Origin of the sequence: Kribbella sp. NPDC003557 (assembly GCF_040610805.1) — a bacterium.
Lineage (GTDB): Bacteria > Actinomycetota > Actinomycetes > Propionibacteriales > Kribbellaceae > Kribbella.
Window position 1 is genome coordinate 1 of the sequence record NZ_JBEXMY010000010.1, and the last position, 57671, is coordinate 57671.

Here is a 57671-nt window from a genome sequence, read left to right on the forward strand (position 1 = left end):
GGGGCCCGGGGGGGCCCACCTACCCCCGCAAACGCCGGGGCCCCCGCACACCCCCCCCCGGGGGCCCCCGGCCGGTCGGCCGGCTCCCGCCGGCGCCGTGCGGATCGGCTTTGTAGGAGCGGGTAACTACGCGTCCAGCATGCTGCTGCCGCACCTGCAGAAGAACGAGAATGCCGTGCTGGCCCGGGTCGCGACCAACAAATCCTTGTCCGCCGCGAACGCCCAACGACGGTTCGGCTTCGAAGCGATCTCCACCGACGCGAACGAAGTACTGACCGACACCACCCTCGACGCCGTGTTCGTCGTCACCCGCCACAGCTCCCACGCCGACCTCGCCTGCCGCGCCCTCGAGACCGGCAAGGCGGTCTTCGTCGAGAAGCCGCTGGCGCTGACCGACGAGGACCTGGACCGCATCGTCGCCACCGTGGACGCCACCGGCAACGACCGCCTGATGGTCGGCTTCAACCGCCGGTTCGCGCCGCTGCTGACCGACCTGAAGGACCGCTTCGGCGACCCCGGCGGCGCCTTCTCCCTCCGCTACCTGGTGAACGCCGGCAAGCTCGACTCCACCAGCTGGTACCTCGACGCCGGCAAGGAAGGCTCCCGCTTCGCGGGCGAGGGCGGCCACTTCGTCGACACCCTGACCTGGTGGCTGAACAGCCTCCCGACCGAGGTGTACGCCGTCCCCGGCCCGGACACCGGCGACGTCGTCGTCACGCTCCGGTTCGCGAACGGCTCGGTCGCGACGATCAGCTACGTCGGCGGCGGCACCGCGCGTTTCCCGAAGGAGACGATCGACGTCACCGGCGGCGGCCGCAACGCCCGGTTCGACAACTTCCAGAGCGCGTCGGTGTGGACCGGCCGCAAACCGTCGGTCCGCAAGTCCCGCAGCACCGACAAGGGCCAGCGGATCGAGCTCGACCGCTTCGTCGCCGCGGTGAGGTCCGGCGGCCCGATGCCGATCCCGTTCGAGACCCTGGTCGCCACCACCCGCGCGACGATCGCCGTCGACCGAAGCCTGGCCAGCGGCCGGCCGGAAAAACTGTGAGCCGCCAGCCCTTGGGCTGGTACGTCCGCCGCCTCCGCCGGATGTCCCCCACCGAACTCATCTGGCGCACCCGCGATGCCGGACGCCGTACTGCCTGGGCCTACCAACAGGTCAGGCCCGGGCAGGACGGAAACCCGCATCTCCCCCTCCGCACCGAGCGGACCTTCCCGACGACGCTGTCGCCGCAGACGGCCTGCGCGGTGCCGGACGAGGCCCGCAAGGCGGTCATCGCCCGGGCCGACGCGATCCTGGCCGGGAACCTCGAGGTCCTCGGGGTCGACCGTACGGATCTCCGCGCCCCGGACTGGTTCCGCGACCCGACCACGGGCCGCCGGTCGGACCCGGCGCAGTACGTGTTCAAGCTGAACCACCGCAACGAGCAGGCGGTCGGCAACATCAAGCAGGTCTGGGAGCTGTCCCGCCACCACCACCTGACCCAGCTGGCCGCGGCCTGGTACCTGACGCATGACGACCGGTACGCCGAACGCGTAGCCGACCACTTGAACGACTGGTGGCGGTCGAACCCGTTTCTGTCCGGCGTGCACTGGGCGAGCGGTATCGAGATCGGCCTGCGCCTGATCAGCTGGACATGGGTCCGCCGGCTGCTCAACGACTGGCCTGACATCACGGATCTGTTCGAGCACAACGAACTGGCGCTGCAGCAGCTCTACTGGCACCAGCGCTACCTCGCCGCGTTCCGCAGCCACGGCTCGTCGGCGAACAACCATGTGATCGCGGAAGCGGCCGGACAGCTCATCGGCGCCTGCGCGTTCCCCTGGTTCACGAAGAGCGACCGCTGGCGCGCAGACGCCGCAGCCCTGCTGGAGAAGGAACTGGACGCCAACACGTTCCCCTCCGGCGTGAACCGCGAACTGGCCACGGACTACCACCGCTTCGTCTCTGAACTCGGCCTGTTCGCCGCTCTGGAAGCAGAAACCGCCGGACACCCGCTCAGCCCGCGGACCTGGGCCCTGCTGACGCGCACTGTCGACGTGGCCGCGGCGATCGTCGACACCAGCCTGCGGCCACCACGCCAGGGTGACGACGACGAGGGCATGGTCCTGGTTCTCGACCCACCAGACATCAGCGACTGGGCGGCGTACCTCTCGCTGGGCGCAGCCGTGGTCGGCCGAGCGCCCTGGTGGCCCGGCAGCGAGCCCACGGCGACGTCCGTCATCGTCGGCTCGCTCATCAGCAAAGAACAGCCGGACCGCCCGGCCGAACGACCGGACCACTTCCGCGACGCCGGCCTGATCATTCTGCGCAGCCAGGACACCGGTCCGGAGATCTGGTGCCGCGCGGACGCCGGTCCGCACGGCTTCCTCTCCATCGCCGCCCACGCCCACTCCGATGCGCTGTCGCTCGAGGTGCGGGTCGACGGCGTCGACGTCCTCGCCGACCCTGGCACGTACTGCTACCACGGCGAACCGGAGTGGCGGGACTACTTCCGCTCCACCGTCGCCCACAACACCGTCGAGGTATCCGGCACCGAGCAGTCCACCTGGGGCGGCCCGTTCCTCTGGCTGCGCGGTGCGAACAGCACGGTACGTCGGTACAGCGGAAACGCGTGGGAGGCCGAACACGACGGCTACGCACCCGTCACGCACCGGCGAACCGCCGCACTGGAGCAGGGCGTGCTGCGCGTGGAGGACCACCTCGACGCGGCGGCCGGCGTACGGATCGCCTGGCACCTGGGGCCAGAGATCGAGTACGACGAGCCGACGGGACAGCTGACGTGGCCCACCGGCTCAGCCGCCGTCGAGCTGCCCGCCGGACTGACCTGGACGGCCTACCGCGGCACCGACGACCCGCTGCTGGGCTGGTACTCCCCGCGCTTCGGCCACAAGGTCCCGAGTACCACTCTGATCGGCACCGGCACCCTCAGCCCCGACTCCCCCGCGACCACCACCTTCCGCTTCCGCTCCTGAGGTGTATCAGCGCCACGTTCCGCCCCTCTATTACTCCGTACCGACAGACGTTCGCTTGGAGGGGGCCTGTGAGCGCACAGCAGCTGGACGTGAAGAAATCGTGGCAAGCGATCCGCCGGCACCGCCTGATCGTGGCGGCTGTCGCCGCGGTCGGCCTGCTCGGTGGGATCGCGTACGGGCTCGCCGTGCCCGCCATGCACACCGCCACGTCACTCGTCGTCCTGCCACCACCTCCCGCGACCGATGCCGAGAAGGCCACCCAGGCCGGCGCGCAGAGCATCGACACGCAGGTCTTCATCGCGGAGAGCGAGCCGGTACTGAAGAGCGCGGGCCAGAACCTCAGTCCCGCACTGACGACCGACCAGGTCCGTGACCGGGTCAAGGTCACCGCCGTCACCCAGGACGTCATCAAGATCGACGCGAAGGGGCAGACCGCCCAGGAGTCGATGCAGCTGGCCAACGCCGTCGCCGGGATCTACCTGGTCTACGTGACGAGCGCACAGAACCTGCCGGGCGACCTCGGGAAGAAGACCGGCGCCCGCGTGCTGGAGCAGGCGACCAGCGCCCGCGGTGGCAACGTGTTCGTCCATCTCGGCATCCTCGGCGCGCTCGGTGCCTTGATCGGCGCGGCCGCCGGCTCGGTCGGTGTGCTGGCCAAGGCCCGGGGCGACCGGCGGCTGCGGATGCGCGACGAGATCGCCGACGCGGTCGGCCTGCCGGTGCTGGCGTCGGTCTCGTCGTACCAGGCGACGGACCGGTCCGACTGGGCCTACCTGCTCGAGCACTACTCGCCGACGGCGGTGGAGGCCTGGAGCCTGCGCAAGACCCTGCACCACCTCGGGCTGGACGTCCGCGACGGCGCTCCGGTCTCCCTGACCGTGCTCTCCTTCACCGGTGACGACAAGGCCCTTCCGCTCGGTCCGCAACTGGCCGCGCTCGCCAACTCGATCGGGATCACCGCCTCGATCGTGGTCGACACCCACCAGGAGCCGCCGGGCTCGTCCGCGCTGACCATCCACCTCGTGGTGGTGGACCGGGACGCGCCGCACCTGGCCGACGCCGAGCAGACCACGAACACGATCGTCGCGCTCTCGTCCGGCGTCGTGACGGCCGAGGAACTCGCCCGGCTGGCGGTCGCCGCCGCCGCGAACGACCGCACCATCGACGGTCTGGTGGTCACCGATCCGGACCCGACGGACCGGACGATCGGCCGGGTCTCGCAGTCGACGCGTCGCACGTCCTCGCGGCTGCCCACCCTCCTCACCGGCACGGCGAGGAGGACCAAATGAGCAACCAGCCGTACAACGAACCGACGGTCCGCGAGCCCGTCTGGACCGATGACGACGGACTGTTCGACGGCGAGCGGTCGGCGTCGTTCCCGCCGGACGCGCTGGTCACCTTCCGCTTCATCCGTGATGCGCTCCGCAGGCACGTCCGCATCTGGCTGGTCGTCGCGCTGGTCGGCCTGGCCCTGGGTCTGGCCTCGACCGTCGCCCTGCCCGCGCCCAGTACGGCGCAGACCCGGTTGCTGCTGACGCACCGCGACGGTGAGGACCCGACGAAGGCGATGGCGACCGACGTCAGCCTCGCGACCACGCACACCGTCGCGCAGAGGGTGATCGAGCTGCTCAAGCTGCCCGTGACCCAGGACGACCTGCTCAAGGAGTACTCCGCGAGCGCGTCGACCGACCGGATCCTCCAGATCACCACCAAGGCGAAGACCGATGAGGAGGCGACCAAGCTGGCGTCGGTCATCGCCAATGTCTTCCTCGTCTACCGCACGGAGCAGATCGCGCTGCAGGACGCGCCGCTGGTCCGGGACCTGACGGCTGCGGCGAACGAGCTGTCCCTCGCAAAGCAGGCGGTGCGGGCGGCCGGTGACGATCCGGACGAAATGAAGCGCCCCAACAGTGCTGAGGGCGCCAGGCTCGGCGCGGCCCGGGACCGGGAGACCTACGTCCGGCAGCAGCTGCAGGACGAGCAGGTGCAGGCAACCCGGATGAACAGCAGCCGGGTTCTCGACGTGGCTGCCCCGGTGCCGGTCTCGGCCAAGCGGACGATCGTCATCAACGCGGGCACCGGCCTGATCGCCGGCCTGTTCCTCGGCGTCGGGTTCGTCATCGTCCGGGCGCTGATCTCGGACCGGTTGTGGAAACGCCAGGACATCTCCCATGCCCTCGGCGCCCGCGTCCGGCTGAGCGCACCCCGGCCCTCGCGCCTGCGTCTGTTCCCGCTACCGGGCCTGCTGCGCAAGGCACAGCGGCAGAGCCCTGAGATTCAGCTCCTCGTCCAGCATCTCGATCACCGGATCGCCTGGAGCGAACGCCCGCCGACACTCGCGGTGGTGGGGATCGACGACCTGCGCACCTGCGCTCTCGCCGTTGCCGCACTCGCCGTGTCGCTGGCCGAGGACGGCAAGCGCGTCCTGGTCGCGGATCTGACCGAGTCCGGCCGGCTGGCCCGGATGCTCGGCGTGAAGGTACCGGGCACGCAGGAGTCACGGTTCAGCGAGCCGGGCCGGCGGATCGAGGTCCACCTGCCCGACCCGGCCGCCGGGCCGGCTGAGGGCGCGTACCTGCGGCTCGGCGACAACAAGCGGCCCGCGGGCTCCGGCGACGTGGCACTCGACGCGTCGTGGGAGGTCGCCGACCTGGTGCTCAGCCTGGCCGACCTGACTCCCGAGCTCGGCGCGGACCACCTGGCCACGTGGAGCTCGCACGCGGCCGTGGTGGTGACCGCGGGCCGTTCGACCACGACCGCGATCCAGGCGACCGGCGAGATGCTCCGGCTGGCGGGGCTCGAGATCGACACCGCGATCGTGCTCCGTCCGGACCGCACGGACGAGAGTGTCGGCGTGACCGAGGCCGAGTCCGGCCGGACCCGCTCCGTGGACGTCGAGATGTTCAGCCGATGACCATGCTCGCGACGCTCGGGAACCAGCTGACCGCGCGGCTCGGCACCCGGCCGACGCGGCGGGTCGTCGCCCCGGAGGTCCGCCGGCGCCGGCGGGTGCAGCTGACCTGGGCTTTGCTGGTGCTGAACGTGATGACGTTCTTCCCCGGTGCGCCGCACCTGCTGCCGATCCCGGGATCGGTCGGCAAGCTCATCGCGCAGGGAGCGCTGGTGGGCGCGCTGATGATGGTGCTGTCGGTGAACCGGCCGGTCCGGGTCCGGCGCAGCGTCTACATCGTGCTGCTGATGACGTTGGCCGTCGAGGCGCTGCTGGCCAGCATCCGGGCGGAGTTCCTGCTCGGCGCGCTGTTCCGCGCCGGCCGGCTCTGCGGGTTCGCGTTGGTGCTGTGGCTGTTGACGCCGTGGTGGACCCGTCGCGACCTGCTCCTGGTGCGGACCCACCTGCTGGTGCTGTGGGCAATCGTCGGGTCTGTCATCGTCGGGCTGATCGTCGCCCCCGGACTCGCCATGACCGACGACCGGCTCGGCGGCACGCTCTGGCCGATCCCGCCGACCCAGGTCGGCCATTACTCCGCGGTGGCCATCGGTCTGACGATCGTGCTGTGGATGTCGGGCCTGCTCCGGCGCAACGTGGCGCTGGCCAGCGTGCTGTGCTGCGTCCCGGTGCTGCTGCTGACCCACACCAGGACCGCGCTGGCGGCGACGCTCGTCGGTGTGACGATCGCCGGGCTCAGCCTGTTCACCGCGCGCTCGCGGGTGCGCAAGGCGTTCCTGATCGGTCTGACGGTGTTCACGTTCGGCGCGCTCACCCTCAGTTCGGTGGTGACCACCTGGCTGGCGCGCGGCCAGGACACCGAGGAACTCGGCGCGCTCACCGGCCGCAAGGCCGTGTGGGACGCCATCCTCGCCCAGCCGCGTTCCACCTTCGAAACGCTCTTCGGCTTCGGCCTGTCGAACAAGTCGTTCAACGGCCTGCCGATCGACAGCAACTGGCTCGGCACCTACTACGACGTCGGACTGGTCGGCTGCGCGCTCACGATCCTGCTGCTGGCCTTCGTGCTGACCGCGGCCTGGTTCCGGCCCCAGGGGCCGCACCGGGCTCTGGCCCTGTTCCTCGTCGCCTACTGCGTCGTCGCCTCGTTCACCGAGAGCGGGCTCAGCGAGGCCTCGCCGTACCTGCTGGAACTGACGCTGGCCGCCTCGCTGGTGTACTCCACATCAACACGTGAAGGACCGCGATGAAGATCATGATGGTGCACAACAGATACCGGTCGACCGCACCCAGCGGTGAGAACCGGGTCGTCGACCAGGAGAGCGAGGCGCTCACCGCGGCGGGTCACACCGTCCGGCACTTCGAGAGGCACAGCGACGACATCGAGGAGTGGCCGGCGCTGAAGAAGGCGGTCCTGCCGGCCCGGGTGGTCTGGAGCCGGGCCAGCCGGTACGACCTGGCCCGCGACCTGTTCCGGCACCGGCCGGACGTGGTGCACATCCACAACACGTTCCCGTTGCTCAGCCCGTCGGTGCTGTACGCCTGCCGGCTGGCCGGCGTACCGGCCGTGATCACGCTGCACAACTACAAGCTGCTGTGCGCGAGCGGCGACTTCTTCCGCGACGGCAAGGTCTGCCACGACTGCGCCGGCGGCAATCCGGCCAGCGGCATGCTGCACCGCTGCTACCGCGGGTCGGCGCTCGCGACCGCGACGACCGTGCTGAACACCCGCGGGCACCGGGGCAGCTGGCAGGACCTGGTGTCCGCGTACATCTTCATCTCCGAGTCCCAGCGCGATCTGATGGCCGGCATGCGGTTCGACCCGGACCGGACGTTCGTCAAGCCCAACATGGTGCCGTACGACGGTCCCGTCGGCGGGTCCCGGCAGCGCCAGGTGACCTACGTCGGCCGGCTCGACGCCGCGAAGGGCGCGCCGCTGCTGATGAAGGGCTGGGACGCGTATCGCGCGACCGCGGGCGACGAGGCGCTGCGGCTGGTGATCGCCGGCGGCGGACCGATGCTCGACGAGGTCACGGCCTGGGCCGCCGACCGGCCCTCGGTCGAGCTGCGCGGCCTGATGAGCAAGCCCGACGTCTTCAAGCTGATCGGCGAGTCCCGCGCGGTGGTGCTGCCGTCGGAGTGGGAGGAGACGTTCGGCCTGGTGGTGGTCGAGGCGATGGCTGTCGGCGTACCGCCGCTGGCGTCGGCGCACGGCTCGTTCCCCGGCCTGATCACCGACGGCGTGGACGGCGCGCTGTTCGAGCCCGGGAACCCCGAGGCGCTGGGCAGGCTGCTGCGCGATGTCGACAGCGATCCCGAGCGGTACGTCCGGCTCGGTAGACAGGCCCGCAAGACGTACGAGACCGACCACCAGATCGATCAGAACGTCGAGCAGTTGCTCGACATCTACCGCTTCGCGGTAGCGAACCCGGTCACCCCCCGTCGCTGAGCCCGAGGATCCGATGCCCCCCGAAGGAAACACCAAGGAGACCGGCGGTCCGCCGTCGCCGGCCACGGTGACCGCGTGGTACCGGCGGCCGCTGGTGCTGGGCGGTGTCGCGCTGGTCGTCGTCGCGGCGCTGCTGGCCGTCGTCCTCGTCGTCCTCGGCGAGCAGGAGCCGACGAAGGCCGCACCGCCGGCCACCGGGTCCCCGGCGATCACGAACAGCCCCGTGACGGCGCCGTCGGCCCCGACCGCGAAGATCTGCGGGAACGCCGGAGCTCTGTCCGGCCCCGCCACCGCCCCGGCCAACGCGGTTGTCGTCAGAACCACGGACAACCTCAACGAGCTCACGGAGGCGAAGCCGGCCGGCACCACCTTCTGGCTGTCCCCCGGCACGCACAAGCTCGGTCGCGGCGAGTTCGCCCAGGTGATCCCGAAGGACGGCAACACCTATGTCGGCGCGCCCGGAGCGATCCTGGACGGCGGCCGCCGCAACCGGTACGCGTTCACCGGCTATGCCACCGCGGTGACGGTGAAGAACCTGACCATCCAGAACTTCGGGCCGGTCCGGAGCAACAACGACGAGGGCGTGGTGAACCACGACGCCGCCGGCCGCTGGACCGTGACCGGGAACACCGTCAAGGACAACGCCGGGGCCGGCGTCATGGTCGGCGACCACAACGTTGTCCGCGGCAACTGCCTGCAGAACAACGGCCAGTACGGCTTCAACGCCTACAACCCGGGCAAGGTGGCCGGGATCACCATCGAGGGCAACGAGATCGCCGGGAACAACACCGACGACTGGGAGCGGCTCAAGGAAGGCTGCGGGTGCAGCGGCGGCGGCAAGTTCTGGGAGGTGACCGGGGCGGTGGTGCGCAACAACTGGGTGCACGACAACCACAGCGCCGGTCTGTGGGCCGACACGAACAACACCGGCTTCGTGATCGAGGGCAACTACATCTCCGGGAACCTGGCCGAGGGGCTGGTCTACGAGACCAGCTACAACGCCGGCATCCGGGGCAACACGTTCGTGCGCAACGGGCTCGGCAAAGGGCCGACCAACAACGGCTTCCCGACCCCCGCCCTGTACATCTCCGAGTCCGGCAGCGACCCGCGGGTGCCGGGTGTCTTCAACCAGACCTTCGAGATCAGCAAGAACGTATTCAGCGACAACTGGGCCGGCGTCATCCTGTGGGAGAACGCCGACCGGTTCGCCGGCTCGGCCGCCAACACCAGCACCGGCTCGGGCACGCTGGTCAATCCGGCGGTGGTGAACGCCAAGACCTGCAATGCCAAGACGATCGAGGAACAGCCGTTCCGGAGCGACTGCCGCTGGAAGACGCAGAACGTCAGGGTCCACGACAACCTCTTCAGCCTGAACCCGAACAAGGTGTCCAGTAGTTGCGGGTCCAGCTCCGGGTGCGGCTACAACGGCCTGTTCTCCAACTGGGGTACGTTCCCGAGCTGGTCGCCGTACAAGGAGTCCGCCGTGCAGGACGCGATCACGTTCCACCAGGGCAACCGCTTCTTCAACAACACCTACGCCGGGCCGTGGAACTTCATCGTGCACGAGCAGGGCAACCGGGTGAACTGGGCGTCCTGGCAGGGCGCGCCGTACGGACAGGACCCGGACAGCGTCGTCAAGGTGCTCGGGGAGCGCTGAGGGCGATGATCGGGCCTCCGGAGCGCGTTGCCGGCGAGCAGATCGCACTGCTCCGCTCGGTCGGGTACGCCGCGTTCGGCCGGCACGAGCGGAATCTCGACGTACTCGACCTGGTCTTCGACAGCCTGGTCGACACACCCGGCGAGGTCGGCGTCCGGCGGCTGCGCTTCGCCGGGTACGGCGTGACGCTGGACGTGGAGCGGGCCGCGGAGTCGGTGGAGCTGCGGGTCACACCGGCCGGTCCGGTCGTGGTCGAGGCCCGCGGCGGCGACGGGCCGGGCGACACCCGACTGGTGAGCTTCCTGCTGCGCTGGCCGGGCGGCAACCAAAGACCGGTCCGGACCGCGTGGATCATGCTGTGATCGCTACTGTGATGGCTGCTGCGATCGCATGCCCCCGGGCCCGGACCGGTCCGGTGCTGCTTCAGGAGGCAAGCAGCAGTCTGAGCTTCTCCAGGCACCGGCCGCGGATCGGGCCGATGCTGCCGATCGGGATGCCGATCGTGGCGGAGATCTCCGCGTACGGCGCCGGCGGGTCGGCCATCAGCATGCCGAGCAGCTGCTGCCAGCGGTCCGGCAGGCTCTCGAGCGCCCGGCGTACGTCGTCGGCGCGCTCGCCGGCGAGCAGGTCGGCGTCGAGGTCCGGCTGGTCGCCGGCCACGTCGTCGAACGCGGTCGCCTCGTAGGTCAGCAGCACGCGCTTGCGGAACGCCAGCACCCGCAGGCATTCCCGGCGCGTGGTGACGACCAGCCAGGCGCCGACCCGCTCGGGGTCGACGCGGTTGATGTGTTCGAGCAACCGCAGCCACACCATCTGCGAGACGTCAGCGGCGTCGCTGTCGCTCAGGCGGAAGCTGCGGGTCACGGCCCAGACGAGCCGCGCATAGTGATCGACCAGCTGACTCCACGCGCCCTGGTCTCCTTCGGCGGCCCTGATCACCAGGGTCGCGGCCTCGGACCGGGCGACGGCCGACCTTTCCAGTACTACAGTCACGGATTCCCCCCTCGGGAACGCAAACACCGCTCGGTACCTCACTCAGTACGCGCCGTCGCTCCCCAGCACGGCGCGGGCGGTTTTCCACAGGATCAACAGGTCGAGTGCGATCGACCAGTTGTCGGCGTACCGCAGGTCGAGCCGCATGGACTCCTCCCACGTCAGGTCACTGCGTCCACTCACCTGCCACAGGCCGGTCAGGCCGGGCTTGACGAGCATCCGCCGCGCGTCGTCGATCGCGTACTGCGCGACCTCGGCGGGCAGCGGCGGGCGCGGGCCGACCAGTGACATGTCCCCCCGGAGCACGTTCACCAGCTGCGGCAGCTCGTCGATCGAGAACCGTCGCAGGTACCGGCCGACCCTGGTCACCCGCGGATCGTCGCGGAGCTTGAACAGGACCCCGTTGCCTTCGTTCAGCGCGTGCAGTTCCGCCTTGCGTTCCTCGGCGTCGACCACCATCGTGCGGAACTTCAGCATCTGGAACTGCTCACCGCCGCGTCCCACCCGGGTCTGCCGGAACAGCACCGGACCGCGGCTGGTGACCTTCACCAGCACCGCGGTGACCAGCAGGATCGGCGCCACCGCGAGCAGCAGCAGGCAACCGACCACCCGGTCGAAGACGCTCTTCAGGATGTGCGGCCCACCGCTCACCGACGGGCGCTCCAGGTGCAGCAGCGACAGCCCGGCGACCGGCCGGATCGAGATCCGCGGACCGGCCACCTCGACGATGCCCGGCGAGACGATCAGCTCCACGCCGCGCTGTTCGAGCGCCCAGGACAGCTTGCGCAGCGAGTGCCCGGACAGTTCCGGGTCGGCCGCCACCGCGACCACGTCGGCGTCCCACTCGTCGACCGCCTTCAGGATGTCCATCTCGGCACGGCCCAGCCGGTCCGGCTCGGGCTCCTCGGCTGCATGGTTCACCGGCGTGTCGCCGCGGGGCAGACAGCTCGCCACCACGACGTACCCGTCGGTCTTGCGCTCCTCCAGGTGCCGGCGCAGCGTCGTCACCTGGTCGTTGCGCCCGACAACGAGCACCTTCCGCATGCACCGGTCGGCGATCCGCCGCTTGGAGATCTGCCGGTGCAGCACCCAGCGGGCGAACATCGCCGCGAAACAGGTCATCGGCACCGCCAGTACGACGAAACCACGCGCCACCTGGCTCTTCGTCGCGTACGACGTGATCGCGACCACCGCGGTCAGCGCCACCGCCGCCCGGATGATCGAGCGGAACTCCTCCGGCCCGGTGCCGAAGTAGCGGGTCTCATAACCCCGCTCCAGGGCGACACAGACCAGCCAGGCGATCGGCAGCACGGCGCCGAGCAGCACATAGCCGAGGTTGATCTGGGCCCCGAACCGGACCACCAGGGCCAGCGAGACACCGAACAGCGCGGCCCCCAGGTCGCCGGCGAGCGCCGCCCACCGGTACTTCCCGACCCACCGCGCCTCGGTGAACCGTGCCGCGCGCGGCACGACCGCCGGTACTTCGTCCGGAACCACCCAGACCGGCCGACGACGTTCCCCCGACGGCGCCGGCCGAAGGTCAGCCGGTTCGGCCAACCCCTCGGACATGACAAAATCACTCACGCACAGTCACCCCCCACAGGTGAAACCGAAACCCGTGACCAACCCACACCCCGTCACGGACCTCGTCCAAACGCCGCCCCCACAACGGCGTGAACCAGAGAGTACTACGTGGACGCAGCGGAAAACAGCACCCGACGAGAGTGTTTACCGGCGCGCAAACCCGACTTCCGGGTTCCATAAATCAAAGACCCCCGGGAGCCCGTGATCGGGTTCCCAGGGGTCTCAGATGACTACTTGAAGTGATCAGCCGCCGGGTCGGGGCACTGATCGGGGGTGCGGTCAGCCGGCGATCAGGCCGTCGCCGCTGATCAGCTCACGCATCTCGGCCAGCGAGCTGTCCGACGGGGGCAGGATGGCGTCGGAGTCGTGCAGCTCGTCGTCCGGCACCTTCTCGCCGGAGCGGACGAAGTCCAGCAGCGCCGCGAAGGCGGCCTGGTACGTCGTCTCGTCGCCGGACGACACCGCCTTCTCCAGGTCGCCGTCGACCGCGTTGAGCGCGTCGAGCTTCTCGTCAGCCAGTCGCCACTGGCCTTCACCCATGATCCGAACGATCACCGAATATCTCCGTCCTGAGGTCGCGCCGGCTCGGCTGCCGGCTGCTGGGCGGTCTGGGGGGCGGACTGCTGCGCCTCACCGGAGAGCTCCTTGGGCGTGCTGCTGCCGCCGGACAGCTGCGCCTTCATGGCGGCCAGCTCGTTCTCGACGTCGGAGCCGGACGACATCCGCTCGAGCTCGAGCGTGATGTTGTCCTTGTTGGTCCCGGTGGCGTCGTCGAGCGCGCCGGAGGCGAGCAGCTCGTCGATCGCCCCGGCCCGGGCCTGCATCTGCTGCGTGCGGTCCTCGGCGCGCTGCACCGCCAGACCGACGTCGCTCATCTCCTCGGAGATCCCGGAGAAGGCCTCGTTGATCCGGGTCTGCGCCTCGGCCGCGGTGTAGGTGGCCTTGATGGTCTCCTTGCGGGTCCGGAAGGACTCGACCTTGGCCTGCAGCCGCTGGGAGGCGAGCGTCAGCTTCTCCTCCTCGCCCTGCAGCTGGGCGTGCTGGGTCTGCAGGTCGTCGATCTGGCCCTGCAGGCCGGACTTGCGGGTCAGGGCCTCGCGGGCCAGGTCCTCGCGGCCCATCGAGAGCGCCTTCTGCGCCTGCTCCTGCAGCTTGGCCGACTGGGACTGCAGCTGTGACGCCTGCAGCTCCACCCGCTTGCGGCTGGTGGCCACGTCGGCTACGCCACGCCGCACCTTCTGCAGCAGCTCCAGCTGCTTCTGATACGAGTAGTCAAGGGTTTCGCGAGGATCCTCGGCCTTGTCCAGGGCGGAGTTCGCCTTGGCCTTGAAGATCGTCGACATCCGCTTGAAGATGCTCATCGATATCCGTACCCCTTCTGTGCCGGACTGACGACCCGGCGTGCGTGCCTTCCACCCTATGTCCCACCGGGTCACGACACCATCAGGACGGGCCCGGATAAAGTAGTGGGAAGGTCCGGGGACCACCCCGAGTCGCGACCTTGCCCTGCGAATGAGGTTCTGACCCCGTGTTCCGTCGTACCAAGTCTGAGACAGCTACCACCGTACCCGCCGAGTCCCAGGGCAAGCCGGGCGGCAAGGGCCGTCCGACGCCGAGCCGCAAGGAGGCGGAGGCCGCCCGCAAGGCCGCCTTCAAGAAGCCGCGCAACCGCAAGGAGGCCTCGGCGATCCGGCGGGACAAGGTCCGCACCGAGCGCGCCAAGATGCAGTCGGCCATGCAGACCGGCGACGACCGGTATCTGCCGGCCGCCGACAAGGGCCCGGTCCGGCGGTTCGCCCGGGACTACGTCGACGCCCGGTACTCGGTGATGGAGTTCGCGCTGCCGGTGCTGCTGGTGGTGTCGCTGATCGGCGTGGTGTTCTCGCCGCAGTTCCCGTGGCTGGCCGGGATGGTGAACCTGCTCTTCCTGTTCATGATCCTGCTGATCGCGGCGGACTGGTTCCTGCTCACCTCGGGGCTGAAGAAGCAGGTGGCGATCAAGTTCCCGAAGGAGTCCACCAAGGGCCTGGGGTTCTACGCCGTCCGGCGGACCATGCAGATGCGCCGCTGGCGGCTGCCCAAGCCGATGGTGAAGCGCGGCGAGAAGCCGTCCTGACCCAGGCGAAGTAGGGTCTGGGTATGGACTTCCGCTATCTGGGCAACAGTGGTCTCAAGGTCAGCGAGATCTCGTACGGTAACTGGCTGACGCACGGCTCGCAGGTGGAGAACGAGCAGGCCAAGGCCTGTGTCCGGGCCGCGCTGGACGCCGGCATCACGACGTTCGACACCGCCGACACCTACGCCAACACCAAGGCCGAGTCGGTGCTCGGCGAGGCGCTGGCCGGCGAGCGCCGCGAGTCGCTGGAGATCTTCACCAAGGTGTACTGGCCGACCGGTCCCGGCGGACCGAACGACACCGGCCTGTCCCGCAAGCACATCCACGAGTCGATCAACGGCTCGCTGCAGCGGCTCGGCACCGACTACGTCGACCTCTACCAGGCCCACCGGTTCGACACCGAGACGCCGCTCGAGGAGACGATGGAGGCGTTCGCCGACGTCGTCCGGCAGGGCAAGGCGCTCTACATCGGCGTCTCGGAGTGGACCGCGGAGCAGCTGCAGGAGGGCCACCGGCTGGCCCGTGAGCTGCGCATCCCGTTCGTCTCCAACCAGCCGCAGTACAGCATGCTCTGGCGGGTCATCGAGGCCGAGGTGGTCCCGGCGTCGGAGGAGCTCGGTATCGGCCAGGTGGTCTTCTCGCCGATCGCGCAGGGCGTGCTGACCGGCAAGTACCTGCCGGGGCAGCAGCCGCCGGAGGGCTCCCGGGCCACCGACGCCAACGGCTCGAACTTCATCAAGCGGTTCCTCACCGACGACGTCCTGACCCGGGTCCAGGAGCTGAAGCCGCTCGCCGACCAGGCCGGGCTGTCGCTGTCGCAGCTCGCGATCGCGTGGGTGCTGCAGAACAGCAACGTCTCGTCGGCCATCATCGGCGCGTCCCGCCCCGAGCAGGTCACCGAGAACGTCAAGGCCGCCGGCGTCACGCTGGACGAGGGTCTGCTGAAGGGGATCGACGAGGTGCTCGGCCACATCGTCGAGAAGGACCCGGCCAAGACCGCGCAGAACGCCCCGCAGAAGCGGCCGAACTCGTGAGCTGGAGCTGGCGGTTCGAGACCGCGAGCGGCGCCCTGGTCGACCCGGGCGAGGTCGGCGGGGCGGAGTTCTCCGCACAGGGTGACGCCGAGAGCTGGCTGGGTGAGGTCTGGCGCGACCTGGCCGACCGCGGCGTCGGTCAGGTGTACCTGCTGGAGGACGGCCGTGAGGTGTACGGCCCGATGAGTCTGTCGTCCGCGGAGTAGAGTTCGGTCGAACCAAAGCCTGCGTCACAGGGAAGCCGGTCCGAGTCCGGCGCTGACCCGCAACCGTAGGCCACCCGTCCGCAGCCGCGGGCGGGTGGCGAGCCGGAACACTGTGACGCAGGCAGTCAGGCTCAACTACCCGCCGTGGTCCGCGGGTGGAGCCCCTACCCTGCCGGTGCAGGCGGGACCTCCTCCACCGGGCTGCGGCCCGACCGAGGAACGACAATGACTGCACATCGGACCGTACGCCTGGTCCTCAGCCTGCTGGCGGGTCTCCTGCTGGCGGGGACCGTCGCGACCGTCACAGCTACCACTGCCCAGGCCGAGGACGGCTACCGCTTCTGGGGCTACTACCAGTGGACGAACGGCCAGTGGGCCTTCTCGCAGAAGGGCGCCGACGCCTACGTCCCGGCCGACGGGGCCGTCGAGGGCTGGCGGTTCGCGCTCGGCGGCGCCAAGCCGCGGGTGCCGCGCGCCGCGGGCGACTTCGACGCCATCTGCGGCAAGACCCCGGCCGAGACCGGCAAGAAGCGCGTCGCGGTGGTCGTCGACCCCGGTACGCCTGAGGACGCGACCGCCGGGGAGACGCCCGGGCCCGCCACCGGCACCTGCGTGGTGACCGACCCGGCGTCGAACGGCGCGAAGATCCTCGCGGCGGTAGGCCCGGTCCGGATCGAGAAGGGCCTGACCTGCGGTGTGGCCGGCTACCCGGCCAAGGGCTGCGGCGACCAGGTGAAGAACATCAATGTCCCGGCCACCGACGCCCCGGTCACGCTGCAGATCGGTGCGAGTGTCGGGTCCTCGGCCAAGCCGTCCCCGGCGGCCACGAGCGAAGATGACGGCGGGGCGCCGTGGACCGGCATCGTCATCGCGATCGTCGTGGTCGCCCTGCTGGCCGGTGGCGGGCTCGTCCTGAACCGCCGTCGTACCGCGGCGAAGTAGAGTGCGCGCCGTCCACCACCTGACACTCCCCCGGGCACTCCACCCGGGGGCCTGGTGGTTGTGGGCGCTGTGCATGGCTGTTGCGGCCAGCAGGACCCGTAACCCGGTTCTGCTGGCCCTCATCCTCGCCGTCACCGGATTCGTGGTCTCGGCCCGCCGGAGCGACGCACCGTGGGCGCACAGCTTCACCGCGTTCCTGAAGCTGGGTCTGCTGGTCATCGGCGTCCGCGTGGTCCTGCAGGCCCTGCTGTCGACCCGCTCACAGGGCAACACCGTGCTGTTCACGCTGCCGCTGATCCCGCTGCCTGCCTGGGCCGCGGGCGTCAAGCTCGGCGGCGAGGTCACGGCGGAGGCCCTGCTGACGGCGCTGTACGACGGTTTCCAGCTGGCCGTCATGCTCTGCTGCGTCGGAGCCGCCAACGCCCTGGCCAGCCCGCGGCGGCTGCTGAAGTCGTTGCCTGGGGCCCTCTACGAGATGGGCGTCGCCTGCGTCGTGGCTCTCACGTTCGCGCCGCAACTCGTGACGGACGGCCGCCGGGTGCGTGCAGCACGTCGGCTGCGCGGCCGCACCCACGCTTCTTTCCGTACGACGGCCATGCCGGTCCTGGAGGGTGCACTGGACCGGTCGGTCGAGTTGGCGGCCGCGATGGACTCACGCGGCTACGGCCGTACGGCGCAAGCTCCTAAGGTCCACCGTCGACTAACAGCGTTGTGCGTGCTGCTGGGGCTGCTGGGCATCCTGCTCGGTGTCTACGCGTTGCTCACCGACTCCATGGCCTTCCCATTCGCGGCGGGCGCACTCGCGGCCGGCGTGCTCCTGGCAGTCGCCGCGATGGCGGTCGGCCGGCAACGGGTCTCCCGGACGCGCTACCGCCCCGATCCCTGGGCGCTGCCCGAATGGCTCGTCGTAGCGGCCGGTGCGGTGGCGGCAGGGGGCATGGTGTTCGCAGCGGTCCGCGGCGTGAACGGCCTGCTGCTGGCCGGCCCGCTGGTCGTCCCACCGGTGCCGGTGCTGCCGGCAATCGGCGTACTGATCGGGCTGGTCCCCGCACTGGCTGCACCACCCCCGAAGAAGGCGGCTGCATGATCGAGTTCGACCACGTGACGATGACGTACGACGGTGCGCGGGAGCCGGCCCTGGAGGACGTGAGCTTCACCGTGCCCGAGGGCGAGCTCGCACTGGTGATCGGCCGCACCGGCTCCGGCAAGTCGACATTGCTGCGGGCGATCAACGGCCTGGTACCGCACTTCACCGGCGGCACGCTGGCAGGCCGCGTGCTGGTCGACGGGCGGGACACCCGCGAGCACCGGCCGCGCGATCTCGCCGACGTGGTCGGGATGGTCGGCCAGGACCCGATGGCGGGCTTCGTCACCGACACGGTCGAGGACGAGCTCGCGTACAGCATGGAATCGCTCGGCGTGGCGCCGGACGTGATGCGGCGGCGCGTCGAGGAGACGCTGGACCTGCTCGGGCTGGCAGACGTACGGGACCGGGCCCTGACCTCCTTGTCGGGTGGCCAGCGCCAGCGGACCGCTATCGGAGCAGCGCTGACCTCACATCCCGCCGTGCTGGTGCTGGACGAGCCGACGTCCGCCCTGGACCCGCAGGCGGCGGAAGAGGTACTGGCCGCGCTCCAGCGGCTCGTGCACGACCTGGGCGTCACCGTGGTGATGGCCGAGCACCGGTTGGAGCGGGTGATCCAGTACGCCGACCGCGTGATCGAAGTACCCGGTGGTGCCGCCGCGGTGTCGACAGGGCTCCCGGCCGAGCGCATGGTGACTGCACCGGTCGCACCGCCGGTCGTTGAACTGGGACGGCTGGCCGGCTGGTCACCACTCCCCCTGTCCGTACGAGACGCACGGCGCGCCGCGGTCGCGCTGCGCGGCCAGCTGGACTCCTCCACACCCTCACGGCCGGTCGCCGCACTCGGTAAAGAGCTGGCGCGCTGCACCGACCTCGTCGTCGGCTACGGCGCCGTGACCGCGCTGCGCGGTGTGTCGCTCAGCATCAAGGCCGGCGAGATCGTCGCGCTGATGGGCCGCAACGGCGCGGGCAAGTCGACGTTGCTCAACGCGCTGGTCGGCATCCTGCCGGCGCGCTCAGGGACTGCGACGGCATCCGGAGCGGACCCGCGACGTACCAAGCCGAACGAACTGGTCAAGGCAGTCGGACTGGTCCCGCAGGAGCCGGCCGACCTGCTGTACGCCGCTACGGTCGCGGACGAGTGCGCCGCCGCGGACTCCGACTTCAGGGTGCCCGCAGGTAGTTGCCGCGCCCTCCTGGAACGGCTGGCACCAGATGTGCCGCTGACACACCATCCGCGCGACCTGTCCGAGGGTCAGCGACTGTGTCTGGCACTGGCCGTCGTACTGTGCGGGGCCCCGCCGCTGCTGTTGCTGGACGAGCCGACGCGCGGGCTCGACTACGGCGCCAAACGCCGGCTGGTCGCGATCCTGCGGGAGCTGGCGGCTGCCGGGCACGCGGTGGTGCTGTCGACGCACGACGTGGAGATGGTGGCCGAGGTCGCGACGCGGGTGATGGTGCTCGCCGACGGCGAACTGGTCAGCGACGGCGACACCGCCGAGGTGATCGCCGGGTCGCCGGCCTTCGCCCCGCAGGTCGCGAAGATCCTGGCACCGCTGCCGTTCCTGACGGTGGGCGAGGTCGCTGACGCACTGGATCGGGCGTCGTGAAGCTCATCCTGCTCAGGCCGCGGAGCGCGATCGCGCTGCTCGTCGCGTCGGCGGTCGGCGTGCTGGCCTTCGCGTGGCCGTTGTTCTTCCGGACGGCGCAGGCAGGCGAGTCGGCGATCGGCCACACGACCGACGCGCCCTGGCTGTTCGTCCTCCTGCTGCCGCTGCTGGTGGCCGTCGTACTCGCGGAGCTGTCGGAGGCCGGCATCGACGCGAAGGTGATCTCGCTGGTCGGCATGCTCGCCGCGATCGGCGCGGCACTGCGGGCGCTGGGCCCGGGCACGGCGGGACTCGAGCCGGGGTTCTTCCTGCTGGTGCTGGCGGCTCGGGCGTTCGGGGCCGGGTTCGGGTTCGTGCTGGGGGCGGTGTCGCTGCTGGGCGGGGCGCTGATCAGCGGCGGGGTCGGGCCGTGGATGCCGTTCCAGATGTTCGCGTGCGCGTGGGTCGGGTGTCTGGCCGGGCTCTTGCCGCGGGTCGGCGGACGGCTCGAGTTGCTGCTGCTGGCGGGGTACTCGCTGGTCTCGGGGGTGCTGTACGGCCTGATCATGAACCTCTGGTTCTGGCCGTACGCGACGTTCGGCACCGACTTCTCGTTCATCCCCGGCGACGAGCTCGCGGCCAACCTGCACCGGTACTTCCTGTTCGTGGTGGCGACGTCGCTCGGATGGGACATCCCGCGCGGCATCCTGTGCGCGGTGCTGGTGCTGCTGCTCGGGCGGCCGATCCTGAACGCGTTCCGGCGCACCGCCCGTAAGGCGGCCTTCGAGGCGCCGGTGGTTTTCGACTCCGGGAGGACGCATGGCTGATCGGATCCTCGTTCTGGGCGGCGCCCGCTCCGGCAAGTCGATCGCCGCGGAGCGCCTGCTGGCCGACGTACCGGACGTCGTGTACGTCGCGACCGGCGGGGACGACGCGGGCAGCTCCGAGTGGGCCGAGCGGGTCGCCAAGCACCGGGCCCGCCGGCCCGCGTCGTGGGGCCTGGCCGAGACGATCGACCTGGTCCCGCTGCTCGAGACGCCGGGGCCACCCTTGCTGATCGACTGCCTCACTCTTTGGCTGTCGCGCACGATGGACAAGCTCGACGTCTGGTCCGACCTATCCCGTTCGACCGAGATCGACACCCATCTCACCGCCCTGGTGACCGCCTGGTCCGCCACCCCACGCCATGTAGTTGCCGTCAGCAATGACGTGGGCTCCGGCATCGTCCCCGCGGATCCCGGGACCCGCCTCTTCCGCGACCTCATGGGCCGCCTCAACACCACCGTCTCGCTCGCCTCCGACCAAGTCCTGTGGACCATCGCCGGCCGAACCCTGCCGCTCACATGACTGACTCACCGGACGAGAGGGCACCCGCTCGAGGGCCGGGAACCTGGCCTGCTGCGGCGCAACTCTCTCTAGGCACCTTGACCGTGCTTCCGGCCGGGGCTCCTCGCCGGGTCGATCGAACGGTGGGCGGACGAGCAATGCTGCTCGCCCCGCTGGTGGGGGCGCTGATCGGCGGAATCGCGACCGTGGTGGTCGTGCTGGCTCAACTGGTGAAGCCCGACGCCGACCTACTCGCAGCGGTGCTCGGGGTCCTCGTAGTGGCGGGCCTGTCCGGAGGCCTGCACCTCGACGGGCTCGCCGACTTCGCCGACGCGCTGGGCAGCCGCCGCGATCGCGAGACCATGCTGCGAATCATGAAGCAGAGCGACATCGGCCCGTTCGGCGTGGTCGCGATCGTCGCCGTCCTGCTGCTCGACGTCGCCGCCCTCACCGCCTGTCTGCAGGCCGGCTTCGGCTGGCAGGCGATCCTGATCGCGACCACCGCCAGCCGCCTCACGCTCCCCTGGGCATGCCTGAAGTCCATCCCCCCAGCCCGCCCGGACGGATTGGGAAGCATGGTCGCCGCAACGGTGAGTCCCACTGCGGCCGCGCTGACCACGGCCGCCGTACTGGCCGCCGGCCTCGCCCTCAGCTGGCTGACGTCTTCGGGGATCGGGCGTCTGCTCGGTGCCGCGGCCGCGGTCCTGCTCGCCGTCGTGACCAGCCTGCTCACCAGCCGTCGAGCCCGCCGAGCGATCGGCGGGACCACCGGCGACGTGCTCGGCGCGACCGTCGAGATCGCCCTCCCGGTAGCCCTTCTGACGCTCGCCCTGATCGTGTGAGCGCTCACCTCCACCGTGCGGCCGCCGGGGTGGTCTACTGTCGCCGATGGAACGATCAAGTGGGGTAGTGACGGCGAGGTTGCGGATGATGTCGATGGTTCACGACCGGTGGGCGGCCGGATACGGCCCGCGATCCGTTATCTTTATGTAATGAACGCAACCCGCCCGGCCCCGGGCTCGCAGGCTTCGCTGCGCGAAGCCAACCGTGCGCGCGTTCTCGGCGTGGTCCGCCAGCACGGCCCGCTCACCCAGGTGGAGATCGCGGCCGCGTCCGGGCTCTCCGCCGCCACCGTCTCGAACATGGTCCGCGAGCTGGACCAGGCCGGCATGGTCGGCCTGTCGCGCAGCATCCGCAACGGCCGCCGGGCGGTCCTGGTCTCACTGGCGTCCGGCGGCGGACTGCTGGCCGGTGTCGCGTTCGGCGAGCGCGACGTCCGGGTCGCGGTCGCCAACGGCTCCCGCGAGATCCTCGCCCAGCAACTGATGCCGTTGCAGGCCGACCACGTCGCCGACGAAGGAATGGAACGCTCCGCCCGCCTCCTCGCGGACCTGGCCGAAACCGTCAGCTCGGGCGTCGAGGACATTTCCGCGATCGGCTTCGGACTGCCGATGCCAGTCGACGCGATCAGCGGTGAGGCGGGCTCGGACGCCGTACTCCCCGGCTGGCGCGGCGTCAACGTCACCGAGGCGATGTCCGGCTACCTGCGCGCCCCGGTCGCCCTCGACAACACTGCGAACCTCGCCGCACTTGGCGAACTGCACGCCGGCGCGCTGCGCGGCGTCCGGAACGGCTGCTACCTGAAGTTCTCGTACGGCGTCGGCGCGGGCATCGTCATCAACGGCGACGTGTTCCGCGGCTCGGCCGGTACGGCGGGCGAGATCGGGCACGTCACGATCGACGAGAACGGGCCGATCTGCCGCTGCGGCAACCGCGGCTGCCTGGACACGTTCGTCGGCTCCCGCGCGCTGATCACCAGCCTGGCCGCGTCGCACGGACCGCTGCGGCTGAAGGACATCGTGACCCGGGCGCTCGGCGGCGACCTGGGGTGCCGCCGGGTGATCGAGGACGCCGGCCGGCGCGTCGGCGTCGCCGTGGCCGGCGTCGTCAACCTGCTGAACCCGGAGGCGATCGTGGTCGGCGGCCTGATGGCCGAGGCCGGTGAACTCATCCTCGGCCCGCTCCGCGAGGCCCTGGACCGGTGCGCGATCCCGAGCGCCGCGGCGACCGTCGAGCTGCGCTCCGCCGAGCTCGGCGACGAGGCGGACATCGTCGGCGCGATCCACCGCGCGTCGATGCTGAGTCACACCAATATCTCCATTTCTTGAATTCAAGTCTTGACGCCAAGACGCTGGAGGGCTTGACTTCGGGCAGGCCAATCGGGGCCTGTCTCGTCAAGGAGCCGCCATATGTCCGTCTCAGCACTCCGTATCGTCGGCCTCGGCCTCGCCGTGTCGGCCCTCGCCGTCTCTTTGGTGGCCTGCGGTTCCGACGACTCCGGCAGCGGCTCAGGCAGCGCGAAGAAGATCGCGCTGTTGCTGCCCGAGTCGAAGACCACGCGGTACGAAGCGCTCGACCGTCCGCTGTTCACCGAGGCGCTGAAGGCGGCCTGCGGGAACTGCGAGCTGATCTACAGCAACGCCGACCAGGACGCCGCGAAGCAGCAACAGCAGGCCGAGGCCGCGCTCACCCAGGGCGCGAACGTGCTCGTCCTCGACCCGGTCGACGGCAAGGCCGCCGCCGCGGTGGTCAACTCGGCCAAGGGCCAGAACGTCCCCGTGGTCGCGTACGACCGGTTCATCGAGAACGCCAACTACTACGTGTCGTTCGAGAACGAGGCGGTCGGCAAACTGCAGGCCCAGACCCTGGTCGACGCCCTCAAGGCGGCCGGTAAGACGTCCGGCAACCTGGCCATGATCAACGGCTCGCCGACCGACCCGAACGCCGCCGACTTCAAGAAGGGCGCGCACAGCGTGCTCGATGCCAGCGGCTACAAGATCGCCGCCGAGTTCGACACCCCGGACTGGAGCCCCGACAAGGCACAGGCCTGGATGGAGGGCCAGCTCAGCGCCATCAAGAACGGGCTGGTCGGTGTGTACGCCGCCAACGACGGCACCGCCGGCGGCGCGATCGCGGCGCTCAAGGGCGGTGGCGTGACGCCGCTGCCGCCGGTCACCGGGCAGGACTCCGAACTGGCCGCGATCCAGCGGATCGTCGCCGGCGACCAGGCGATGACCATCTACAAGGCGGTCAAGCCGCAGGCCGAGGCCGCCGCCAAGGGCGCCGTGGCGCTGGCCAACGGTGGCAAGCCGGAGTCGACCACCGAGAAGAACGGCGTACCGTCGACGATTCTCGACCCGGTCGCGGTGACGAAGGACAACATCAAGGACACCGTGGTCAAGGACAACATCTACAAGGTCACCGACATCTGCACCGCGTCCTTCGCGGCCGCCTGCAGCGCCGCAGGCCTGAGCACCAACTGACCCGCCCCCTCGTCGCAGCCCTCCCCGCAGTGAGGTGCGGGGAGGGCTGCGCCGGGCCTCTCCCCAAACCGCGCCCCCGGCGAGGATCATGGCCTGAAATAAGCCCAGGAGGCTGATCGAGTGACTGTGACTCCACCTGATACTCCCGCTCCCCTGGACGTCGGCGCCGGAACGGTGCTGACGTTGCAGGGGATCTCCAAACGCTTCGGCGCCGTGCAGGCGCTGAAGAACATCGAGCTCGACGTCCGGGCCGGTGAGGTGCTGGCGCTGGTCGGCGACAACGGCGCCGGCAAGTCCACGCTGGTCAAGACGATCGCCGGCGTCTACACCGCCGACGACGGCTCGATGGTGTTCGACGGCCGTCCGGTCCGGGTCGGCAGTCCCGCCGAGGCCCAGCAGCTCGGCATCGCGACCGTGTTCCAGGACCTGGCGCTGTGCGACAACCTCGACGTGGTCGCGAACCTGTACCTCGGCCGCGAGCTCCTCAAGGCGGGCGCGCTCGACGAGGTCGAGATGGAGCGGCAGTCCTGGGAGCTGCTCCGCCAGCTGTCCGCGAAGATCCCGTCGGTCCGGATCCCGGTCGCCAGCCTGTCCGGCGGCCAGCGGCAGACCGTCGCGATCGCCCGCAGCCTGCTCGGCAAGCCCAAGGTCGTGATGCTGGACGAACCGACCGCGGCCCTCGGCGTAGCTCAGACCGCCGAGGTCCTGAACCTGGTCGAACGGCTGCGTGAACGCGGCCTCGCCGTCATCCTGATCAGCCACAACATGGCCGACGTGATGGCGGTCGCGGACCGGGTCGCCGTCCTCCGCCTCGGCCGCAACAACGGCGTCTTCGTGGTCAGCGAGACCAAGACGCAGGACATCATCGCCGCGATCACCGGCGCCACCGACAACGCCGTCTCCGAGCGCGCCGCGCGCCGAAGCCGGGAGGAATCATGACCGCGCAAGACTCGGCCCAGCTGCCGGCCGACCTCCAGGACGAGCGGCTGATCGCGAGCAGCGGCGTCAGCGGCGCCGTCTCGGCGTTCACCGCACGGCTGCGGTCCGGCGACCTGGGCTCGGTCCCGGTGGTCGTCGGCCTGGTCATCATCTGGGTGGTCTTCCAGATCGCGAACAGCTCGTTCCTGTCCAGCCGCAACCTGGTCAACCTGACGCTGCAGACCACCTCGGTCGGAGTGATTGCCCTCGGCATCGTCCTGGTCCTGCTGCTCGGCGAGATCGACCTCTCGGTCGGTTCGGTCAGCGGTGTGGCGGCCGCGCTCGTCGGTGTCACATTCGTCAACCAGGGCTGGCCGCTCGTGCTGTCGCTGGCCGCCGCGATCGCGCTCGGCGTCGCCATCGGCCTGTTCTACGGCCTGCTGTACACGCGGTTCGGCGTACCGAGCTTCGTCATCACGCTCGCCGGCCTGCTCGGTTTCCTCGGACTCCAGCTGCTGGTGCTGGGCAAGGACGGCACGATCAACCTGCCGTACGACTCCGCGCTGGTCGGGTTCGCGACGCGGAGCTTCCTGCCGCCCGCGATGGCCTACGCGCTGGTGGCGCTGGTCGTCGTCGGCTACGCGCTCAGCCGGCTGCAGGGCCGGACGGCGCGGGCGGCCGCCGGTCTGTCCGCGGCACCGACCTCGGTCATCGCGATCAAGGCCGCCGGCCTCGCGGTCGTGCTGCTGATCCCGGTCGCGATCCTGAACGGCGACCGTGGCGTGTCGTCGATGTTCCTGCTGTTCCTCGCGCTGGTGGTGGTCACGGACCTCGCCGTCCGCCGGACGCGCTGGGGCCGCTCGGTGTTCGCCGTCGGCGGCAACGTCGAGGCCGCCCGCCGGGCCGGTATCAACGTCCGCACGATCTACCTGACGGTCTTCGCGGCCTGCTCGACGTTCGCGGCCGTCGGCGGCATCCTGGCCGCGGCCCGGCTGGTCGCGGTCGGCCAGGCCAGCGGCGGTACGGACACCAACCTGAACGCCATCGCGGCGGCCGTCATCGGCGGCACCAGCCTGTTCGGCGGCCGCGGCTCGGCGTACTCCGCGCTGCTCGGCGCGCTGGTGATCATGTCGATCTCCAACGGCCTGGCCCTGCTCAGCCTGGACTCCAACGTCCGCTACATCGTCACTGCGGGCGTCCTGCTGATCGCCGTCACGATCGACTCGCTCAGCCGCCGCAGCCGCCAGGCTCACGGCCGTGCATAACTGATCCCGGACACAAGAAAGCCCCCGTCGCCGTTGACGGGGGCTTTCTCGGCTCTTACGCGGTTTCGGCGATCAGGTCGACCTTCGGCTCCGCGAAGTGGCAGGCGGCCGTGTGGTCCGGGCCGGACTGCGGCTTGATCTCCAGCAGCGGCTCCTGCGTGGCGCAGATGTCCTCGGCCTTCCAGCAGCGGGTCCGGAACCGGCAGCCGCTCGGCGGGTCGATCGGCGAGGGTACGTCGCCGACCAGCCGGATCCGCTCCTTCGGCGGGACGCCCCGGATCGTGCCCAGGTCCGGTGCCGCGGACAGCAGCGCCTGCGTGTACGGGTGCTGCGGCGCGTTGTAGATCTGGTCCCGGCTGCCCTGCTCGACGATCTTGCCGAGGTACATGACCGCGACCTCGTCACAGAAGTGCCGGACCACGCCGAGGTCGTGCGCGATGAACACGAACGCGATCCCGAGGTCCTTGCGCAGTTCCTCGAGCAGGTTCATCACCTGCGCCTGGATCGACACGTCGAGCGCGGACACCGGCTCGTCGGCGATGATCACCTCAGGCTCCACCGCGAGCGCCCGGGCGATGCCGATGCGCTGGCGCTGACCGCCGGAGAACTCGTTCGGGTAGCGGTTGTGGTGCTCCGGGTTCAGGCCGACCCGCTCCAGCAGCTCCTGGACCCGCGCGAGTTCCTTGCCCCTCGGCACCAGGTTGTGGACGCGCAGCGGCGTACTGATGATGTTGCTGACCGTCTGCCGCGGGTTCAGCGAGCTGTACGGGTCCTGGAAGACGATCTGCAGCTGGCGGCGGAACGGACGCAGGTCCTTCTCCTTCAGCTGCGCGATGTCCGTGCCCTTGAACATGATCTGGCCGGACGTCGGCGTCAGCAGCCGGGTGATCATCCGCCCGGTGGTCGACTTGCCGCAGCCGGACTCGCCGACCAGACCCAGGCTGGCGCCCGCCTTCAGGTCGAAGTTCACGCCGTCCACGGCCTGCACGACCTTCTTGGTCCGGCCGAGGCCGGCGGCCTCCTTGATCGGGAAGTGCATCTTCAGGTCCCGGACCTGCAGCAGCGTCTCGCGCTCGGTGTTGCTCAGGGTTTCGCTCATGGCTCCTCAGTCCCCCTCGTCAGCCCAGTCTCGGCGCGACTTCGGTCTCGTAGATCGAGGCCTTGTCGTGCAGGTGACAACGGGACGTGTGCGCACCGGCGCCGTCGACCGGCAGCAGTTCCGGCAGTTGCGTCGTGCAGAGCTCGCCCTTCACCCGGTCCTTGTACGGGCAGCGCGGGTTGAACGAGCAGCCGTCCGGAAGGTTCAGCAGCGACGGCGGCAGGCCCTTGATCGGGCGCAGCTTCTCGTTCGCCGCGGACACCGTCGGGATCGACTCGAGCAGGCCCCAGGTGTAGGGCATCCGCGGGTTCGCCAGGACGTCCTCGGCGGTGCCGTACTCGACGCAGCGCCCGGCGTACATCACCAGGACGTCGTCGGCCATCTCGGCGACCACCCCGAGGTCGTGGGTGATCAGCACGATCGCGGAGCCGAACTCCTTCTGCAGGTTGTTCAGCAGGTCCAGGATCTGCGCCTGCACGGTGACGTCGAGCGCCGTGGTGGGCTCGTCGGCGATCACCAGCTTCGGGTCGTTGATCAGGCTCATCGCGATCATCGCGCGCTGCCGCATACCGCCGGAGAACTCGTGCGGGTACTGCGCGAACCGGCGCGGCGGGTTCGGGATGCCGACCAGGTCGAGCATCTCCAGGGCCCGCTTCTTGGCGACCTCCTTGGAGACCTTGTGGTGCACGCGGTACGCCTCGACCAGCTGGTTGCCGATCGTGTACAGCGGGTGCAGCGAGGACTGCGGGTCCTGGAAGACCATCGAGACCGCGTCGCCGCGGACCTTCATCAGGTCGCTCTCGGACAGGCCGATGAGTTCCTCGCCGCCGAGCCGGATCGACCCGGTGATCCGGGTGCGCTTGCGGTCGTGCAGGCCCATCACGGCCATGCTGGACACCGACTTGCCGGAACCGGACTCGCCGACGATCGCGAGCGTGCGGCCGAGCGGGACCGAGTAGCTCAGCCCGTTCACCGCGCTCACCACACCGTCGGCGGTGGGGAACTTGACGACCAGGTCCTCGACCACCAGGTACGGCGTCTCGCCGCTCGGATTGGTCGCGCCCTGGCGGCGCTCGCGAGTGGCGACCGCCGGGCCGCGCTTGGCCGCGGCCGCGCCGGCGTCCGCGGCCGGCGTCTCCGACGTTTCCGGCATGTCCTGAACGTCCTTACCGTCGTCGTTGGCTGGTGTGGTCATGCGAGCCTCACCCGCGGGTCGATCAGCGAGTAGGCGATGTCGACGAGGAAGTTCATCGCGACCAGGATGACCGCGGAGACCAGCACCGTGCCCATGATCAGCGGCAGGTCGTAGTTGCTCAGGCTCTCCAGCACCAGGTTGCCGAGGCCGGGCAGGTCGAAGATCCGCTCGGTGAAGATCGCGCCGGAGAGGCTGCCGGCGATGTCCAGGCCGAAGATCGTGATGACCGGGATCATGCCGGAGCGCAGACCGTGCTTGTAGGTGACGACCCGGTCCGACAGGCCCTTGGCCCGCGCGGTCCGGATGTAGTCCTCGCTGAGTGCCTCCACCATCGAGCCGCGCGAGTACCGCGCGTACTGCGTACAGCTGTAGAGACCGAGCACCAGCCACGGCGTCAGCAGCCCGGTGAACCAGGCCGCCGGATTCTCCGTGATCGGCGTGTACCCGCCGCGGGGCAGGATCTGGTACAGGATCGTCAGGTAGAGGGAGATCATCAGCGCCACGATGTAGTACGGCACCGAACTGAGGACCAGCGTGCTGCTCATCAGCGCGCGGTCGCCCAGCGTCCCCCGTCTCTTCGCGGCCATCGAGCCCACGAAGACACCGATCGTGAGCACGATCACCGCGTAGCCGGCGACCAGCGAGACTGTGACCGGTAGTCGCTCTTTCAGCATCTGGGTGACCGGGCGGTCGTTCTTGAAGGAGAAGCCCAGGCAGGGCACCGAGCACTTCTGCTTGACTCCGGCCGTCTCGAAGGTACGTCCGGCGAAGATGCCCACCGTGTACTCGGTGAACTGCTGCACCAGCGGCCGGTCCAGGTGCAGGTTTTCCTTGATCTCGTTGTATCGCTCCTGGGTGCAGTTGCGATCACCGCAGATCGCGCCGGCCGGGTCGGTCGGCGCAACGAAGAACAGCGCGAAGGTCACGATCAGCGTGACCAGCACGACGCTCAGCGCGCTCACCAGCCGGCGCGCCACGAAGTAGAGCACGAAGGATTCTCCTCGCTGAGGGATGGTGGCCGGACCGCGGTCCGGCCACCATCCGTCGTCAGACGATCAGACTGCTGTTACCCGAAGGCCGATCAGGGCTGCTTCAGGAAGATGGAGGTGAACTCCGGCAGACCCTGCGTCGGGTCGTTGATGACGTGGCCGAGGTTCTTACCCACCGGGTAGTTGCTCGCGCTGTAGTACAGCGGGATCAGCGGCAGGTACTTCTCCATGATCATCTTGTCGACCTTCGGCCATTCCTTGAGCTGCTCGTCAGCGGTCAGGGCGTTGACGCGGTTGAGCTCGGCGTCCAGCGCCTTGTCCTGCAGCATGCCGATGCTGTTGCTCAGCTCGACGGCGTCGGACCGGAACAGCACCGGGAACCAGCTGGCACCCGACGGCCAGTCGGAGCACCAACCCGACGGACCCTGGCCGATGTTGACCGGAGCAGCCGGGTCGTTGCGGAAGGTCCGCAGCTTGGCCTTCGCGACACCGATGGCCTTCACCTTGAATCCGGCGGCGGTGTAGGTCTGGGTCCGCAGCTGGGTGACCTGGGTGGCGATCTTGTCGTCGTTGGCGTAGTACCAGCTGAGCTCGAAGTTCTCCTTGCCGAGCTCCTTCAGCTTCGCCTTGACCTCGCTCGCGACAGCCGGGTCCTCGGCGCCCTTACCGGTGCCGACCAGGCCCGGGAGCTCGTACTTCTCGTAGCCCGGAACAGCCGGCGGCATGATCGTCGAGGCCGGGATGGCGCTCTTCGGCGTCAGGCCCGCGACCTTGCGGTAGGTGTCGAACGGGTACGCCTTGGCGATCAGCTGGCGGACCTCCATCGGAATCTTCCGGGTGTCCAGGCCCCAGACCGTGGTGCACGGCTGCGGACCGGTGACGAGCTGGCTCTGGTCCTTGACCTCAGGCACGAGGCTGGAGTCGAGGTCGGAGTAGTTCAGCGCGTTCGCGTCCGGACCGTTGCTGGCCAGCACCTGACGCTGGACCTTCAGCGTGTCCTGACCGAACTTGAAGTCGAAGGCGTCCGGGTACTGGTACCGCACCGGGTCGGTGTTGGGGTCCCAGTACTCGTTCTTCTTGAGCTTCAGCTCCGAACCCGGCGTGTAGGAGTCGACCTGGTACGGGCCGGTGGTCATCGGCTTCAGGTCGTAGGACTTCTTGGTGTCCTTGGCCTGCGGGATCGGCGTGAACATCGGGAACGCCGCGTAGTACGGCAGGTCGTCGAACTTCTCCGCGAGGTGAATGACCAGGGTGTTGTCATCCGGCGTCTCGACACCGGAGTAGTTGGCGCCGTTCGGACCGTACGGGCCCTTGTAGGTCTTGCCGTCCTTGAAGTACTGGTCCTGGTACACCGGTCCGGCGTCGTACAGGTCGTGCGCGAAGGACCGCTTGATCGCGTACGCGTAGTCGACCGCCTTCACCGGCGTGCCGTCCTGGTACTTGATGCCCTTCTTGAGCTTGAAGGTCCACGTCAGGCCATCGGCGGACTTCGTCCCCAGGTCCTCGGCGAGGTCCGGAACGAGCACCGGCTTGTGGCTGTCACCGTCCAGGCGGTACTGGGTCAGCGCCCGGTACATCAACTTGCCGATCTGGTTGGTGTCGGTGAAGTAGATGTTCGTCGGGTCCATGGTGTCCGGCGAGACGTCGGACAGGATGCTGACGGTGCCGCCCTTCTTGGCGCCCTCGAGCTCCGGAGCCGGGCCCTTCGCGGTCGCGTCGGTGGCCTTCTCCTGGGCGGTACCCGCGTCACCCGCGTTGGCCCCGTCCTTGCCGCTGTTGGACGACGGGCTGCCACAGGCCACGGCGGCCAGCATGACCGTCGCCGTGACAGCGGTGATCCGTTTCCACTGCATTGTTGTGTTTCTCCTTTTCTGCCGCTGGGGCAACGCCGGGCTACCGGCGAGTCTTGGGGTCGAAGGCGTCGCGGACGGCGTCGCCGAGCAGGGCCAGCGCCAGAACGAGCGCGGTGATGCCGAGCACGGGCAGCCACAGGTACAGCGGATCCGCCTTGAACCAGTTCGTTGCGGTCGCGATCGTCTGGCCCCAGGACGGGACCGGCTCGATCAGACCGACGCCGAGGAAGGACAGGCCTGCCTCCGCGGTCACGTACGCCGGCAGGGCCAGCGACGCCGAGATCACGATCGGGGCGACCAGGTTCGGCAGCAGCTCCTTGAACAGGACCTGCCGGGTGGGGACGCCGATGGCCTTCGCCGCGAGCACGAACTCACGCTCGCGCAGGGACAGTACTTCGCCTCGGATGATGCGGGCCAGACCGGCCCAGCCGAAGAACGACAGCACGAAGATCAGCACGATGAAGCGGGTCGAGGCCTGCTCCTCGGGCGAGAGGTTGAACGACCCGCCGCGCATGCTCTCGACGATCGGCACCAGCGCGATCGCGAACAGCAGGTACGGCAGGCTCAGCACGAAGTCGACGAGCCAGGAGATGACCCGGTCCACCCAGCCGCCGAGGAAGCCCGCGAGCAGGCCCATCAGCACGCCGACGATGGTGCCGAACAGCGTCGCGACGAACGCGACGACCAGCGACGGACGCGCGCCGTACACCCAGCGGGCGAAGTTGTCGCGCCCGGTCTTCGGCTCGACACCGAACCAGTGCTGCGCGTTGGCCGCGAAGGTCGGGAAGCCGTACTCGTCGACCAGCTCCGGGTGGAACGTGCCGATGTCGCTGCCCTCGATCTTGGTCAGCAACGGCGCGAAGACCGCGATCAGGATGAAGAACAGCACCACTCCGGCGCAGACCACGGCCACGCGGTCCTTGCGGAGCCGGTCCACTGCCACCCGGGTGGGGGACTTGCCGTGCGGTACAGCAGAACCCCGAACCGGTTCCGCCGACGCCGGGTGTTCTTCGATCCCCACGGTCGAGTCGGGTGACCCAATTGTCATTCGCACTCCGTAGCTTCAGTCGACCGGATTTCGGTCCGTCAAATCCTCTTGACAGGCGTTGTCCGCACAGCCGCGCGCTAGCCTGCCCGACACCGTGACACCAAACCAGCGGGTCCCGGCAGCAGTGCACAAATCGTTACCGGAACGGGTAGCCGAACGGAACATTTGCCCCATTTCGTCACTATCCGCGCACAATCGTTCGCGAAACGCGTCGGCACAACACCGACAGTGGCCATTTTGTGCCAAGATCTCACGCAATGTAACGAAAAGACACAATTGGTCGCGGCCGGCGATCAGCGCACGTGGACGGTCACGAAGGGCGGTTTGACGACCTCGAAGGTTTCCACGCGCCCGCGGATGTCGACGGTCACCTCGTCGCCTTCCTTCACCGACGCGTCCAGCAGCGCCAACGCAATACCTTTCTTCAGCGTCGGTGAGAACGTCCCGGACGTGACTTCACCGAGCGCCGTTCCGGAATGCGCCAGAACGGACATGTGCGGCCGCGGAATACCCCGGCCGGTGGCGCGCAGACCCCGCAGGATCCGGGCCGGTCCGCGCTCCTTCTCGGCCCGCAGCGCCTCGTCGCCCCAGAAGTGCTCCTTCTTCCAGCCGACGGCCCAGCCGGACCGCGCCTGGACGGGCGTGATGTCGGGCGAGATGTCCTGGCCGTGCAGCGGGTACCCCATCTCGGTCCGCAGCGTGTCCCGCGCCCCCAGGCCGGCCGGGACGATGCCGTACTGCTCGCCGGCCGCCAGCAGCGCGTCGAACACCGCGACCGCGGCGGCGTTCGGTACGACGAGCTCGAAACCGCGCTCGCCGGTGTACCCGGTGCGGCACACGACCACCGGCGTACCGCCGAAGTCGGCCGTGGCGAACGACATGTAGTCGTGGCCGGTCGGCAGCCCGATCGCGGACACCACCTCGTCGCTGTGCGCGCCCTGCACCGCGAGGATCGCGTAGTCGTCGTGCACGTTCACCACCTCGACGCCCTCCGGGGCACCGGCCTGCAGCAACCGGACGACCTCGGCGGTGTTTGCCGCGTTCGGGATCAGGAACACGTCGTCGTCGGCGTGCAGGTAGGCGATCAGGTCGTCGACCACTCCCCCGCGCTCGTTGCAGCACAGCGTGTACTGCGCCTGCCCGGGCGCGATCTTGCCGAGGTCGTTGGTCAGGCACGCGTTCACGTACGCCGCGGCGCCCGGGCCCTTGACCGTCGCCTTGCCGAGATGGCTGACGTCGAAGACGCCGACCGACGTCCGCACGGCCGTGTGCTCGGCCACGACACCGGAGTACTCCAGGGGCATCTCCCAGCCGCCGAACTCGGCGAACTTGGCGCCGAGCGCGACATGGCGCTCGTGCAGCGGGGACTTCTTCAGATCGGTCGGCGGTGTCGGTGATGGGGTCATGGAGCGCAAACTACCTGACGCGTAGCATGCGGAGGCAGCTTGCACGTACCGTCACGACCGGCCGTCTGAGCCGCCGGTCAAGGAGGACTGAGGATTTCGTGACCACCATCACCCTGAGCAAGTCAGATGCCGCCGGCGTCAAGAGCGACGCCGTGGTCATCGGCGTGGTCAAACTCGGCGGCGGCGTCACCCTGCCGGCCGGCACCGAGTCGCTGAACGCCGCCTACGGCGGGAAGCTGGTGGAGGTGCTGTCCGGTCTCGGCGCCACCGGCAAGACCGGCGAGGTGACGAAGGTGCCCGGGCCGAAGCCGGGCAAGTCGGCCACACTGATCGCGGTCGGTCTCGGCGCCGCGCCCGACGGCGAGCTGAAGACCGAGGACCTGCGGGCCGCGGCCGGCACCGGTGTCCGCGCCGCCAAGACGTCGCAGTCGGTCGCGTTCGCACTGCCGACGCCGGACGCCGAGTGCGTCCGGGCGGTCGCCGAGGGCGCGCTGATGGGCCGCTACTCGTTCACGGCCTACAAGTCGTCCGACGGCCCGGCCGAGGCGCCCGGCAACCTGACCGTGCTGACCGACCTGGCCCGGAACAAGGACGCCAAGGCCGCGCTCGAGCGGGCCCGGGTGACCGCGGAGGCCGTCGCGCAGGTGCGCGACTGGGTCAACACCCCGCCGTCGGACCTGCACCCGGCCGAGTTCGCCGCCGACACGGTCAAGCTCGGCAAGGAGTACGGCGTCAAGGTCGAGGTGCTCGACGAGAAGGCGCTCGCGAAGGGCGGGTACGGCGGCATCCTCGGCGTCGGCCAGGGCTCGACCAACCCGCCGCGGCTCGTCCGGCTGACCTACACGCCGCGCAAGCCGGTCACGCATCTGGCGTTCGTCGGCAAGGGCATCACCTTCGACTCCGGCGGCCTGTCGCTCAAGACGTCGTCCGGCATGGTCAGCATGAAGTCCGACATGGCCGGCGCCGCCGCGGTGATCGGTGCGACGCTCGCGATCGCGCGGCTCGAGCTGCCGGTCCAGGTGACGACGTACGCCGCGATGGCCGAGAACATGCCGTCCGGCTCCGCGGCCCGGCCGTCCGACGTCCTGACCATGTACGGCGGCAAGACCGTCGAGGTGCTGAACACCGACGCCGAGGGCCGGCTGGTGCTCGGCGACGCCCTGGTCCGGGCCGGCCAGGACCAGCCCGACCTGATCGTCGACGTGGCCACCCTGACCGGCGCGTGCGTCGTTGCCCTGGGCACCAAGGTGGCCGGCGCGTTCGGCAACACCGACGCCGCCCGGGACCGGGTGGTGGACGCGGCGGTCGCGGCCGGCGAGTCGATGTGGCCGCTGCCGATCCCGGCCGAGATGCTGGACAAGCTGAAGTCGCACTCGAAGGTCGCGGACCTCGCCAACATCACCGGCGAGGCCTGGGGCGGCGCGCTCGCGGCGGCCGCGTTCCTCGGCGACTTCGTTGCTGAAGGCATCGATTGGGTGCACCTCGACGTGGCCGGCCCCGCCTTCAACGACGGCGGCGCCTCCGGCTACACCCCGAACGGCGGCACCGGCTACGCCGTCCGCACCCTGGTGGAACTCGCCGCCTCGGCGAGCTGAGCCGGCGGTGAGTCATGGCGGGGTCTGACCGCTGGTCAGGCCCCGCCGTTCTTCTTCATCCGGGCGTTGTACTCCCGCATCCGCGGCGGGTACCCGACCACGGCCGCGTCGTACGACGGGATGCCGAGACGGTTCGCGAAGTCGTGCGCCCATTTGACCGACGGGACCCGGCGCCGGGTCCACTCGCCGTCGACCGCGACCAGCAGCAGGGTGTAGTCGGTCACCGCGGTGCGCGGCTCGACGAAGCCCTCCACTCCCTGACGGGTCTGCGCGAACTCCCGCAGGTGCGCCTGGTCGGGGTTGTCCGACCGGCGCATCGTTCCGGCCTTCTGCCGGCGACCGAACCACTTCATGGGAGTAAGTGTCCACTATCTGTGCAAGTCCCGGCCGAAATCCTGGATAACGGTTGCGGCCGGTTCCGGCCCGCGCGCCGCGCGCGGCCCGGGGATGGATCCGGTCCCGATCGGTGACAAGATGACGCCGAGGTTGGAACCCGCGATCCGGAGGAACCTGTGACTGGTACGACGTACGACCTGGTGATTCTCGGCGGCGGCAGTGGTGGCTACGCCGCCGCGCTGCGCGCCGCGACCCTCGGCCTGTCGGTGGCGGTGGTGGAGAAAGACAAGGTCGGCGGGACCTGTCTGCACCGCGGCTGCATCCCGACCAAGGCGCTGCTGCACGCCGCCGAGGTCGCGGACTCGGCCCGCGAGGGTGAGCAGTTCGGTGTCCGGACGACGCTCGAGGGCGTCGATATGGGCGGGGTGAACAAGTACAAGGACAGCGTCGTCGACCGGCTGTTCAAGGGTCTGCAGGGTCAGTTGAAGGCCCGCGGCATCACGGTCATCGAAGGCGAGGGACGGCTGACCTCCCCCACCACGGTCCAGGTCGGCGACACGACGTACACCGGCCGCAACATCATCCTTGCCTCCGGCTCCTACTCCCGCTCGCTCCCCGGTCTCGAACTCGACGGGCACCGGGTGATCGCGAGCGAGCACGCGCTGACGCTCGACCGGGTGCCGGAGTCCGCCGTGATCCTCGGCGGCGGGGTGATCGGTGTCGAGTTCGCGTCCGCGTGGACGTCGTTCGGCACCCGCGTGACGATCGTCGAGGCGCTGCCCCGGCTGGTCCCGGCCGAGGACGCGGACTGCTCGAAGACGCTGGAGCGCGCGTTCCGGAAGCGGAAGATCGCGTTCAAGACCGGTACGCCGTTCGAGTCGGTCTCGTTGACCGATTCCGGGGTGCAGGTCCGCGTCGCGGGCGGCGAGGTGATCGAGGCCGAGGTGCTGCTGGTCGCGGTCGGCCGGGGGCCGAACACGACGGGCCTCGGCTACGAAGAGGTAGGTGTCGCGCTCGACCGTGGGTTCGTGACCGTCGACGCGACGCTGCAGACGAGCGTGCCGGGCGTGTACGCCGTCGGCGACATCGTGCCGGGGCTGCAGCTCGCACACCGCGGGTTCCAGCAGGGCATCTTCGTCGCCGAGCACCTCGCGGGCCTGGCGCCGACGCCGATCGACGAGGCCGGCATCCCGCGCGTCACGTACTCCGAGCCGGAGGTCGCGTCGGTCGGTCTGACCGAGGAGCAGGCCCGGTCGCAGTACGGCGACGTCGAGATCCTGAACTACAACCTCGGCGGCAACGGCAAGTCGCAGATCCTGAAGACCGCCGGCTTCGTGAAGCTCGTCCGCGCCCCCGGCGGCGCGGTGGTGGGGCTGCACATGGTCGGCTCGCGCGTCGGCGAGCTGATCGGCGAGGCCCAGCTGATCTACAACTGGGAGGCGTACCCGGCGGACGTGGCGCCGCTCGTGCACGCCCACCCGACCCAGACCGAGGCCCTCGGCGAGGCACACCTCGCGCTCGCCGGGAAACCTTTGCACTTCCATGACTGAACCACTCGGCTTCATCCGGCGGCCTGCTGGAGTGCCCGAGTAGGTTGGAGCCGTGTGGGGCGTGCGGGTCCGTCTGACCCGGATCCCGCTCGCCCAGGCGGCACCGTAGGCTGACACTCGACCGATCAGACGAAGGAGCAACGACCGTCATGCCGACCTCTGTATCCCTGCCGGCCCTCGGGGAGAGCGTCACCGAAGGAACCGTCACCCGCTGGCTCAAGCAGGTCGGTGACACGGTTGCCGTGGACGAACCCCTGCTGGAGGTCTCGACCGACAAGGTCGACACCGAAATCCCGAGTCCCGTCGCCGGCACCCTGCTCGAGATCAAGGCCGCCGAGGACGAGACCGTCGAGGTCGGCGCGGAACTGGCCGTCATCGGCGACGCCGGCGAGGCCGGCTCCACTCCCGCGGCCCCTGCTGAGCCTGCGGCCGAGGCTGCTCCTGAGCCCGCGGCCGAGGCCGCACCGGCCCCGGCTGAGGCGGCACCGGCTGAGGCGGCTGCGTCCGCTCCGGCTCCGTCGGCTCCGGCCGGTGAGGCGGCTGCCCCGGCGCCTGCCGCTGAGGCCCCTGCTGCTGAGGCGCCTGCCGCTGAGGCTCCCGCTGCTCCGGCTGCCGGTGGCGGCTCCGCTTCGGGTACGTCGGTGACGCTGCCCGCGCTCGGTGAGAGCGTGACCGAGGGTACGGTCACCCGCTGGCTGAAGCAGGTCGGCGACGACGTGGCCGTCGACGAGCCGCTCCTCGAGGTCTCTACCGACAAGGTCGACACCGAGATCCCCAGCCCGATCGCCGGCAAGCTCCTGGAGATCAAGGTCGCCGAGGACGAAACCGTAGAGGTTGGCGCCGAGCTGGCCATCGTCGGCTCCGGCTCCGCCGCTCCGGCAGCCGCTGCCCCGGCCGCCGAGGCCCCCGCTGCTGCTCCCGCCGCCGCTCCTGCTCAGGCCCCGGCTGCTGCGCCGGCTCCGGCCGCCGCTCCTGCCCCGGCTCCCGCCCAGACCCCAGCTGCTCAGGCTCCGGCCGCTCAGGCTCCGGCTGCTCAGGCACCCGCTCCGGCTCCTGCTCCTGCTCCGGCGCAGGCTCCTGCTCCGGCCCAGGCTCCCGCTCCGCAGGCTGCTCCGGCCCCGGCCACTCCTGCCGTCTCGCCGAACGGCGCCGCCTCCGACGGCCCGAACTACGTCACCCCGCTGGTCCGCAAGCTCGCCGCGGAGCACGAGGTCGACCTGAACGCCGTACAGGGCACCGGCGTCGGCGGCCGCATCCGCAAGCAGGACGTGATCGCCGCCGCCGAGGCGAAGAAGGCCGCCGCGGCCGCACCGGCTCCGGCTGCCCAGGCCGCGGCCCCCGCCGCCGCGAAGGCCCCGACGATCAGCCCGCTGCGCGGCACCACCGAGAAGATGAGCCGGATCCGCAAGGCGATCGCGGCCCACATGGTCAACAGCCTGAAGGTCTCGGCGCAGCTGACCACCGTGGTCGAGGTCGACGTCACCGAGATCGCCAAGCTGCGCAACAAGAAGAAGGCCGAGTTCGAGGCCCGTGAGGGCGTCAAGCTGTCGTTCCTGCCGTTCTTCGCGCTGGCGGCGGTCGACGCGCTCAAGCAGTACCCGAAGCTGAACGCGTCGATCGACGAGGAGAAGGGCGAGATCACGTACCACGCGGCCGAGCACCTCGGCATCGCGGTGGACGTGGAGCGCGGCCTGATGGTCCCGGTCGTCCACAACGCCGGCGACCTGAACATCGCCGGCCTGGCGAAGAAGATCGCCGACCTCGCCGACCGCACCCGCAACAACAAGGTGCTGCCGGACGAGATGGCGGGCGGCACGTTCACCATCACCAACACCGGTAGCCGGGGCGCGCTGTTCGACACCCCGATCCTGAACCAGCCGCAGGTCGGCATGCTCGGGACCGGTGCCGTGGTGAAGCGCCCGGTCGTCATCACCCACCCGGAACTCGGCGAGACCATCGCGATCCGGCAGATGGTGTACCTGGCCCTCACCTATGACCACCGCCTGGTCGACGGCGCCGACGCGGCCCGTTACCTGACGGCGGTCAAGCAGCGCCTCGAAGAGGCCCAGTTCGACGTCTGATCCATCAAGACACCGGCGCCGGTGCCTGTCTCCCCGGAGATGGGCACCGGCGCTGTTATGTTGACCCGCCAGTGGTGAGCGGACAAGGAGCTGAACGGGATGAAGTACGTGCTGGCCGGCGCCTCCGGCTTCCTCGGCAAGGCCCTCGCCCGCGACTTGGTTGCCAACGGCCACCAGGTCCGCCGGCTGGTACGCCGTCCGCCGTCGACCCCCGACGAGATCCGCTGGGATCCGGCCTCCGGTGATCTGGATCTGAGGGCCTTGGACGATCCCGACGTCCTGGTCAACCTGGCCGGCGCGAACATCGGCCGCCCGTGGACACCGACGTACCGGAGAACGATCCGCGAAAGCCGCATCGCAACGACCGCGACCCTGGCCGCCGCCGCGGCGCAACTCGACCGGCGACCGACGCTGATCACCCAGAGCGGGATCGGCGGCTACGGCACAGACCTGGGCGACCGCATCCTCACCGAGGACTCCGAACTCGGCGAAGGCTTCCTGTCCGACGTCGTCCGCCTGTGGGAAGGCGCGCTCGAACCGGCCCAGGCGGCCGGCAGCCGGGTGGCCGCTCTGCGTACGGGCGTAGTGCTCGACCGCAAGGCACCGGCCTTTCAACTCCTCTCCCTCCCGTTCCGCCTAGGCCTCGGCGGCCGGCTCGGCCCCGGGACGCAGTACTTCCCCGTGGTCTCTCTGACCGACTGGATCCGCGCCGTCCGGCACGTCGCGGAGAACGACACCGTGGCGGGCCCGGTCAACGTCGCCCTGCCAATCCCGGCCACGAATTCCGAACTCACCGAAGCCCTAGCCACCGCGCTGCACCGCCCCGCCTTCGTCCCGATCCCCGCGACCCTGATGAAGCTCGCCCTCGGCGAATTCGCCTGGGAACTCCTCGGCAGCAAACGCGCCCTGCCAACCCGCCTCCAGTCCACCGGCTTCACCTTCCACCACCCCACAGTCACCACCGCGATCTCCGCCGCCCTGGCTTAGTCGTCGGATTTGGTTCAATCGAACAGATGTTCTAATGTACCTGCATGACGGTGGTCGCTACCAATCCAGCCCTCGGCGCACCAGCGCCGACCGATCCGTGGTTCACGACTGCCGAGGTGGCGTACCGACCTCCACCCGACGACCTGTACGACCCTGACGACCCACACCCTCCACGCTTCCTGAGCGAAGAGGATCTGTACGACGACCTGCCGCCGATGTCGCGCGTCGACCAACTCGAGTGGGAGTTGTGGGCAGGCGTCGATCAGGACGCCGCCGAGCAGGAGATGCTGCGCCTGAAGGCCCCCGCGTGGGTGTTCCTCCCGCCTGGCGCCGAACTGGCAGCAGCGTTGGAGGAACTGCGACCCGAGCACGAGTCACCGGTCGCACTGATCGAGGCGATGAAGGCCGCGTCCCGGATGGAAGCCTGGGCCGCGTCCATCAAGGCCGCCGCCATGGCGTCGTTCTACCGGCAACGCAAGGCTCAAGCCGCCGACATCCCCCGCCCGACACAGCTCGACTCACACGGGCGCCCCATCGATCCCGAACGGTCCTGGTCAGCCGAGATCGCCGCCGCCCTCAAACTGTCACCCCAGACGGTCGGCCGGCACATCGACACGGCCCTCCACCTGACCGGCTCCCTGACCGCCACCCACACCGCACTCCGCTGCGGCGCCCTCACCTGGTCCAAAGCCCTGGCAATCTCCGAGGCCACCCGCCCGCTGCCCCCAGCCGCCGCCAGCGCCGTCGAATCCCACGTACTACGCCGCGCCCCCGGCCAAACCCACGCCAACCTCAACGCCTCACTACGCCGCCAGGTCGCCAAGCACACCACCCGCAACCCCACCCCCGGCGAAGCCGACGCTCACCGCGCGGCCACCGCCGACCGCACGTGCAAAATCGTGCCCCTCTCCGACGGCATGGCCGGCCTCTGGGTCGTCCACACCGCCGACAAGATCCAGCAAATGTGGGCAGTCATCCAAGCCATGGCCACTCTCGCCAAACGCCCCACCCCCACCCCCACCCCCACCCCATCCCCCGACCCCACATCATCCACACCAACGCCCCCGCAAGCCACACCCAAGCCAGCCCCAGCCAAGCCGGGCCTACACGAGCCAGCCCCACCCAAGCCAGGCCCACACGAGCCAGCGCCACACGAGCCACACCCACAGGAGCCAGACCCACACGAGTTGGGCATCTACAAACCAAGCAGGCACAAGCCGAGCACCGCCGAGCCGCGCACCCACAAGCCAGACACACAGGAGCCGGACGCGCAGGAGCCAGGCACACTCCGCGGTCGAGGCGCGATCATGTCCCGCTTCGACCACGAGCCAGGCACGCCCAAACCAGGCACACCGGAGCCGAGCACCCAGGAGCCGGTCATCCACGGTCCGGTCACTCACGGGCCGAGCATCCACGAGCCGAGCATCCACAAGCCCAATGGGCAGGAGCCAGGCGCATCCAAGCCAGCCACGCAGGAGCCAGGCCCACGCACGTCACCCACGCGGGAGTTCGACGCACGGAGGCCAGCCGCACACAAGCCAGGCAGAGGCGGTCCGGGCATCGACGAGCCCCGTACCCAGGAGCCCAACCCGCAGGAGCCTGACGCCCAGGCGCCGGCTGTACGCGAGCGAGCCGCAGAGCCGAAGCGGACCGCGGAACAGCGGCGCGCGGACGCCGTGTGTGACCTGTTCGAACACATGCTGCACAACGGTCTCGACTGGCTCGGCCGCCGCCTGCCCGACCAGCACCGCAGACGCCCGCACATCGAGGTCCTCGTCCCCATCACCACGCTCCTCGGCATGGACGACGACCCCTGCGAACTCACCGGCTACGGCCCCATCCCCGCCGACATGGCCCGCCGCATCGCCACCAACGGCACCTGGCGCAGACTCCTCACCGACCCCACCAACGGCACAGTCCTAGAAGCCGCGACCACCCGCCACGACCCCGGCGTACTCGTCACCGAAACCCTCCTCGCCCGCCACCCCGTCTGCGCCTGGCCAGGCTGCAACCGCACGTCCCGCGAATGCCACCGCGACCACGCAACCCCCTTCGCACAATCCGGCCAGACCCACCTCGCGGGCCTGGTCCCGTACTGCGACTACCACCACGTCATCAAAGACACCCCCGCCTGGGGCTGGACCACCACACCCCACCCCGACGGCTCAGTCACCCTCACAACCCCCACCGGCCACCGCTACACCACAGTCCCACCCGCCCGGGGCCCCATCGCACCACGGCAACCCCCACACCCAACCGACCATCCCCCATCCGGTCACCCCTCGTCCCCCCACCCCCAAACCGCCCGACCCACAGCCCACCAGCCGTCCGATCCCCCACCCTTCTAATCCCCCACCCTCTGGCCCACCCTCAGAACCGCCCCCTCGCAATCAGAGCCCAACCCGAGTCGGAGCCAGGTCCAAGCCGGGTCCAAGCCCAGGCCGAGTCGGAGCTGAGCCCGAGCCTGTCCATGCCCGAGCCTGTCCATGCCCGAGCCAGGTCCACGCCCGAGCCAGGTCCACGCCCGAGCCAGGTCCACGCCCGAGCCAGGTCCACGCCCGAGCCAGGTCCACGCCCGAGCCAGGTCCACTCCCGAGCCAGGTCCACGCCCGAGCCAGGTCCACGCCCGAGCCAGGTCCATGTCCAGTCCGAGCCCCAGCCAGACAAATCCCACGCCGAGCCAGACCCACGTCCGGATCAAGGCCCGAGCCGGGTCCATGCCGAGCCAGGTCCATGCCTAAGCGGGTCCTTGCCTGAGCGGGTCCATGCCCGAGCCGGATCCAGGTCCATGTCCAGTCCGAGCCCCGGCCAGACAAATCCCAGGCCGAGCCCGGACCCACGTCCGGATCAAGGCCCCGAGCCTCAGCTCAAACCTGAGCCCCACAGCGGAGCGCGACCGGCGGAATTCGCGGCCGAGCGTGCGCCGGGCGTGCCGGTGACCTGCCACCGTCGTTCGCTGAGCGGTCGGGGTCAGGGCTGGGTGATCGTGCCGATTCGCCAACCGGAGCTTGGTTGGCGGTCGGAGCTGCGTGAGGGCACCGGGCTTTGTTGGGCTGGCCGGCGTGGTGATGGGATCAGTGTGATCAGCCTCGTCGTGGGCACACCCCGTGGGAGTGGAGTTTTGGTGCCATTGCCGTCGATTACCTGGCCGGCCGCGAGGTGGTCGATGGCTTTGAGGGTGACGGTGGTTGAAGTGCGACGCGTGATCGCAATGCTGTCGATCGTGATCTGAAGGCCTTCGACGCGCACGTTGCGCTTGAGGTACTCGCTGAGAAGCGCGCGGTCGCTAAGCCAGGGCTGGCTGCCCGGAACGTAGACCCGATCGAGTGCCTCGAGATCGAGGGTCCAGAAGGCCTCGGCGCGTTGGGCGTCGAGTGCTTCCAGCATTCGTTTCCAGGCAACCACGTCTGCTGCCGCGGTCGTGGATTCCGACGGCGACGCCGCAGCTGTGCTCCGAGTCGTACCTGGCGACGTCTCGGGACGCACAGAAGCCGCCGGAACGCCAAGAGTCGACCGCACCGGCGGTCCTGTCGTCGGAGCAGTCGTTGGTGACGTCGACGGATGCGAAGTCGGTGGGTGCCCACTCGGCGGAGACGTGGCCGCTGGACGTGCCGGCGTGGTGGACGTGGCGGTTGGTTCGGACCGGCGGATCGGCGAAGCAGCCGGCGATCCGGCCGTCTGCGGCGAGGTGGGCTGCAATTGCGTGCGGACTGGCTGAGCAGCTGGTGGTGCGTCGATCGTACGGAGTGTCGCGATTCCGATGACAAGCACGACGACGGCACCGAGGGCGGCCGCGCCGAGGATCCCGTACGCCGGATGCGGGGGTAGCCGTACCCCGATCCGCGGGAATCGGCGGGGTGCGGGGCGCCCGGTTCGACGGATCCGCAAGAGACCGCGGAGCGTAGCGCGCGAGGGGCCGCGGAGCCTCGCGCGTGAGAGATCCGGGAGCGCGGGGCGTGACTCGCCCTGGGGCGCGGCGTGTGAATCACCGCGGGGTGCGCGGCGCGAGAGACCGCGGAGCGTCGTGCGTGAAAGTCGCCGGCGTACAGGTCGGGACGGACTGCGGATCCCGGAACGTGAGACACGGCGCACCTCGGTTGGTGACTGACCGCGCGACTCGGTGAGTAAGAGAGGGCGCGACTCTGTGAGGGAGAGAGGGCGGCTCCACAAGCGTGACAGTCGTCGGGGCGCAGGGAGTGATGAACGGCGAAGTGCAGGAGGCGAGAGCTGGCTCAGGGTCCGTGGCCAGCGTTGATTCGGCGCCGAAGGTGAGGTTTGGTTCGGCGTCACAGGTGCGGGTTGGCTCGGCGTCACAAGTGCGCGTTGGCTCGGCGTCATAGGTGTGGATTGGTTTGACGTCGGCGATGAAGGCTGGTCGAACGTCGGAGGCGAGGGGCGGCTGGGTGCGGGTGGTTCGAGCCTGCTCAGGGAGGGGATTGGCGGTAGGCGGGCTGATCCGTGGCGGCGGAGGTTGGGGACGCGGCGGGATTTGTTGCGGCGGGTGGGGCGGGTGCGCTTTGAGGGCGCCTTGGCGGACGGTACGGCGGGTTGCGGTCGGCCTTGTTGGGTCGGTGGTGCGGTGGGTGAGTCGGCCGGCGGTGGAGCGAGTGGTGCGCGGGAGACGAACGGTGGGTCGTCATCGTCCGTCGGTCCGTTCGACGTCGCAGCTTGATTGCCGGGGCGCCCGAAGTCACCGGTTGGCTGACCTCCGGGGATCTCGGTCGCACCTGTGAACTGCAGGTCCTGGAACGCCGCCTTGGTTGGCTCGGGGTCAGTCGGCGCGGGGCCAGTCTGCGCGGGATCGGTCTGCGCGGGATCAGTAGGCGCGGGATCAGTAGGCGCGGGATCAGTAGGCGCGGGATCAGTAGGCGCGGGATCAGTAGGCGCGGGATCAGTAGGCGCGGAGCCGGAGCTGGGCGGAACGAGGCCGAACCGGCTGACGATGGCTGGCCTTGGGACACATGGGTAGTCGCGGCCAGACGGCACGTAGCCCGGCATCGCGGAGCTGTCGAGCGTGGAGCTGTCTAACGCGGGACCCAGCGGCGGCGCCGGCGTCGTCGGCGCGGGGTTGGCTGGCGCCGGAGTTGATGGCGCGGGGTTCCTTGGCGCGAGGCTCGTTGGCGCGAGGCTCGTTGGCGCAGGGCTCCCTGGCGCGGGAGTCGTTGGCGCGGGAGTCGTTGGCGCGGGAGTCGTTGGCGCGGGGCCGGTTCGCGTCGGGGTGTGCGTGGGCTCGTGAGTTGGTGGGTTGGGGTTGGGTGGCAGGAGGGTGTTGCGGGCGGTGGGAGGTGTTGAGGGCTCGGCAGGTTGGGCGGGGTTCGGGTTTGAGGATGGACGGGCCGCGGAAAGGGGCGGGTGGGGCGGCAACTGGATGCTGGGAGCGGGGAACCATCCGGCGGGGCGGTCTGGGGGGAGGTCGCGGGCTATGGGTGACGTGGCTGGGCTGGGGGGTGCGGGCATGGTGGGGGTGGTTGGTGAGGCGTGTGGTGAGGGGGCAGTGGGTGTGGGGGTGAGGGGGTCGGTGGGTTTGGGTGGGGCTAGGTCTATGGGGAGGGCTTGGGTTAGGCGTAGGAGGTGGTGCGCCAGGGTTTGGATGGGTGGGTTGGTGAAGAGGGGGGCGGGGAACGGGCTGGGGTCGGCGGCGGCGTGGTGGGTGAGGGTGGCTAGGGCTTGTAGGTCGGTGGGGGCAGGCGCTGGGTGGAGGGTGGCGTCGGTGAAGACTGGGCGGCCGTCGGCGTCGAAGAGGACGTTGTGGGGGTGGATGGCGCCGTGGGTGAGGCCGGAGGTGTGGAGGTGGGCCAGGGCATCGGCCAGCGGGGCTAGGAGGGTGACAAGCTCGCCGTAGGTGAGAGGGCCGCGGCGGGTGAGGAGTGCGGCTAGGGAGCCGGCGGCGAGGTGTTGGGTGATCAGGATCCAGCCGGTGTCGGTCTCGCGGTACTCGACGAGGCGGGCGATGTGCGGGTGGCGGATCCGGGCGAGCATGCTGAGGTCTTCGCGGAGTCTTCGCCGGTCGGGACACGCGGTGAGCGGGATGTGTTTCAGCACGGCGTTGCGGCCGGTGGCGCGGTCCCGGACCTGCCAGACGGTGCCCGACGATCCGGACCCGAGCTGCCGGCGCAGGCTGTAACCGGTGAGGTCTGCGAGGTCCATGTCCAAGAGGATGCACCGACCGCGCCCCCGCCCGTCGAAGTTATCCACAGCCCAGGGCGCAGGCCCTGATGGGCGGCACCTACACTCGAAGGCGTGAGGGCTATCAGGTACGTGGAAGCTGGTTTCGGTGCCGACGCGGTGGACTACGAGTCCGCATGGGCCGAGCAGCGACGCCTGCACGGGGAGGTTGCCGAAGGCACCGGCTCGGACACGGTGATCCTGCTGGAGCACCCGCCGGTCTACACCGCGGGCAAGCGCACCGAGCCGCATGAGCGGCCGATGGACGGTACGCCGGTGGTGGACGTCGACCGTGGCGGCAAGATCACCTGGCACGGACCGGGGCAGCTGGTCGGGTATCCGATCGTGAAGCTCGCCTCACACGTGTACGTCGTCGACTACGTGCGGCGGCTCGAGGAGGCCCTGATCGCCGTCTGTGCCGAGCTCGGCGTGAAGACCGGCCGCGTCAAGGGCCGCAGCGGGGTCTGGGTCGCGGCCGACGACCGCGGCCGGGAGCGCAAGATCGCCGCGATCGGCATCCGGGTCGCACAGGGCGTGACCATGCACGGCTTCGCGCTGAACTGCAACAACGACCTGGCGTGGTTCGACCGGATCGTCCCGTGCGGCATCTCGGACGCCGACGTGACGACGTTGTCCAAGGAGCTCGGTCGCGAGGTGACGATTGCCGAGGTCCTCGTTCCGGTACGCCGCCACCTCGACGAGCTCCTCGCCTGGAACGAGTACGAGCGCAGCCCGGATATCGACCATCACGAGGAGCCGCCGACCGCGATCACCTACGGGCTGACCGTCTGAGGCTCCAGACCGACCTCCGCACGCCAGCCGGCGTGCAGCGAACGCAACTGGGCAGCGATGTCCGGCTCAGCTGACAGCTGGTTCGTCTGCTCGCCGATGTCCTCGGCCAGGTTGGCCAGGAACCAGCCCTCCCCCATGGGTGCGTGTTCGTAGTCACGCAGATGTCTGGTGTTCGCGTCGTCCGCAACCCAGCTGAGCTTCCAGTCTCCCGACCGGACCGCCCACTGGAAGCCGCAGTCCCAGTGCAGGTTCTCGTGCGCGACGGAGGCAGACCCCGTCAGCACGGGCAGGATGTCTAGACCGTCTGCGTCCTCCACTGACGCACCGGCCGCTGCGGCCAGTGTCGGGACCAGGTCCATCGTGCTGACCAGTGCGTCTGTACGACGACCGGCCGGCAGCTGACCGGGCCAGCGCCACAGCATCGGGATGCGGATGCCGCCGTCCCAGAGCGTGTACTTCGTCCCGCGCAGCGGGGCGTTGTCGCCGAAGTTGCAGGTCGAGCCGCCGTTGTCGGTGACGTACACGACGATCGTGTCGTCGCCCGCCACGTCGAGCAGCCGCCCGATCTCTGCGTCCATCAGCTCCAACTGGGCGAGGTAGTACTCGCGCCCGTGCGGCAGGTTCGGCACGATCACGTCGTCGTACCACTCCATGAACGGGCCGTCGGCGTCCGGTGACCAGTCACGGAAGGCCGGGAGCCCGCGCGCTTCCAGTTCGGACTCCGGGAGCTGCCAGCAGAAGTTGTGGACGGCGTTGAACGCGACCATGCAGAAGTACGGCCGCTCGTCGTCCGCGCTCATGAACTCCGTTGCCCGTCGACCGAACTCCGCCGTCAGGAAGCCCTCGTGCTCGACCGGCTCGTCCCCCGACAGCAGCGGCTGCACGGCCATGTGGTGCGCGGCGGGCTGACCGTACGACTCAACCGCGTCGTCGGAGTGGTGCAGGTAGTTGAGCCGGCCGAAGGACTGTCCCGCCAGCCCGTACAGCGTCTCCTCGAACCCGTGGTGCGGCGGGCATGCCCTGTCCCCCACGTCTTCTTTGCCGTAGTGCACCTTGCCGAAGTAGCCGGTCCGGTAGCCCTGGTCGCGCAGGATCTCCGCCAGCGTCGGTACGTCGTCGGGCGGGAACTCGGCCGAGTCGAACCATTGGCCGCCCCACCGCTGCTGGTACCGCCCGGAGATGATCGACGCCCGCGACGGACTGCAGATCGGCGCCGTCACGTACGCGTCGGTGCAGGTCACGCCCTCGGCGGCCAGCCTGTCCAGCGCCGGTGTACGGACGTCCGGGTGTACGCCGAGGCCGCCGCGGTCGGCGTACCCGTGGTCGTCGGAAACGATCAGCAGAATGTTCGGAGCGGGCAACAGCTCATCCTCTCGAGAGACGCGCGGCCTGGTCCGCCTTCGCTCGGGCGTCGGTCGCGTCTGGGTCCAGCAGCAATCTCAGCTCAGCATCCAGTCGCTGCACCAGAGCCGTCTCACCGGACAGGTCGTGGAGCTCCTGCGGGTCGTCTTCGACGTTGAAGACCTGCGGGGCGTGTTCTGGCCCGTAGTAGCAGTACTTCCACGGCCCTGACTTCAGCATGAAGCCGCCGTCGACCATGCCTTGCGCGTGGTACTCCGAGAGCACCGGGCGGTCTGTCGGGTCGAGCAGGGAACGGCCCGGTAGGGCAGGGTCGGGCGCTAGGCCAGCAATGTCCCGGAGGGTAGGTAGTAGGTCGACGAGGCTGACGTGGGCGTCGGTACGGCGCTGCGGGAGTGCCGGGTGGCGTAGCAGCAGTGGGATGCGTACCGCGGGCTCATAGAAGCACTGCTTCTGCCAGATGCCGTGGTGGCCGGCCATCTCACCGTGGTCGCTCGTGTAGATGACCACCGTGTCGTCCGGTACTGCGGCCAGCAGCCGACCGATCTGATGGTCGAGGTGACTGATCAGGGCCCAGTAGCAGACCGTCGCCTCCCGGACCTGCTCCTCTGTGAGCGGCTCGTCGTTGCGGAAGCCGTGCCGTAGCAGCGAGATCACCGGGTGCTGGTCGTCTGCTACTACGGGTAGCTCGACATCTGCGGGGTCGTACAGCGCGCGGAACTCCGGTGGTGCGACCAACGGGAAGTGCGGGTGCATGTAGCCGACGTACAGCAGGAACGGGTCCTCGCCCGGGTCGCGCAGGAACTCCACGGCTGCGTCTGTCGCGGCTACGTCGTGCTGGGTGTGGACGTGGTCGCCAGGGCCCTGTTCCGTGACGTGAGAGTTGCTGGGGCGTCGCCAGTCGGCCGTACGACGGGGTGGGCGGCCGCTGTGGTCCAGCCAGAAGTCCAGGTCGTCGGTGAGGCGGCGGTTGAAGCCCAGTAGGCGATCTGGGCCGTTGAAGTGGGTCCGGCCCGCAATGACGGAGCTGTAGCCCGCTTCGCGCAAGTGGTGGGCCCAGGTGCGGTACGACGGGCCTGGAATGACACCGTTGTCCCAAGCGTCGGTCTGGTGCACGTACTGACCCGACAGGAGTGAGAGCCGGGACGGGACGCACATGGGGCTGTTCGTGTACGCACGGTCGAACGAAACGCCCTGTGCGGCCAGGCGATCCAGATGCGGTGTGCGGACGTGTGGATGGCCCGCCCAGCCGGCTGCCGAGGCAGTGTGCTCGTCGGACAGGACGACCAGGATGTTCGGTGTGCGGTCCACCGGGACAGCCTAGGCAACCGCCGAAGTGTCTGCAGGGCGTGACGGCAGTTCGTCGCTACCTTGGGGGTGTGTCCAAATTTCTTGGGTTCTTGCTCGGGGTAGCGGTTGCTCTGGCCGGTCCGGCCGTGTTCGGAGTCCTCGCGGCCCCGGGTGGTATCGAGCTGAACGCGAAGGGGATGGCGCTTGCCTACGGCATCGGCGCGCTGATCTTCTGGGCCGTGGTGTCGTACTTCTCCGGCGCCGGCGCGCTGGGGGCGTTCGTCGCCTTCGGCACCCTGGTCTACTGCTGGCTCTGGATCCCGAACCGGACCACGAACTTCCTGAACGACGTCCCCGGAGTCACCCAGGGGATGATCGACGGGTCGAAGCAGTACACGCTCAACGGCGTGGTGCCGATCCTCGGGGTGATCTCGCTGGTGTACGCGATCCAGCTGATCGTTCACAGCGCCCAGCGGCGGAGGCGGGAGCGGGCCGACGTCGAGCGGCTGCAGCGCGAGCAGGAAGCCGCGCAGGCGCAGCAGGAGGCGGACGCCGCCGCGGTGTATCCGGTTGCCGGGGGCACCTATCCGGCGCCGGTCGCGTACGAGAGCCACTCGCGGTACGACGACCTGTTCGACGAGCCCGCGCCGGTGCAGCCGAGGAACCAGGCTGACGAGCAGACGCGGCAGTTCCCGGTCGGTGCTGCGGAGGAGGCTGAGCACACCCGGCAGTTCCCGGAGGCAGATGCCGAGAGCAACTACCCCGGCGACGAGACGGTGGTCGCCCAGGCGCCGGCAGCCGAGGATGACGCCGCTGCTTCGGAGCCGGGCGCGCAGGTTGTCGAGTCTGGCGCGGCCGTGGCTAGTCAGCCCGACGAGGCCCGGCCGACTGAAGCCGAGTCGGCAGCCCCGTCGGTCGAGGAGACTCAGCCGATGGACGCAGCTCCCCCGGTAGCCGCGCCGGTCGAGCAGACGCAGCCGGTCGATGCTCAGCCTGACGAGACCCCGTCAGCAGAAGCCAGGCCGGCGGCAGCCCCGCCCGTTAACCAGACTCAGTCAGCAGGCGCCGCTTCCCAGGCAGCCCCGTCAGCTGGCCAGACCCAGCCCGCAGACCCCGCCTCTTCGGCAGCCCCGTCGGTCGACGAGACCCAGCCGATGGAAACCGCGCCGGCGGTCGCCCCGCCAGTTAGCCAGACTCAGTCAGCAGGCGCCGCTTCCCAGGCAGCCCCGTCAGCTGGCCAGGCTCAGCCCGCAGACGACGCTTCTGCGGCGGCCCCGTCGGTCGACGAGACCCAGCCGATGGAGACGGCGCCTCAGGCGGCCGCGCCGGCCCAGCAGACCGAGCCTGTCGCGGCCAAGCCCGACGAGGCCAAGCCAGACGAGGCTCAGCTGGCAGAACCCAAGCCGGCACCAGCCCCGCTGATTGGCCAGGCTCAGTCCACTCCCCCGGCAGCCGCACCGGTGCAGCAGACCGAGCCGGCTGCCGCCAAGCCTGCCGAGGCCCAGTCGGCAGCGCCGCCTTCCGTCGACGAGACCCAGCCGATGGGAACGACCTCCCAGGCAACCCCGTCGTTTGACGAGACTCAGCCGATGGAGACGGCGTCTCCGGCACCTGCGCCGGTCCAGCAGGCCAAGCCTGAAGCGCCTGCGCCGGCTGAACAGGCTCGGCCGCAAGGGGACGAGGCTATGGAGGAGAAGAAGGCGGAGCGCGTTGCGGCTCCCCGGGTCGGATCTGAGGAGCAGATGGGGGCTCAGTACCGGGAGCGGATGGAGGACCCGGAGGACACCGGCGAATTCCACCTCGCCTTCGAGAACCCGGTAGTGAGGCCCGCTTAGCCAGCCCCGACGAGCGCGTGCGCTGGTGTTCACTCCCAGCGCACGCGCTCCTCGTTCGCCGCAGTCGCATTCAGTCTGCCCCTGCACCTGCCGTGGAGCGCGGGCCATCCGTCCGCTCCAGTACTACCTGCCCGGCGGGACACACGACGTACGTGTACCGCTGATGTTCACTCTCAGCGCACGTGCTCCTCCTACGCCGCAGTCGTACTCAGTCTGCCCCTGCACCTGCCGTGGAGCGCGTGCCATCCGTCCGCTCCAGTTACTACCTGCCCGCCGGGACACACGACGTACGTGCGCCGCTGCGGCACGCTCCATGTGCGCCTACTCGTCGTACGCCATAGTCGTACTCGCTCCGCCCACTACCTGCCGCAGACCGGTTCAGTCGCGCGTCCCGGTGTCTTTCGCCGGAGCGGGACACCCGAGGTACATCGCCCTGGTGTTCGCTCCCAGGGCGCGTGCTCGCCGTAAACCGCGGTCGTCGTCGGTCGGCCACGACCTGCCGCAGAGCAGGCCAGGCGCAGGCGCCGGCTACTCACGCGGCGGGACACACGACGCACGCGCGCTGCTGGTGCTTCGCTCCCAAGCGCGTCTGCTTGTCGTACGCCACTGTCCTTCTCAGGCCTCCTCGATGTACCGCGGAGCAGGTCAGTCGCTCGCCTCGGTGCCCCGGTCGCACATCCGCCGGAGCCGGACACCCGACGCTCCAAGTACGTGTGCTCGTCGTACGCCCCGGGGCCTACCCACCTGCGCCGGGCGCTAGTCTCCGCCCGCCTGCACAATCGGCTCAGGCGACGTGCATCCGTTCTTGATGTTGGTCTCGGCGGGCGTGTTCTGTGATGGCCTCGTCGTAGGCGGCGGTGGCCATTTGGAGGACGTCGTTGGACATTTGGGCTCGGGGGGAGTCCGTGCTCCAGGCGAGCACCAGTTTGCGGTGGATCGGGTCGCCGGCGAGGGTTCGGGTGGTGACCTCGGACGAGAGCATGCGGTACGACGTGGGTGAGATCAGCGCGACGCCCTGACCGCTCGTCACGAAGCCCATCAGTACCGACGTGTCGACCGAGTGATGCTCGACGCGTGGCTGGAAACCGGCCGCCTCGCACGCCGCGCGGAAGAGGACGTGGAAGCCGCTGTCGTCCGGCGGTTCGCCGATCCATTCCTCGTCGCGGAGCGCGGCGAGTTCGATCTCGCCGCGCGTGCGGCACGCCACCGGGTGGTCGGCCGACAGAGCGACGTACGCCGATTCCGACTCGACGACCGTGGTGGCCTCGACGCCGGCCGGCAGCCGCAGCTCGAAGCCGGGGAACTCGCGCAGCAGCGCGAAGTCCAGCCGCCCGCTCTCGAGCTGCTGCAGCAGCACGCTCGTGGACCACTCGACCTCGATGCTGACCTGTTCGATCTCGCAGTGCGAGCGGAGCCGGGAGGCGATCCCGGACATCGGCGCGGTCGGGAATCCGCCGAGCCGGACAGCCGACGACTCGACCGCGGTCATCGCGGACACCGTCGCCGAGAGGTGGTCGACGTCGACCAGGATGGCGCGGGCGCGATCGACGGCGTACCGGCCCAGCGGGGTGGGCGTGACGCCGGTACGGGAGCGTTCGAACAGCTCGCCGCCGAACGCCGCCTCGATCCGTTTCAGCTGCGCGGTCAGGCTCGGCTGGCTGACCTTGAGCCAGCGGGCGGCCCGTCCGACGGACCCCGCTTCGGCCACCAGGACAACCACTCGCAGGTGGCGCAGCTCGACGTTCATGCGTTGAGACCGTAGTCGAGGTCTACGCACAGCTCACAGCGACCCAACATTGCGGTTTCGTCACAGCCGGGCCCGGACCTGTAACGCCGGACCCGGTCGTGACGATTAGCTACGAAGTTTTGAGCGCCAGCGCCTCGCGGTACCCGAGACGACGTCCGGTCTGCAGCAGCGTGCGCTCGTACAGCCGCGCCCCCACCCGGACGATCAGCACCGTGGCGACCAGCAGCAGCGCGATCGCGACCAGCGGCTGCCAGATCGGCACGTCCTCGGTGAGCATCCGGCCGGGCATCGACATCGACGACGCGATCGGGATGAACGACGCCACGGTCTTGGCCGACGAGCCCGCGAACACCGAGAAGAAGAACGGGATCATCAGGATCATCTGCCCCGGCAGCGTGGTCGACCCGAGGTCCTCCTGCCGCGTCGCCAAGGAACCGGCCACCGCCCACAGCCCGGCCAGCGCGACGAACCCGAGCACGAAGAACACCACGAACCACCCGGCGACCGGCGCGACCACCTCGAGGATGTCCGCCTGGTCCGTGGCCAGCAGCCCGATCAGGGAAACACCCGCGATCAGCACGATCTGGGACAGCGCGAGCACCGTGTTGCCGAGCACCTTGCCCCACAGCAGCGACCGGATCGGCACCGCGGCGGCGAGGATCTCGACGACCCGGCTCTCCTTCTCCTGGACGACGCTCTGCGCGATCATCATCCCGAAGCCGAGCGCGGTCATGTAGAAGACCAGCGCCAGACCGATGTTCACGAAGTCCGAGACGATGTCCGGCAACGGCCCGGGTTTCAGCAGCTCCAGCGAGACCTTCGTGCCCGCGTGCAGCTCCGCCGGGCTCAGGCCAGCCTTCGCGGCGTTCGCCTCCGTCCCGACCGCGGCGGCCGCCTCGCGCAACGCACCTTCCAGGCTCGAGTCGACGCGGTCCTTGCCGAGGACGACGTACCCGTCGGTGCCCGGCAACAGCGCCGCCTTCACATCGCCTTCGGTGACGGCCTTCTCCGCTGCGGGGCGGTCGGCCACGCGGGTTGCCTCGAAGCCGTCGCCACCTTCGGTGGTCGAGGCCTGCTGGACCACCCTGACGCCCGAATCGTCGATGACCGCAATTTTGTCCGGGCCGCCCTTGCCCGCGAGCAGGGCGGGGATGAACACCGCCGCGACCACGATCAGCAGCATCACCAGCGTCGAGCCGATGAACGTCTTGTCCCGCAGCTTCGTGGTGATCTCGCGCTCGGCGATCAGCACCCAGGGCCTGTCCAACGAGTTCATCGGGTCGCCTCCCGGAAGACGTCGCTGAGCGCCACCCGCTCCGGCCCGAACTCACGGACCGGTCCACGACTGAGCGCCTCGTGCAGAATCCGCTGCTCCACAGCACCGTCGGGGACGGCACCGTCGAGTACGTCGAACAGCGCCGTACCGCCGGCCACGTCGCGTACCTCGATGCCCGCCATGTCGCGCAGCCACCCGGCGTCGCCGTCGACCACCAGGCGGTACGTCGTCGTGGGCCCGGCCGCCAGGTCGGACACGGCGCCCGCGGCAACGACCTTGCCGCGGGACAGGACGACGAGGTCGTCGCACAGCCGCTCGACGAGGTCCAGCTGGTGGCTGGAGAACAGCACCGGTACCTCGGGCGTGACCTCCTCGCGGAGCAGGTCGACCATCGCGTCGACGGCGAGCGGGTCGAGGCCGCTGAACGGCTCGTCCAGTACCAGCGCGATCGGCTCGTGCACCAGCGCCGCGGCGATCTGCACGCGCTGCTGGTTGCCCAGCGACAGCGTCTCCAGTACGTCGGACGCGCGCTCGGCCAGCCCGAGCCGGCCGAGGATCTTGTCGGTGCGCTCGGCGGCGCGGTCCGTGTCGAGCCCGTGCAGCCGGCCGAAGAACACCAGTTGGTCGCGGATCTTCATCTTCGGGTACAGCCCGCGTTCCTCGGGCATGTAGCCGAAGTCCCGGCGTACGTCCTGCGTCAGCGGCTCGCCCTGCCACCGCACCTCGCCGGCCGTCGCGGCCAGGACGCCGAGGATGATCCGCATCGTCGTCGTCTTCCCGGCCCCGTTGGCCCCGACGAACCCGGTCATCCGTCCCGGTACGACGTCGAAGGTCACGTCGTCCAGCGCCAGATGATCACCGAACCGCCGGGTGAGCCCCTCCACCCTGAGCATGTGTCACCGTTCCCATCAGCTAGCCCGAAGATCCAACGTTGCCAAAGCTAGTCAGGACCGGCGTGCCGGCACGTCGCCCGTGAGGGTGATCACCAGCCTCATCCGCCAGGTGGAGCCGGGTGGATCAGGCGGAGGTGTCGTCGCCAGGGGTCACGAGACCACATTCGTACGCGAACACGACTGCCTGGACCCGGTCGCGCAGGCCGAGTTTCAGCAGCACGCGGGAGACGTGCGTCTTGACCGTCGCCTCCCCGACGTACAGCTGGGCGGCGATCTCGGTGTTGGTCAGGCCGCGGGCGATCAGCCCGAGCACCTCGCGCTCCCGCTCGGTGAGCTCCGCGAGCAGGTCCGGCCGGTACACCCGCTCTCCCCCGCCGGTGAACCGCTTGATCACCCGCCGGGTCACCTCCGGCGCCAGCAGCGCGTGGCCGGAGTGCACGATCTGGATCGCCTCGACCAGGTCCTCGGGCGCGGTGTTCTTCAGCAGGAAGCCGCTCGCCCCGGCACCGAGCGACTCGAACAGGTAGTCGTCGCGGTCGAACGTGGTGAGGATCACGACCTTCCCGGCGTCCTCCGCGACGATCCGCTGGGTCGCGGTGATCCCGTCCATCCCGGGCATCTGGACGTCCATCAGGACGACGTCGGGCCGCAGCGCGAGCGCCAGGTCGATCGCCTTCTCGCCGTCGGACGCCTCGCCGACCACCTCGATGTCGGGCTCGACGGACAGGATCATCCGGAACCCGGCACGCACCAGGTCCTGGTCGTCCACCAGCAGCACCCGCATCGGGTCACTCACTCGGTACTCCCATCGGGTTGTTGTTCAGCGGGATCCGGACCCGGACCCGGAATCCTCCCACGGGCCGCGGGCCGATCTCGCTCTCGCCGCCGAGCAGCCCGACCCGCTCCCGGATCCCGACGTGCCCGAGGCGGCTGCCGACCGGCGCGTGCTTCGGGCGGCCGTCGTCGATCACCTCGAGCTCGACCGCGTCGCCGAGGTAACGCAGTGTGAGGTGGGCGCTGCGGGCCGTCGAGTGCTTGCGGACGTTCGAGAGCGCTTCCTGGGCGATCCGGTAGACCGACACCGAGACGGTCTTCGGCAGTTCGGCCGGGGCGCCGATCTGGTGGAACCCCACCTCGAGGCCGAGGCTGTTCGCCTCCGCGATCAGCGCCGGCAGCCGGTCCGCGCCGGCCTGCGGCTCCTTCGGGTCCGGCGCACCGACGTCGATGTCGGGGTCCGCCGAGCGGAGCATGCCGAGCAGCTGGCGCATCTCGTTCACCGCGGTCCGGCTGGACTCCTCGATCACGTTCAGTGCCTTCTTCGCGGCCTCCGGATCGGTGTCCATCACCCGCCGCGCGCCGCCGGCCTGGATGCCGATGCTGCTGATGTGGTGCGCGACGACGTCGTGCAGCTCACGCGAGATGCGCAGCCGCTCGTCGATCACCGCGCGCCGCGAGTTCGCCTCCTGCTGTGCCGCGAGTTCGGTCGCCTGCTGCTCGAGCTCGAACCGCTGCCGGGCGGTCGCCCACGCCGTGCGGCCCCAGAAGTACGCGCCGAAGAAGTACAGGACGTTCAGCGCGACGGTGATGATCACGCTGGAGACGTACGGCGAGAACAGGGCGTGGTTCGGCCCGTCGATCGCGTTGTTCCGCAGCGCCTGGACGAAGTTCAGTCCGAGCCAGCCGAACATCGCGATGAACACGACCGCGACCGCGGCCTTCATCAGCCGCCGGTCCCGCGCCCACGCGACCGCGGCGTAGATCGCCATGAACATGGTCGCCTGGGTGACCAGGTTGCCCGCGAACGCGAA

General features: G+C 69.7%; 47 protein-coding genes, 1 pseudogene and 1 riboswitch (1 of these 49 running past the window's edge). Of the genes and pseudogenes, 28 read left to right on the forward strand and 20 right to left on the reverse strand.

The genetic code is table 11. The features are described from left to right. The first annotated feature begins 97 nt into the window (after window positions 1-97). From ABZW60_RS34910 to ABZW60_RS34945, 8 genes are all read left to right on the forward strand, one after another. Window positions 98-1048 (forward strand): Gfo/Idh/MocA family oxidoreductase, encoded by a 951-nt coding sequence (locus ABZW60_RS34910; protein ID WP_355484272.1) that lies wholly within the window; start codon window positions 98-100, stop codon window positions 1046-1048. Further along, window positions 1045-2976, forward strand: a complete 1932-nt coding sequence (locus tag ABZW60_RS34915; RefSeq protein ID WP_355484273.1) for an alginate lyase family protein — start codon at window positions 1045-1047, stop codon at window positions 2974-2976. Before ABZW60_RS34910 ends, ABZW60_RS34915 begins: the two co-directional genes overlap by 4 nt. Before the next feature lie 68 nt (window positions 2977-3044). Continuing rightward, window positions 3045-4265, forward strand: coding sequence for a hypothetical protein (locus ABZW60_RS34920; RefSeq protein ID WP_355484275.1), 1221 nt, complete (start codon window positions 3045-3047; stop codon window positions 4263-4265). After that, complete coding sequence (locus ABZW60_RS34925; RefSeq protein ID WP_355484277.1) at window positions 4262-5890, forward strand: hypothetical protein; 1629 nt, start codon at window positions 4262-4264, stop codon at window positions 5888-5890. Before ABZW60_RS34920 ends, ABZW60_RS34925 begins: the two co-directional genes overlap by 4 nt. Then, complete coding sequence (locus ABZW60_RS34930) at window positions 5887-7131, forward strand: hypothetical protein (RefSeq protein WP_355484278.1); 1245 nt, start codon at window positions 5887-5889, stop codon at window positions 7129-7131. The genes ABZW60_RS34925 and ABZW60_RS34930 overlap by 4 nt, the downstream gene beginning before the upstream one ends. Continuing rightward, complete coding sequence (locus ABZW60_RS34935) at window positions 7128-8330, forward strand: glycosyltransferase (protein WP_355484280.1); 1203 nt, start codon at window positions 7128-7130, stop codon at window positions 8328-8330. The genes ABZW60_RS34930 and ABZW60_RS34935 overlap by 4 nt, the downstream gene beginning before the upstream one ends. A gap of 13 nt (window positions 8331-8343) precedes the next feature. Continuing rightward, the gene (locus tag ABZW60_RS34940; RefSeq protein WP_355484281.1) at window positions 8344-9987 is read left to right on the forward strand and encodes a right-handed parallel beta-helix repeat-containing protein; all 1644 of its coding nucleotides are present in this window, start codon (window positions 8344-8346) and stop codon (window positions 9985-9987) included. A gap of 5 nt (window positions 9988-9992) precedes the next feature. Next, the gene (locus ABZW60_RS34945) at window positions 9993-10349 is read left to right on the forward strand and encodes a hypothetical protein (protein WP_355484283.1); all 357 of its coding nucleotides are present in this window, start codon (window positions 9993-9995) and stop codon (window positions 10347-10349) included. 61 nt (window positions 10350-10410) lie between these two features. Here the strand turns inward: ABZW60_RS34945 and ABZW60_RS34950 are convergent, their stop codons facing one another. From ABZW60_RS34950 to ABZW60_RS34965, 4 genes are all read right to left on the reverse strand, one after another. Then, window positions 10411-10980 (reverse strand): sigma-70 family RNA polymerase sigma factor, encoded by a 570-nt coding sequence (locus ABZW60_RS34950; RefSeq protein ID WP_355484284.1) that lies wholly within the window; start codon window positions 10978-10980, stop codon window positions 10411-10413. Window positions 10981-11022: 42 nt separating this feature from the next. Beyond that, on the reverse strand, window positions 11023-12564 hold the full coding sequence (locus ABZW60_RS34955) for a sugar transferase (RefSeq protein ID WP_355484286.1): 1542 nt from the start codon (window positions 12562-12564) through the stop codon (window positions 11023-11025). A gap of 279 nt (window positions 12565-12843) precedes the next feature. Beyond that, complete coding sequence (locus ABZW60_RS34960; RefSeq protein ID WP_355484288.1) at window positions 12844-13119, reverse strand: hypothetical protein; 276 nt, start codon at window positions 13117-13119, stop codon at window positions 12844-12846. Next, a complete protein-coding gene (locus ABZW60_RS34965; RefSeq protein ID WP_355484290.1) occupies window positions 13116-13925 on the reverse strand; it encodes a PspA/IM30 family protein in 810 nt (269 codons plus the stop codon). Before ABZW60_RS34965 ends, ABZW60_RS34960 begins: the two co-directional genes overlap by 4 nt. A gap of 167 nt (window positions 13926-14092) precedes the next feature. Between ABZW60_RS34965 and ABZW60_RS34970 the strand changes: the two genes are divergently transcribed. The 13 genes from ABZW60_RS34970 (at window position 14093) to ABZW60_RS35030 (ending at window position 26367) form a co-directional block, all read left to right on the forward strand. Continuing rightward, a complete protein-coding gene (locus tag ABZW60_RS34970) occupies window positions 14093-14680 on the forward strand; it encodes a DUF3043 domain-containing protein (RefSeq protein WP_355484292.1) in 588 nt (195 codons plus the stop codon). A gap of 23 nt (window positions 14681-14703) precedes the next feature. Then, entirely contained in the window at window positions 14704-15714 is a 1011-nt protein-coding gene (locus ABZW60_RS34975) for an aldo/keto reductase family protein (RefSeq protein ID WP_355484294.1), read from the forward strand. Next, window positions 15711-15920 carry a hypothetical protein gene (locus ABZW60_RS34980; RefSeq protein ID WP_167214214.1) on the forward strand — a complete coding sequence of 70 codons (210 nt, stop codon included), beginning with the start codon at window positions 15711-15713 and terminating at the stop codon, window positions 15918-15920. Before ABZW60_RS34975 ends, ABZW60_RS34980 begins: the two co-directional genes overlap by 4 nt. Before the next feature lie 30 nt (window positions 15921-15950). After that, window positions 15951-16031: riboswitch (cobalamin riboswitch) on the forward strand. A 114-nt stretch (window positions 16032-16145) separates the two neighbouring features. After that, window positions 16146-16862 carry an SCO2322 family protein gene (locus ABZW60_RS34985; RefSeq protein ID WP_355484296.1) on the forward strand — a complete coding sequence of 239 codons (717 nt, stop codon included), beginning with the start codon at window positions 16146-16148 and terminating at the stop codon, window positions 16860-16862. Window positions 16863-16935: 73 nt separating this feature from the next. Continuing rightward, the gene (locus ABZW60_RS34990) at window positions 16936-17949 is read left to right on the forward strand and encodes an energy-coupling factor transporter transmembrane protein EcfT (protein ID WP_355484298.1); all 1014 of its coding nucleotides are present in this window, start codon (window positions 16936-16938) and stop codon (window positions 17947-17949) included. Then, window positions 17946-19556, forward strand: a complete 1611-nt coding sequence (locus ABZW60_RS34995; protein WP_355484300.1) for an ATP-binding cassette domain-containing protein — start codon at window positions 17946-17948, stop codon at window positions 19554-19556. Before ABZW60_RS34990 ends, ABZW60_RS34995 begins: the two co-directional genes overlap by 4 nt. Beyond that, entirely contained in the window at window positions 19553-20362 is an 810-nt protein-coding gene (locus tag ABZW60_RS35000) for an ECF transporter S component (protein WP_355484302.1), read from the forward strand. Before ABZW60_RS34995 ends, ABZW60_RS35000 begins: the two co-directional genes overlap by 4 nt. Next, entirely contained in the window at window positions 20355-20882 is a 528-nt protein-coding gene (locus ABZW60_RS35005) for a bifunctional adenosylcobinamide kinase/adenosylcobinamide-phosphate guanylyltransferase (protein ID WP_355484304.1), read from the forward strand. The genes ABZW60_RS35000 and ABZW60_RS35005 overlap by 8 nt, the downstream gene beginning before the upstream one ends. Window positions 20883-20959: 77 nt before the next feature. After that, a complete protein-coding gene (gene cobS / locus ABZW60_RS35010) occupies window positions 20960-21703 on the forward strand; it encodes an adenosylcobinamide-GDP ribazoletransferase (RefSeq protein WP_355484306.1) in 744 nt (247 codons plus the stop codon). A 150-nt stretch (window positions 21704-21853) separates the two neighbouring features. After that, a complete protein-coding gene (locus tag ABZW60_RS35015) occupies window positions 21854-23029 on the forward strand; it encodes an ROK family transcriptional regulator (RefSeq protein WP_355484308.1) in 1176 nt (391 codons plus the stop codon). A gap of 81 nt (window positions 23030-23110) precedes the next feature. Continuing rightward, the gene (locus ABZW60_RS35020) at window positions 23111-24184 is read left to right on the forward strand and encodes a substrate-binding domain-containing protein (RefSeq protein ID WP_355484310.1); all 1074 of its coding nucleotides are present in this window, start codon (window positions 23111-23113) and stop codon (window positions 24182-24184) included. 120 nt (window positions 24185-24304) lie between these two features. Continuing rightward, the gene (locus ABZW60_RS35025; RefSeq protein ID WP_355484312.1) at window positions 24305-25123 is read left to right on the forward strand and encodes an ATP-binding cassette domain-containing protein; all 819 of its coding nucleotides are present in this window, start codon (window positions 24305-24307) and stop codon (window positions 25121-25123) included. Next, window positions 25120-26367, forward strand: coding sequence for a sugar ABC transporter permease (locus ABZW60_RS35030; RefSeq protein WP_355484314.1), 1248 nt, complete (start codon window positions 25120-25122; stop codon window positions 26365-26367). The genes ABZW60_RS35025 and ABZW60_RS35030 overlap by 4 nt, the downstream gene beginning before the upstream one ends. Window positions 26368-26422: 55 nt before the next feature. Here the strand turns inward: ABZW60_RS35030 and ABZW60_RS35035 are convergent, their stop codons facing one another. The 6 genes from ABZW60_RS35035 to gcvT form a co-directional block, all read right to left on the reverse strand. Next, window positions 26423-27466, reverse strand: a complete 1044-nt coding sequence (locus ABZW60_RS35035) for a dipeptide ABC transporter ATP-binding protein (protein ID WP_355484316.1) — start codon at window positions 27464-27466, stop codon at window positions 26423-26425. Window positions 27467-27485: 19 nt separating this feature from the next. Continuing rightward, entirely contained in the window at window positions 27486-28661 is a 1176-nt protein-coding gene (locus tag ABZW60_RS35040) for an ABC transporter ATP-binding protein (protein WP_355484318.1), read from the reverse strand. After that, window positions 28658-29650, reverse strand: a complete 993-nt coding sequence (locus ABZW60_RS35045; RefSeq protein ID WP_355484320.1) for an ABC transporter permease — start codon at window positions 29648-29650, stop codon at window positions 28658-28660. Before ABZW60_RS35045 ends, ABZW60_RS35040 begins: the two co-directional genes overlap by 4 nt. Window positions 29651-29742: 92 nt before the next feature. Beyond that, window positions 29743-31503, reverse strand: coding sequence for an ABC transporter substrate-binding protein (locus tag ABZW60_RS35050; RefSeq protein ID WP_355484322.1), 1761 nt, complete (start codon window positions 31501-31503; stop codon window positions 29743-29745). A gap of 40 nt (window positions 31504-31543) precedes the next feature. Further along, window positions 31544-32551, reverse strand: coding sequence for an ABC transporter permease (locus tag ABZW60_RS35055; RefSeq protein WP_355484324.1), 1008 nt, complete (start codon window positions 32549-32551; stop codon window positions 31544-31546). A gap of 293 nt (window positions 32552-32844) precedes the next feature. After that, window positions 32845-33957: a glycine cleavage system aminomethyltransferase GcvT gene (gene gcvT / locus ABZW60_RS35060; RefSeq protein WP_355484326.1), complete on the reverse strand. Its 1113-nt coding sequence runs from the start codon at window positions 33955-33957 to the stop codon at window positions 32845-32847. Between the two features lie 98 nt (window positions 33958-34055). Here gcvT and ABZW60_RS35065 point away from each other — a divergent pair, with 98 nt between their 5' ends. Further along, the gene (locus ABZW60_RS35065; RefSeq protein ID WP_355484328.1) at window positions 34056-35552 is read left to right on the forward strand and encodes a leucyl aminopeptidase; all 1497 of its coding nucleotides are present in this window, start codon (window positions 34056-34058) and stop codon (window positions 35550-35552) included. 35 nt (window positions 35553-35587) lie between these two features. Here ABZW60_RS35065 and ABZW60_RS35070 read toward each other — a convergent pair whose 3' ends face one another. Then, entirely contained in the window at window positions 35588-35905 is a 318-nt protein-coding gene (locus ABZW60_RS35070; protein WP_355484330.1) for a hypothetical protein, read from the reverse strand. 159 nt (window positions 35906-36064) lie between these two features. Here ABZW60_RS35070 and lpdA point away from each other — a divergent pair, with 159 nt between their 5' ends. The 4 genes from lpdA (at window position 36065) to ABZW60_RS35090 (ending at window position 42854) form a co-directional block, all read left to right on the forward strand. Further along, entirely contained in the window at window positions 36065-37438 is a 1374-nt protein-coding gene (lpdA, locus tag ABZW60_RS35075; RefSeq protein ID WP_355484331.1) for a dihydrolipoyl dehydrogenase, read from the forward strand. A 149-nt stretch (window positions 37439-37587) separates the two neighbouring features. Then, the gene (sucB, locus tag ABZW60_RS35080; RefSeq protein ID WP_355484333.1) at window positions 37588-39519 is read left to right on the forward strand and encodes a 2-oxoglutarate dehydrogenase, E2 component, dihydrolipoamide succinyltransferase; all 1932 of its coding nucleotides are present in this window, start codon (window positions 37588-37590) and stop codon (window positions 39517-39519) included. Window positions 39520-39618: 99 nt separating this feature from the next. Further along, on the forward strand, window positions 39619-40506 hold the full coding sequence (locus tag ABZW60_RS35085; RefSeq protein ID WP_355484335.1) for a TIGR01777 family oxidoreductase: 888 nt from the start codon (window positions 39619-39621) through the stop codon (window positions 40504-40506). A 44-nt stretch (window positions 40507-40550) separates the two neighbouring features. Continuing rightward, entirely contained in the window at window positions 40551-42854 is a 2304-nt protein-coding gene (locus tag ABZW60_RS35090) for a DUF222 domain-containing protein (RefSeq protein WP_355484337.1), read from the forward strand. Between the two features lie 622 nt (window positions 42855-43476). On the opposite strand, the gene ABZW60_RS35095 is transcribed toward ABZW60_RS35090, so the two are convergent. Next, window positions 43477-43893: a hypothetical protein gene (locus ABZW60_RS35095; protein ID WP_355484674.1), complete on the reverse strand. Its 417-nt coding sequence runs from the start codon at window positions 43891-43893 to the stop codon at window positions 43477-43479. A gap of 2331 nt (window positions 43894-46224) precedes the next feature. Beyond that, window positions 46225-46653: pseudogene (locus ABZW60_RS35100) on the reverse strand (protein kinase); the annotation flags it as partial. Window positions 46654-46746: 93 nt separating this feature from the next. On the opposite strand from ABZW60_RS35100, the gene lipB reads away from it, so the two are divergent. After that, window positions 46747-47463: a lipoyl(octanoyl) transferase LipB gene (gene lipB / locus ABZW60_RS35105; RefSeq protein ID WP_355484339.1), complete on the forward strand. Its 717-nt coding sequence runs from the start codon at window positions 46747-46749 to the stop codon at window positions 47461-47463. On the opposite strand, the gene ABZW60_RS35110 is transcribed toward lipB, so the two are convergent. Together ABZW60_RS35110 and ABZW60_RS35115 are read right to left on the reverse strand one after the other, a co-directional pair. Beyond that, window positions 47445-48824, reverse strand: coding sequence for a sulfatase-like hydrolase/transferase (locus ABZW60_RS35110; RefSeq protein WP_355484341.1), 1380 nt, complete (start codon window positions 48822-48824; stop codon window positions 47445-47447). The two genes, lipB and ABZW60_RS35110, sit on opposite strands and share 19 nt — an antisense overlap. 4 nt (window positions 48825-48828) lie before the next feature. Then, on the reverse strand, window positions 48829-50133 hold the full coding sequence (locus ABZW60_RS35115; RefSeq protein WP_355484343.1) for a sulfatase-like hydrolase/transferase: 1305 nt from the start codon (window positions 50131-50133) through the stop codon (window positions 48829-48831). A gap of 89 nt (window positions 50134-50222) precedes the next feature. On the opposite strand from ABZW60_RS35115, the gene ABZW60_RS35120 reads away from it, so the two are divergent. Beyond that, window positions 50223-51947: a hypothetical protein gene (locus tag ABZW60_RS35120; RefSeq protein WP_355484345.1), complete on the forward strand. Its 1725-nt coding sequence runs from the start codon at window positions 50223-50225 to the stop codon at window positions 51945-51947. Window positions 51948-52731: 784 nt separating this feature from the next. Here ABZW60_RS35120 and ABZW60_RS35125 read toward each other — a convergent pair. The 5 genes from ABZW60_RS35125 to ABZW60_RS35145 all read right to left on the reverse strand — a co-directional run. Beyond that, window positions 52732-53694, reverse strand: a complete 963-nt coding sequence (locus ABZW60_RS35125) for a LysR family transcriptional regulator (RefSeq protein WP_355484347.1) — start codon at window positions 53692-53694, stop codon at window positions 52732-52734. Window positions 53695-53803: 109 nt separating this feature from the next. Further along, window positions 53804-54970 (reverse strand): ABC transporter permease, encoded by a 1167-nt coding sequence (locus ABZW60_RS35130; protein WP_355484349.1) that lies wholly within the window; start codon window positions 54968-54970, stop codon window positions 53804-53806. After that, the gene (locus ABZW60_RS35135) at window positions 54967-55863 is read right to left on the reverse strand and encodes an ATP-binding cassette domain-containing protein (RefSeq protein WP_355484351.1); all 897 of its coding nucleotides are present in this window, start codon (window positions 55861-55863) and stop codon (window positions 54967-54969) included. The genes ABZW60_RS35130 and ABZW60_RS35135 overlap by 4 nt, the downstream gene beginning before the upstream one ends. A 124-nt stretch (window positions 55864-55987) precedes the next feature. Then, complete coding sequence (locus ABZW60_RS35140) at window positions 55988-56647, reverse strand: response regulator transcription factor (protein WP_355484666.1); 660 nt, start codon at window positions 56645-56647, stop codon at window positions 55988-55990. A gap of 4 nt (window positions 56648-56651) precedes the next feature. Next, window positions 56652-57671, reverse strand: the 3' portion of a protein-coding gene (locus ABZW60_RS35145) for a sensor histidine kinase (RefSeq protein WP_355484353.1). Its footprint extends 261 nt past the window's final position; 1020 of the gene's 1281 nt are visible here — the last part of the coding sequence; its start codon lies beyond the right edge, outside the window; it ends in the stop codon at window positions 56652-56654.

Bases quoted from the DNA above. Each gene is read 5' to 3' on its own strand.
- ABZW60_RS34925 (WP_355484277.1), top strand. From the start codon at position 4,262: ATGAGCAACCAGCCGTACAACGAACCGACGGTCCGCGAGCCCGTCTGG.
- ABZW60_RS34930 (WP_355484278.1), top strand. From the start codon at position 5,887: ATGACCATGCTCGCGACGCTCGGGAACCAGCTGACCGCGCGGCTCGGC.
- ABZW60_RS34935 (WP_355484280.1), top strand. From the start codon at position 7,128: ATGAAGATCATGATGGTGCACAACAGATACCGGTCGACCGCACCCAGC.
- ABZW60_RS34940 (WP_355484281.1), top strand. From the start codon at position 8,344: ATGCCCCCCGAAGGAAACACCAAGGAGACCGGCGGTCCGCCGTCGCCG.
- ABZW60_RS34945 (WP_355484283.1), top strand. From the start codon at position 9,993: ATGATCGGGCCTCCGGAGCGCGTTGCCGGCGAGCAGATCGCACTGCTC.
- ABZW60_RS34965 (WP_355484290.1), bottom strand. From the start codon at position 13,925: ATGAGCATCTTCAAGCGGATGTCGACGATCTTCAAGGCCAAGGCGAAC.
- ABZW60_RS34975 (WP_355484294.1), top strand. From the start codon at position 14,704: ATGGACTTCCGCTATCTGGGCAACAGTGGTCTCAAGGTCAGCGAGATC.
- ABZW60_RS34985 (WP_355484296.1), top strand. From the start codon at position 16,146: ATGACTGCACATCGGACCGTACGCCTGGTCCTCAGCCTGCTGGCGGGT.
- ABZW60_RS34990 (WP_355484298.1), top strand. From the start codon at position 16,936: ATGGCTGTTGCGGCCAGCAGGACCCGTAACCCGGTTCTGCTGGCCCTC.
- ABZW60_RS34995 (WP_355484300.1), top strand. From the start codon at position 17,946: ATGATCGAGTTCGACCACGTGACGATGACGTACGACGGTGCGCGGGAG.
- ABZW60_RS35005 (WP_355484304.1), top strand. From the start codon at position 20,355: ATGGCTGATCGGATCCTCGTTCTGGGCGGCGCCCGCTCCGGCAAGTCG.
- ABZW60_RS35015 (WP_355484308.1), top strand. From the start codon at position 21,854: ATGAACGCAACCCGCCCGGCCCCGGGCTCGCAGGCTTCGCTGCGCGAA.
- ABZW60_RS35020 (WP_355484310.1), top strand. From the start codon at position 23,111: ATGTCCGTCTCAGCACTCCGTATCGTCGGCCTCGGCCTCGCCGTGTCG.
- ABZW60_RS35030 (WP_355484314.1), top strand. From the start codon at position 25,120: ATGACCGCGCAAGACTCGGCCCAGCTGCCGGCCGACCTCCAGGACGAG.
- ABZW60_RS35035 (WP_355484316.1), bottom strand. From the start codon at position 27,466: ATGAGCGAAACCCTGAGCAACACCGAGCGCGAGACGCTGCTGCAGGTC.
- ABZW60_RS35040 (WP_355484318.1), bottom strand. From the start codon at position 28,661: ATGACCACACCAGCCAACGACGACGGTAAGGACGTTCAGGACATGCCG.
- ABZW60_RS35050 (WP_355484322.1), bottom strand. From the start codon at position 31,503: ATGCAGTGGAAACGGATCACCGCTGTCACGGCGACGGTCATGCTGGCC.
- ABZW60_RS35055 (WP_355484324.1), bottom strand. From the start codon at position 32,551: ATGACAATTGGGTCACCCGACTCGACCGTGGGGATCGAAGAACACCCG.
- gcvT (WP_355484326.1), bottom strand. From the start codon at position 33,957: ATGACCCCATCACCGACACCGCCGACCGATCTGAAGAAGTCCCCGCTG.
- ABZW60_RS35070 (WP_355484330.1), bottom strand. From the start codon at position 35,905: ATGAAGTGGTTCGGTCGCCGGCAGAAGGCCGGAACGATGCGCCGGTCG.
- sucB (WP_355484333.1), top strand. From the start codon at position 37,588: ATGCCGACCTCTGTATCCCTGCCGGCCCTCGGGGAGAGCGTCACCGAA.
- ABZW60_RS35085 (WP_355484335.1), top strand. From the start codon at position 39,619: ATGAAGTACGTGCTGGCCGGCGCCTCCGGCTTCCTCGGCAAGGCCCTC.
- ABZW60_RS35090 (WP_355484337.1), top strand. From the start codon at position 40,551: ATGACGGTGGTCGCTACCAATCCAGCCCTCGGCGCACCAGCGCCGACC.
- ABZW60_RS35095 (WP_355484674.1), bottom strand. From the start codon at position 43,893: ATGCTGGAAGCACTCGACGCCCAACGCGCCGAGGCCTTCTGGACCCTC.
- ABZW60_RS35125 (WP_355484347.1), bottom strand. From the start codon at position 53,694: ATGAACGTCGAGCTGCGCCACCTGCGAGTGGTTGTCCTGGTGGCCGAA.
- ABZW60_RS35130 (WP_355484349.1), bottom strand. From the start codon at position 54,970: ATGAACTCGTTGGACAGGCCCTGGGTGCTGATCGCCGAGCGCGAGATC.
- ABZW60_RS35135 (WP_355484351.1), bottom strand. From the start codon at position 55,863: ATGCTCAGGGTGGAGGGGCTCACCCGGCGGTTCGGTGATCATCTGGCG.
- ABZW60_RS35140 (WP_355484666.1), bottom strand. From the start codon at position 56,647: ATGCGGGTGCTGCTGGTGGACGACCAGGACCTGGTGCGTGCCGGGTTC.